This is a genomic window from Streptomyces sp. NPDC048825 (genome assembly GCF_043198355.1).
Taxonomy (GTDB): Bacteria; Actinomycetota; Actinomycetes; order Streptomycetales; family Streptomycetaceae; genus Streptomyces; species Streptomyces xiangluensis.
Window position 1 is genome coordinate 1 of record NZ_JBICUR010000010.1, and the last position, 56,001, is coordinate 56,001.

Genomic DNA, 56,001 nt, shown 5'->3' on the forward strand with positions numbered 1-56,001 from the left:
AAGACCCGATAAGTCAGACGCACTTGCAGCCACCCGCACCACCCCCGGCACCCACTCCCAACCAGCCTACGCCCACAGCAAAAGCAACGGCATTGGGTCTAAGACTGGTCTAAGACAGCGTGATGCCGAGTCGCTCCGCGAGCTCATGGGCGCTGACGCCATACGTCTCCCGGATCCGTACGCCGTCGGGGCCGACGTCGAAGATCCCGCAGTCCGTGTAGACGCGGCTGACGCAGCCGACGCCGGTGAGCGGGTAGGTGCACTGCGGCACGAGCTTCGGCTCACCGGAGCGGGTGAAGAGCGTCATCATCACGTAGACGTCCTTCGCGCCGATGGCGAGGTCCATGGCGCCGCCGACGGCAGGGATGTCGTCGGGCTTGCCGGTGGTCCAGTTGGCGAGGTCGCCGTTGAGGGCGACCTGGTAGGCCCCGAGGACGCAGACATCGAGGTGCCCGCCGCGCATCATCGCGAAGGAGTCGGCGTGGTGGAAGTACGCCGCTCCCGGCAGCTCGGTCACCGGGACCTTGCCGGCGTTGGTCAGGTCGGGGTCGACCGCGTCGCCCTCGGCCTTCGGACCCATGTTGAGCATGCCGTTCTCGGTGTGCAGCACGACCCCGGAGTCGGCCGGCAGGTGATCGGCGATCTTGGTGGGCTGCCCGATACCGAGGTTGACGAAGGCACCGGCCGGAATGTCGCGTGCGATGACGGCGGCCAGTTCGTCCATCGAGAGCCGGTGTTGGGCGCTCCTCGGCGCCCCGGCGTACGCCTGGCCGCTCGACGTGGTGGTTGACGTGGTGGTCATCTGGCCCCCTGCACGGTGTAGTGGCGGGCCGCCACCTGGACGACCCGGTCGACGTAGATGGACGGGGTGACGACGGCCTCGGGGTCGAGCGTCCCGGGCTCGACGACCTCGTCGACCTGGACGATGGTCGTCGTCGCGGCCGTGGCCATGACCGGTCCGAAGTTGCGGGCCGTCTTGCGATAGACGAGGTTGCCCATCGCGTCCGCGACGTGGGCGCCGATCAGCGCGTAGTCGCCCTTGATGGGGTACTCCAGCAGGTACTTGCGACCGTCGATCTCACGCTCCTCCTTGCCCTCGGCCAGCGGCGTGCCGACCGCGGTCGGGCAGTAGAACGCGCCGATACCGGCACCGGCCGCGCGCATCCGCTCGGCGAGATTGCCCTGCGGCACCACCTCGAGCTCGATCTTCCCCTCGCGATACAGGCCGTCGAAGACCCAGGAGTCGGCCTGGCGCGGAAAGGAGCAGAGCACCTTGCGCACCCGGCCGGCGGCCAGCAGCGCGGCCAGCCCCACATCGCCGTTGCCGGCGTTGTTGGACACGATCGTGAGGTCCTTCGCACCCTGCCGGATGAGCGCGTCGATCAGATCGAACGGCATCCCTGCCAGGCCGAAGCCGCCGACGAGGACGGTGGACCCGTCCTCGATGCCGGCGACCGCCGCATCGGCGCTCTCGACGATCTCCGCCCGGCTCACTGGGCCGTCTCCGTGACATCGCAGTTCTCGAGTACGACGGCCAGCCCCTGACCGACCCCGATGCAGATCGCGGCGACGCCGTAGCGCTGCTTCGTCTCGCGCAGCACCTTGGCCAGCGTGGCGAGGATGCGGCCGCCCGAGGCGCCCAGCGGATGCCCGATCGCGATGGCGCCGCCCTTCTGGTTGACGATGCCGGGGTCGACCTTCCACGCGTCGAGGCAGGCGAGCGACTGCACGGCGAAGGCCTCGTTGAGCTCGACCGCGCCCACCTGGTCCCAGCCGATCCCGGCCCGGGCCAGCGCACGGTTCGCGGCCTCGACGGGGGCGTAGCCGAAGGCCTGTGGCTCCAGCGCCATCACGCCGCGGCCGGCGATACGGGCGATCGGGTCGGCCCCGATGATGGCCGCGGCCTTCTCGCTGCCCAACAGCACCGCGGCGGCACCGTCGTTGAGAGGGCTGGCGTTGCCCGCGGTGATGCTGCCGCCCTGCTCCGGGGTACGGAAGACCGGCTTGAGCCCGGCCAGCACCTCCGGTGTGGATCCGGCTCGGATGCCCTCGTCGCGGGTCAGGTCGACGCCTTCGACCGGTACCACCAGGTCGTCGTAGAAGCCCGACTCCCACGCCGCGTGGGCGAGTTGGTGGGAGCGGGCGGCGAACTCGTCCTGCCGCTCGCGTGAGATCCCGAAGCGCTCCTGGAGTTGCTCGTTGGCCTCGCCGAGGCTGACGGTCCACTCCTTCGGCATCCGCGGGTTGATCAGCCGCCAGCCGAGCGTGGTCGAGACCGCGGTGACATCGCCGGCCGGGAACGGCTTCGCCGACTTGGGCAGCACCCACGGCGCACGCGTCATCGACTCCACGCCGCCGGTCAACACCACCGCGGCGTCGCCGGACTCGATCGTTCGGCTGGCCGTCATCGCCGCGTCGAGGCTCGAGCCGCACAGCCGGTTGACCGTGGTGCCGGGCACGCTCACCGGAAGCCCGGCGAGCAGCGCCGCCATGCGGCCGACGTTGCGGTTCTCCTCGCCGGCGCCGTTGGCGTTGCCCCACACCACGTCGTCGACCGCGGAGTGGTCGAGGCCCGGCACCTTGGCGAGCGTCGAGGTGATCGCGGCAGCGGCGAGGTCGTCGGGGCGGACGCCGGCCAGCGCGCCGTTGAAGCGGCCGAACGGAGTCCGCGTCGCGGCGTAGATGAAAGCACTCATGGCAGCGACGCTAATCCCGGCCCACGATATTCTGAAGTACGCATATCCGAGCCAATTGATACGGACAACATATGGATCTGCGCCACCTGCGGTACTTCGTGGCGGTGGCCGAGGAGCGCCACTTCGGTCGCGCCGCCGAGCGGCTCCACATGGCCCAGCCGCCGCTCTCCACGCAGATCCGCCAGCTCGAAGCCGAACTCGGCGTCGAACTGCTCCACCGCACCACACGCCGCGTCGACCTCACCGAGGCCGGCCGGGCCTACCTCGAACGGGCGCGCGCGATCCTCGCCGACGTCGACGAGGCAGCCCACCACGCACGGCTCGTCGCCGCGGGCGCGGTGGGCCACCTCGCGATCGGGTGCGTGGGCTCGGCGACGTACAGCCTCCTGCCCGCACTGTCGCGGCGGCTTACGGAGGAGCTTCCCGGCGTCGACTTCTCCTTCCGCGGGGAGATGCTCGCGCCCGACCAGGTCGAGGCGCTGCGCTCCGGCGCGATCGACGTCGCGCTGCTGCGCCCTCCAGCGGCCGACCTCTCTCTCACCGTGCACACGCTGCGCCGGGACCGGCTCGTCGTCGCCGTACCGGTCGCCCACCCCCTCGCCCGCCGGAAACGGTTGCGGGCAGCGGACCTGGCCGGTGCCGACATGATCGTGCACTCCGCCGACCGCCGGTCGGTGATGTACGACGTGGTGCTGGGCCTCCTGCGCGACGCCGGCATCGAGCCGCACATCCGCCACGAGGTCGGCGAGACCTCGACGCTGGTCACGCTGGTGGCCGGCGGCCTCGGCGTCGCAATCGTGCCCGAGCCGGTGACCGCGTTGGCGCTCGACGGCGTCGCCTACCTACCGCTGGTCGGAGCCAACGCACGCGTGGAGCTGGCCGTCGCCCACCGCGCCGACCGCTCCGAGCCGCACCTGGAGCGCACCGTAGGAGTCATCCGGGCGACGTTCTGAGACATCCACCGACGCCGGACACGGCCGCCCCCGCATGGCGCACAACCCTGCCTGGCGACGTCGGGTGGCTCAGTCGGCCCGGCGTAGGCGTCGGGCCGGACCGCCGGCGTCATCGGCCTGCGGAGCCGCCGCCATCCCCGACGGCCGCGGGTCGGGGAACCTCCTCACCAGGGAGACGACGTCGAGTGCTCGGAGCTGTTACTCCGGCAGCGCCGCACATTCGGTCCTGATGGTGGTGTCGTCGCCGTGGCCGGTGTGCTCCACGGTCTCGGCGGGCAGCGCGAAAAGTCTGGCGCGGATCGACGCCTCGAAGGTCGACCGGTCACTGAGGAGCGGCCGGTGGCGCCGGGTCCGCCCTGGGACAAGCGCGGCTCGTGATCGCTGCCAGAAGGAAGGCCTACGCGACAATCTTCGCGACGGAATCACGAGCCTCATGCGCGATGCGGTCGTCAGTGACGTCGTCCGCCCCGCCCACGCCGATGGCGCCGATGATCTCCCCATCAGCCGTCACGATCGGCACGCCGCCGGCGACCGGCAAAAGGTTGGAATCGACCAAGTGGGGAGGTGCCACCTGCATCTGAAAGGACGCGGCGAAGGCCGCGAACTTGGCCGTTGGGACACCGCTCACGGCCGACGTGTAAGCCTTGCGTCGCGCGGTCTCCACGCCGAGGAGGCCAACACCGTCGTCGCTGAGAAGGACCTTCGTGACGCCACTTCGGTTGACCACGACAGCGCACACCTTGTGCCCCTCGGCCCTTCCCGCTTCCAGAGCGGCAAGTGCGGCGCCGTGCGCGATCTCGTAGCTGAGGGGCTCTCGCATTGAGCGGTTCCTTCCCTTGTCGACCGAAAGGTCAACCGGCCGTCTTCCGTGGAGTCCGCTCAGTATGTCGCCGCGCGAGGCGAATGTGAAGGGGGGATCACATTCGCATCCGGGGGCTCAGAACTCAGGCCCAGAGCTCAGACCCCGAGCTCACTGCGCCGGCGTGCCGAGCAGATAGAGGCAGGCGACGTTCACCAGTTCGTCGGTCAGCTGACGCCACGTCAGCGCCCGGTCGGACTCGAACAGTTCGCCGTACAGCACGCGGTTCTGGCAGGTTCCGTAGATCAAGCGATAGACGACATCCAGGCGCAACTCCGGCTCCGGCGCGTCGATCAACGGCAGGATCGGCTCCAGGAACTGCCGGAAGACATGGTCGGCATCAATAGCGGCCTCGGACCCGACTCGAGCCACTGCGGGGTCGGTGGCACCCGCGGCCAAGAAGACGCGCATCAGGCGCTCGTGCGCTTGATACGTCTCGGTGAGTCCGGCGACCGCCGAGGCGACCAGTGCGGTCGGCTCTGTACGCAGTGGAGTGAAGCGGCGAATGATGTCAGCGCGAAACTGATCGATCATGTCGTGCTGCAGAGCCGCGATCAGGCGGTCCTTGCCGGCGAACCGTCGATAGACGCTGCCCACCGAGACGCCCGCCCGAGAAGCGACGGCCGCGACAGTGAGCGCCTCGGTGCCGCCCTCTTCGAGGAGGGCCGTACCTGCTTCCAGGATCCGCTGCTGGGTAAGCCGGCTACGCGCCTGCTGCGCCGGCGGCAGATCGAGTGACGGTTCGGTACTCATCCGCTCCAGCGTATACGTCGCCGGCATCCGCTCCGGCAGCCCCGCGCCTGGCGCTGCCCGGCCGTGAACAGCGGCACGATCAGGCGATTGAGCGAGCGGCGCGCACACGGGTGGCACCACGCTCGACCGAGTCGCGGCCGAGGCCGCCCGCCGCGTAACCACTCTGCCCAACCAAGGAAGCACCTGAACGTGACTCTTGACGCCCCGCGAGAGAAAATGCGAATGTGAATCACGTTTTAATTTTGTGTGTCGCACATGCCGGTGCCCTCGCAGGTGATCCACCACAGCCCTGCACGCGCCACCTCCTGTGCGCCCGAGCCGCACAGGAGGCAGGACGATGACCACCACTTCAGAAGTCGACACCGGCACGGCCTACGGTCGCCCGAAACCCTCGTACAACGCCCGCCTGCGCGAGGTCGGGCCCGGTACGCCCATGGGCGAGGCGCTGCGCCGCTACTGGCACCCGATCGCCAGCTCGGAAACGCTCATCGCCGGTGCCCTGCCGCAGAAGACCCGCGTACTGGGCGAGGACCTGGTCGTGTTCCGGGACGGGCAGGGCAAGCCCGGTGTCGTCATCGAGCGCTGCACCCACCGCGGCGCCAGCCTCTACTACGGCCGTGTCGAGGACGACGGCATCCGCTGCTGCTACCACGGCTGGAAGTTCGACGTCCAGGGCCGCTGCATCGAGCAGGCATGTGAGCCGGGACTGGGGCGCAGGCGCGACGCCGCACGTCAGCCGTGGTACCCCGTCGCGGAGCGCTACGGCCTGGTCTTCGTCTACATGGGCCCGCCCGAGCTCAAGCCCGAACTCCCCCGCTACGACGCGCTGGAGAACCCCGCCGAGGACGAGAAGTACTTCGCCAGCTGGCCAGTCCCCCACGCCGCGGTCCTCGGCATGCCGACGGACTTCAGCTGGCTCAACATCTACGAGAACTCCGCCGACCCGACGCACGTCACCTGGCTCCACTCCACGCACAGCGGGTACCAGATGCTGGGCACCGGCACCTTCGGCTACCCCGAGAACTTCTTCGACCCGGCCCTCATCGCCGACCGTGTGACGTACGAGCGCACCGACCACGGACTGAAGTACACCCAGCGATTCGAGATGGAGGGCGAGGACGGCGAGGTCACCGAGTACGGCTTCGCGGTCGAGCAACACCTTCCCAACGTCTTCGGCCTGCCGAACTTCGTGAAGGTCACCCCCGACGAGCGGCCGGACCAGTTGCTGTGGGTCGTACCCTCCGACGACACCAGCCACCGGCTCTTCTTCTCGATCCGCACGAACGATCCCGAGCGCATGGTCCACTTCGTCATCGGCATCACGCAGAACGGCAAGCAGAACCACGAGCTGACCGACGAGGAACGCCAGCGATTCCCCGGTGACGCGGAGGCCCAGGGCTCGCAGGGAGCGATCACCCTGGACTCCGAGGAGACCCTGGCCACCGGGGACCGCGGCGTCGTCATGCTGCGTCGCATGCTTCTCGCGATGGCCGACGACGTCGAGGCCGGGCGCGACCCGATCAACATCGTCCGCGACGCGTCGGAGGTCCACCGCACCGAGTCCGGCCTCTTCACCCTCGGCAAGCGCGCGGCGGGCGACAACGCCGACGCCCCGGCCGCCGCCGGCATCTGAGCCAGAACCATGAGCAACGAGTGGCTCGACACCATCGTGGTCGCCCGGCGCGACGCGACTGCCCGGATCGTGGTGCTCGAACTGGTCAGTCCCGAAGACGTCCAGCTCCCGGAGTTCGCCGCCGGCGCCCATGTCGACGTACTGGTGGACGGTGCCGCCGGGCTGGTCCGCCAGTACTCCCTGTGCGGGCCGCCCCACGACCGCGCCCGATACCGCCTGGCGGTGCTGGCCGAGACGGCGTCGCGCGGCGGCTCGCTCGGGATGCATCAACTCCGTGAGGGCGACAGGCTGCGGATCTCCCTTCCACGGAACAGGTTCGGAGTCTCGGACGAGGCACGTCGCCATCTGCTGGTGGCCGGCGGTATCGGCGTCACTCCCCTGCTGGCCATGGCGCACGCGCTCGAAGCCAGGGGCGCGGAGTACGAGTTGCACTACTGCGCTCGAAGCCGGACGGATTCGGCGTTCCTCGACGAGTTGGAGCACAACCCTCACGTTCGGCTCCACTTCGACGACGGCCCGGACGACCAGCGATTCAGCATCGCCACCGACATCGGTCGGCCCGACCCCGAGACGGCGATCTACGTCTGTGGTCCCGGGGGCTTCATGGACTTCGTGATCTCCTCCGCGCTCGCAGCGGGATGGCCTGCCGAAGCGATCCACAAGGAGCGCTTCGCACCCGTGGAGGACGCCGCCGCGCACACGGCCGGCGGGACTTTCACTGTGCGGCTCGCCAAGTCCGGGGGCGAGTACGAGATCAAGGAAGGCGAGAACGTCCTCGACGTCCTGCTCGCGGGCGGCGTCGACGCCCCTTACTCCTGCCAGCAGGGGATCTGCGGCGAGTGCATCGTGCGCGTACTCGCCGGAGAGCCCGACCACCGCGACGACATCCTGACCGATCGTGAACGCGCCGACGGCATGTTCACCACGTGCTCGTCCCGAGCACACTCACCGATTCTGGAGTTGGACCTATGACAGCCACGTCCACGGCAACCACCAAGGCCGTCGAGGCGATCGAGCAGCTGGAGGCCGCATGGCTCGTGGCTCTCGTCGAGGGCGAGACAGCGTTGATCCCCCTCATGCTCGAGGACAGCCGCGTCGTCCATGGCCCCGTCGGGAGGGTCGACGACCGGGAGACCTGGGCCCATTTCCATGTGACCCGCCGCCGCTCCGTCTCCGCGAAGGCCACGGAGCTCGAGATCACGGTGCGTGGCAACACCGCGATCACCACGTGCTTCCACGAGATGTACACCGTCCTCGACGAGACCATCGCGCCGTTCCCGATGCAGGAGGTGGTGACGAAGGTCTGGGAGGAGACCGCGGAGGGCTGGCGCCTGGCGCACATGGTCATGGGCAGGCGTTTCCCGCCGGTCTGACGTCCCGGAAGGCCGACGGCATGACCCTCACGACGCTGTTCGATGAACGGACAAGAGGGTTCAGGGCGTGCCGCCGGTCATGAAGAGTTCGAGGCACATGATTCGTGCGGCGATCGCCATGCATGGTTCGTGCGGCGATCGCCGCTGTCGTGGAAGTGAGGCAACACATGTCAGCCACTGAGACCGAGGCACCCACATCCGGCACGGTCCGGACCAGTGACCTCTTCATCGCGGGCGAGCACGTCGCGGCCAAGGACGGCCGCTACTTCGAAACATCCGAGGCCCTGACCGGCGAACCGATCGCACGGGTCGCCGCGGCCTCCGTCGATGATGTCAACCACGCGGTGGACGCGGCGGCGGCCGCCCTTCCGGAGTGGTCGGCCCTTCCGCCGGCCGCACGGCGGTCTGTCCTGGAACGTGCCGCCGTCCTGCTCGACGAGCGCAAGGACGACATCGTCGCGACGATGAGCCGGGAGATGGGTGCCACTCTCCCCTGGTGCGGCTTCAACGTGCACGTCGCGAAGGGCATGCTCGTCGAGGCGGCCGCCCAGGCCTACTCGGCCGTCGGCGAGGTCATTCCGTCGGACGTGCCCGGCCTCACCGCCCTCGGCGTGCGCCAGCCGGTCGGCGTCGTCGTCGGCATCGCACCGTGGAACGCACCGCTCATCCTCGGCGTACGCGCCATCGTGTGGCCACTGGTGTGGGGCAACACCGTGGTGCTGAAGTCCTCCGAGCAGACGCCGCTCACCCAGGCAGCCATCGTCCGGGTGCTGCACGACGCCGGTGTGCCCGCGGGAGCGGTCAACCTCATCAGCAACGCGCCCGAGGACGGTCCGAGCGTCGTCGAAGCCCTGATCGCCCACCCCGCCGTGACGCGCGTGAACTTCACCGGATCCAGCAGGGTCGGCCGTATCATCGGCGAACTCGGCGGTCGCCACCTGACCCGCGTGGTCCTCGAACTCGGCGGCAAAGCACCTTTCCTGGTACTTCCCGACGCGGATCTGGAAGAGGCCGCCGCCGCGGCCAGCTTCGGTGCCTTCATGAACCAGGGCGAGATCTGCATGTCGACCGAGCGCGTCATCGTGGACAGAACTGTCGCCGACGAGCTCTCCTCCCGCCTGGCCGAACGTGCCGCCAAGCTGGTCGTCGGACCGCCGAGCGACCCCGCCTCACAGATCGGTCCGCTGGTCCACGCCGCCGCCCGCGACCACGTGGTCGAGTTGATCGAGGACGCCCGTGCCAAGGGTGCGCAGGTCCTGACCGGCGGCACGGCCGATGGCCTGTTCGTGCAGCCCACCGTCCTGCGCGGGGTCATGCCGGACATGCGCATCTACACCGAGGAGACCTTCGGACCGGTGGTCTCCATCATCGAGGTGGATTCCACCGACGAAGCCGTCGCGGTCGCCAACGACACCGAGTACGGGCTCTCCGCCGCGGTCTTCGGCAAGGACGCGGCAGCGGCGCTCGACGTGGCTCGCCGGATCAAGTCCGGCATCTGCCACATCAACGGCGCCACCGTGCACGACGAGCCCCAGATGCCCTTCGGTGGTGTCGGCGCCAGCGGCTGGGGTCGGTTCGGCTCCCGCGCCGCGCTGGAGGAGTTCACCGAGTTGCGCTGGATCACCATCCAGTCCGGATCCCGCCACTACCCCATCTGACGATGCGACGCAGGTCGCGCGGCGCACGTACACGGCGTGCGCTTCGCCCCCGGCCCTTGCTCCCCTGGCTGTGGTGCCTTGCCGCGGCCTTCAGCCCGGCGGTGGGCGCGGCATGGCTGGCGGACGCCCGAGAGGCAGAGGCCTCCCAGCGGCTCGACCGAGAGCTGGAGAAGTTCTTCCGGTCTGCCTGACGAGGCATCTGTAACAGAGGTCTCCGCACGTCTGCTGGTCAAGCTCGGCCGGAAGGAGTACGCCGCCATGGCGTCCGGTCGGCCAGTTACCGCTACTTGCAGCTCGCAGAATGAGACCCGATCGGAGATCGAACAATGTCTCAGGCCGACAACGACCGCCACGAGATCCGGCAACTCATCGAGAACTGGGCGCTGTGGCGCGATGCCGGGGAGTGGAGCCGCTTCGCCACGGTCTGGCATCCGCGCGATGGCTGGATGAGCGCCACATGGTTCCAGGGAAGCGCCACCGACTTCATCAAGGCCAGTCGTGAGGGCTTCGACAGCGGAGTCAGCATCCTCCACTTCCTGGGTGGCCACACCGCGGACATCGTCGGCGACCGAGCCATCGCTCAGACGAAGATGACCATCAACCAGCGTGCGAACGTCGACGGCGTCGAGGTCGACGGCGTCTGCACCGGCCGCTTCTACGACTTCCTTTCCCGCCACGAGGGGCGCTGGACCATCGTGCGCCGGCAGCCGATCTACGAGAAGGACCGGCTCGACGTCGTCGACCCCGCTGCCTCACTGACGTTGGATCCCGAGCTCCTGGATCGGTTCCCGACCGGCTATCGGCACTTGGCCTACCTGCAGGCCAAGGCGGGTTTCACAGTGAAGGAAGGACTCCCCGGCCTCACCGGCACAGCAGTCGAGGAGCTCTACTCCGAAGGCACGCAATGGCTGGCCGGGGCCTGATGCAGGACGTCACCCGCAAGGCCGCTCACCATCCGACCGTACTTTCACCGAACTGATCGTTCGACACGAGCGCGGGTCGCCGTCAGTCCCCTGGAAGCCTGGAGATGTTGTCGTGCGCGTGGCTCGGCGGCGGCATTGTCCAGCGCGCACCCGACCCGCCCCATTCGACTGCGCGATCCCAGGGCACGGCAATCTGTTGGATCAGCGGCATGAGCTGCTCGTCGCGCAGTCGGCGAGCTGACTTCGGCCGCTCCTTCGGGGGAAATGCGGGGAAATGCGCCGACGACGACAGCTGGAGCACCCGGCAGACGGGATCGCCCCGAGACCCGTCTGGAGCAGGTGGTCGCCCCCAGAGGGGGCGCCCTCGGCCTCGTCCGGGGACGGTCGAGGTCCTGGGCAAAAACACACTGGCGGTCTTCAGGAGCTCGTTCACCGGCTTCAACTCCGCCTTGTCTTTGCGGAGTTGCTTCAGCTCCTCGCGTAAGGCGCTGGTCAGCCGGTCATCCCGGTCCGGCATCGGCCTGGCGGACCCACTGCAGCAGGGCTTCCTTGCGGATGCCCAGGTCCCGGGCGACATGCGCGTTTGGGGGCCGGTGGGTGCAAACCTCGCGGTCGACTCGCTCGCGAAGTTCCCCGTGGTCGAGGAGACCACTCGCGATCTTCATACACTGACGCCGGTCCTCGACGACCAGGTCTCGACTTCCGGCGTCAGTCGTGCCGTCCATGGTGCTCCTTCGTGGCCGGTCAGGAGTGGCGGCTCATGCGTCGATCTCGATGCCGCCGAACGGAGCTCCGCCATTCAGGACGCGCTCCTCCGGAGGAATGGGCGCAAGGCTCACTCGCACGTCGATGCACGTCGGTCGGCGGGCCGCGAGGGCGGCCTCGATCGCCGGGCGGAGCTGGTCGAGTTCTGTGACGTCGACGCCGTCCGCACCGAGAGCTCGTGCCACGCCGCTGTAGGAGCCGTTCTCCAGGCGGTTGTTGGTGACGCGGTCCTGTCCGAAGAGAAACTGCTGGGTGTGCAGGGTGGCGCCCCAGGCTTGGTTGTTGAGGACGATCACAATGACCGGGAGCCCCGCCCGGACGAGGGAGTCGAACTCGGCGAGGCTGTAGCCGACGGCACCGTCGCCGGTGACGAGGATCGTCGCCTTGTCAGGAGCCGCGTACTGCGCTCCCAGAGCCACGCCGAGGTTGCTCCCCATCGAACTGAGGTAGCCGTGCCCGAGGTAGTGGGCCAGAGGCGCGAGCGCGATCGTCTCGGAGAGCCACAGCTCGGTCAGGGCGCCGTCGACGACCACGGTGGCGTTGTCGGGGACGCTCTCAACGATCGTGCGGACCGCGAGGTACGGGTGGATCGCGTCGTCCTCGTGCTCCTCGGTTTCGGCGGCAAGTGCGGACCGCCGGGTGGCCGAGACGTCCCGCAGGGTCCCCAGCCAGTCGTCGCGTCCGGAGGGCACCGGGCTGTCGCCCAGGCGCTCGATCAGCAGGCCGATCGTGCCGACCGGGTCGGCCTGGATGCCGCGTTCGACATCCTGCAGACGGCCGAGCTCACGGCCGTCGGGGTCGATCTGGAAGATCCGCGAGCTCTTCGGGAGCAGTTTGCCCGTACCGAACCGGGTGGTCATTCCGAAGCGCAGCCCGAGCAGAAGGACCAGGTCGGGCCGCTCGTTCTCAGGGACGGTGGCCAAGGTCTGGACGAGACCGACGTGCTGTTCGGAGCCGACGATCGCCCCGAGACCCTCCCAATCGGAGAAGAGGGGCACTCCGGTGCGGGTGGCGAACTCGTGCAGCTGTGCCCGCGCCTCGGCGGTGACGAAGGACTTGCCGACCAGCGCGATCGGCCGCTGGGCGGCACTGAGCGCCTCAAGGATCTGATCGACGCCACCGGCGGGGGCGATGCCGGTGTCGTCGATCGCAATGCGGTAGTCGTCGACCTCATCGACATCGACCGGCTGGCGTAGGACGTCCCAGGGAATGTCGAGGAGCACCGGGCCCTTGGGCTCCGACTGTGCGATACGGATCGCCTGGGCGACGAGGCGAGGGATCAGCTCGGCACGGGTGACGCGGTGCGCGAACTTGGTCACCGGGGCTGCCATGGCGACCTGGTCGAATCCGGCCTGCTGGTCGTTGACCTGGTCCGTCTCAAGAGGACCGGAGCCGGCGATATAAAGGACGGGGGTCCGGTCCAGATAGGCGTTGGCGACCGAGGTCAGGACGTTGGTGAAGCCGCCACCGGCCGTGACGATGGCGACCCCCAGGTCCCCGGTGACCCGTGCATAGCCCTCGGCCGCGTGGCCGGCGTTCATCTCGTGGCGCACGTCGACGATCCGAAGCTTGGCATCCAGGGCATCCTGGAGAATGCTGTCGATGTGTGCTCCGGGCAGGCCGAAGGCCACGTCGACTCCAGCTCGCTGCAGCGTTCGCACGACGAGCCCACTACCGGTTGCGGGTGCCATTCGATGGTCCGCCTCTCTGGACGTACTCAGGGTTTCGACAAGGGTCGTTGGGACAGGGCCGTATCTCGGGCCGCCCGTACGGGAGTCTCGGCTGCGGCCTGGGTGACGACAACGGCTGTGTTCGTTGGATGGTCAATGCCTTGTTCGGCGCCGAAAGGTCGAGACCTCGTCGAGCGGACTGTTCGCGGAAGCGATGTCAGGCTTCCGGCATCCTGATCACGGCCTTGATCACACGACGGGAACTGGTCTGCGTCCACGCCATGGCAAAGTCGCTGAAGGAGATTGCCGCGAGCCCCACGCCTCCGGTGCCGAATACCGCGATCGACTGTCCGGGACGGAGCCTGAGCGACTCCAGAACCGAGCCCGACCCGTGAGGGCTGATTCACACCGAGGCTGAGACAGCGACTTCGGGGTCGTACTCGTAGATCCAGCCGTTCGTCCTGAGCGGGTCTGCCTGCGAGTACGCCAGGTCGCGCGCCTGCTGCTCAGGGCCGTCCGGAAGGTGGTTGATGTGAGACCTTCCGTGCGACACCTCCTGCAGGCGTGCCGTGCGGCGTCGACGTAGCTCTTCGTAGCGCCCCAGCGCCGCGACCGGGTTGTCCGGGTCCGCTGCAAGGCAGAGGGCCAGGACAGCGCCGTCCTCGATCGCCTGGGCGGCGCCTTGGGCGAAGAACGGGAACATCGGGTGGGCAGCGTCACCCAGCAGGGTCGCGTTTCCATGGTTCCAGTGGTCGAGGGGCTCGCGGTCGAGCAACGCCCAGCGCCCCGGCGTGTCGGCCGCCCTGATCAGCTCCACCAGACGCGGATCCCACCCGGCGAACTCGTCGAGTAGTTCCCTGAGCGTCGCGGTGGCCGTCCACGACTCGACACTGCCCGCCCCGGCAGGTGCGAAGGCGACGAGGTTGACGTACTCCTCGCCGGAGACCGGGTAGTGCACCAGGTGGCGGTCGGGACCGATCCAGAGGGTCTGGGCACGCCGCCTGGCGAAGTCGGGTGCCTTCTCCGCTGGTACGAGAGCTCGGAAGGCGCAGATGCCCGACTCCCTGGCGTGAGTCGGCCCGACGTTGGCGCCGCGCACTCGTGAGTGGACCCCGTCGGCGCCGATGAGGATGTCCGGGCGAACCGTCTCGCCATCCTCGAACTGAAGAACCGCCTGGTCGTCTTCGAACTCGACCGAGACGCAGCGCTTGCCGAGGTGGACCGAGTGCTCAGGGACGGCTGACCTCAAGGCGGCCAGCAGGTCGGCGCGGTGGGCGGTGTAAGTGTGCTCGCCGTACAGGCCTATGCACCCCTCATCCAGGTTCTCCGCGGAGAGGACGGCGCCGTTCTCCCAGCGCCGGAACTCCCAACCGATCTCCATCTGGACTGCGCGCTTGATGAACCGGTCCAGCACCCCGAGACGTCGTAGAAGGCGGGCGGCGTTGGGCGCGATCACCAGGCCGGCACCGACTTCGGTCAGTGCGGCCGCCTGCTCGTAGACGTCACTGTCGAAGCCCTTGTCGCGAAGGAAAGCCGCGACAGCGAGGCCTCCGATGCCGCCACCGAGGATCGCGATCTTAGGGCCTGCTCCCGTACTCATCATGCTCTTTCACTCCCGTGGATTTCGAGCGAGGTAGGTGACTGCTGTGTGCAAGACTTCGGCAACCCGCGCATTGTTAGAACAGCGTCATCCATCCAACGAACATGAAAGGTAGAGTGACCGGGGCCACAAACGATGAAGGAGAGGCCCATGCCTCGCGCGCACGAGCCAGGGCGCTCAGTGAGCTCTCGACTGTGGGATCTGCTGTTCTCCTTCGACCCCAACAACACCGAGCTGAGCCTCGCCGACCTGGTCCGACGTACCGGCATGCCGCAGGCCACCGCCAGGCGCCTCACGCTCGATCTTCTGGAGGCCGGCGCGCTGGAGCGCACCAGCGACAACCGGTTCGCGATCGGCCTGCCCCTGTGGCGCCTCGGAACCCTCGCACCGCGCGCCGAGACGCTCCGCAGCGCCGCGCAGCCGTTCGTGGAGGACCTCTACACGGCGCTTCGCCAGCATGTGCAACTGGCCGTCCTCCAAGGCGACCAGGCCGTGGTCATCGAGCGGCTGTCGGCGGTCAACGCCGTCGGTCTGACATCGCAGGTCGGCGGCCTTCTGCCCTTGCATTGCTCAGGTGTCGGCAAGGTGCTTCTCAGCCACAGCAGTCCCGCCTTCATCGATGAGGTGCTGACAGGAAGGCTGCAGCGCTTCACTCCGAGGACGATCGTGGAGCCGGCCGAACTCCGTCGCGAACTGGCGTCCTGTCGCTCGACCGGAACGGTGGTCGTCAAGGAAGAGCTGAGCGAAGGGGTGGAGTCGGTCGCGACGCGCATCGTCGACGGCCGCGGCAAAGTCGTCGCGGCCATGTCCGTTGTGGTGGCTGCGGGCTCGATCAAACTGCAAGCGGCCGTTCCCACGCTGGTCACGAGCGGACTGGGATTGTCCAGGAGTCTCGGCTGGAGGCCGGGCATTCCCATCCACACCTCGTAACCCTTCGCGGGGCGAGGAAACCGGCGCGTCATGCCGGCGGTTGCCGCCGGGAGAGCTGCATGTGGCCGAGGCGCCATCCCTCGTCGGTCGAGAACCACACCCGCCGTGGCCTGCCGCAACTGCTGCTCCCGAGGAGGAGGAGGAGGAGTCGCGGCAGGCGCTCCGGTTGTCCTGGCCGGCCTGCTACCCGTGTCCCTGTGCCGACCCGTTCGTCGGGCGGTCAGTCCTTGAGGGTGTGCGGGTCGTCGTCGAGATGAGCCTCGGCCATACCACCGCGCGAACCCACGAGAGTGAGTGCCGCCGCCACGAGAGCAGCCACACCACCGAGCACGTAGGCGAGGGAGTAACTGCTGCTGAGGGCGTCGAAAGCGACGTCCTTGAGTGGGTTGAAGGGCACGACCTGACCATCCGGCAGTGGGATGGTGGCCGGCACCGAGTTGGCGCCGAGCGGGCCCGATTCCACGGCGTGCACTGCCGCCTCGAGCTGCGGTCTCTGATCCGCGGGAGCATGGGCAGCAGAGGCCTGGAAGGCCTTGTAGGCGTTCCTCAGTTCAGGATCGCCGGCCAGCTTGCGGGCGATCTCGTCGGCGGCTCGGCCCAGTGCGACAGCACCGGCGATCGCGGGGCCGAGGGCGAACCCGAGGTCCCGGAACGTGCTCGTGACACCGCTCGCCATACCGGCGAGGTGGTTGGGCAACGTGTTGACCGCAACCGCGCTGATGGCGGCGAAGGCGAGTGCCGAGCCGACGCCGGCGAGAATCAGAGGCCCGACGATGGCGCCCAGGGCCCGACTGCTCGTCGGAACACCGGCGAACCACAGCCCGCTGGCGCCGATGAGGATCAGGGCTGCGCAGAGAACCCACCGGGGGTTGTAGCGCTCGAGCAGCTTGGAGGTGAGGGGCAGCAGTACGAAGCCGATGCCTCCGAAGAAGAGGTAGGCGACGGAACTCTGCAGTGGGCTGAATCCCTGGATGGTGGTGAGGCGGATACTGGTGCCGTACATGATCACGAGGAACGCGAACATACCGGTCAGGGTGACCACCGAGTTCATGGCGAACGCCCGGTTCTTGAACACACTCAGGAGAAGGAGCGGCTCGGCCGCGCGGCTCTCGGCGAAGACGAACAGCACGAGGAAGACGGCCGCGACGATGAACGCGATGACGATCTGCGGGCTCCCCCAGCCACTCTCGGGGCCCTGGATCACGGCGTACATCAGAGCGAACAGGCCGAGTGCGGCAGTGATCTGACCCGGCCAGTCGATGGATCGGCCCTCGGGCGAGGCGGAGTTCTGGGCGCGGGCCAGCGACAGGACCGCGCTCACCGCAGCGATGACAAGGACGCCGACGAAGGCCCAGCGCCAGTTCGCGTTCCCGGTCCAGCCGAGTTCGATCTTGGCGGCGACGCCTGCCAGCAGCGGTCCGAGGAAGCCGCCGACCGAGAGCGCGGTGGCCCAGATCGCCACGCCACGCGCGCGGGTGGCGGTGGTGTGCGTACCGGCCGCCACCATGGCGAGGCTCGTCGGGAAGATGGCCGCGGCCCCGATGCCGTTGAGGACCTGGGCAAGGATCAGCAACGTCACCCGAGCGTCGGTCGAGGATCCCTCAGCCGGCACCAGGACCGCGAGAGCCGAGCCCACGACAATGAGCGCGGCGCCCCCGATGAGCAGGCGCTTACGGCCGAACAGGTCACCGAACACCCCGAAGCCCAGTCCCAACGCGGCGACAGGAAGCATGAAAGCCTCGGTGATCCACGTCAGTTGGGCCGAGGACGGCGCGAGATCCTGCTGGATCAGCCCGTTGATGAGCGAGGGGACGGAAAGGGCTATCTGCGCGAGGCACACGGCGAGAACCACCGCCGTCAGAGTGCCTGAGCTCAGGGTGTATCTGCCACCCTCTCCCTTTGACGCACTGGGTGAATCGATCTGGACCATGGACGACTCCTTGCGCGCAGAGCGCTGCTGTCGGAACCGGCGTTCGCCGCCGGACCTTGGGGTGCTTCTGTCTCGGTCATCCAGCAACACCGCTGCCGAACGCCCCAGGAGCCTTCGCGGACCGCCTCCGCGTGGCTCTTCGACCGGACCTGATTCCGGACGCTCGGCCTGGTGGCCAACCCGTCGAGAAGCGACAAAGTAGGGTGTGGCCCCCGTCACGCCCAATGGGCATGTTCATTAGACGAACAGGCCACTACTCATCCGCAGACGCGATGCGCAAGGTCCATGGCGACGGCCTTGCCGGGGCCGGCCGGGCTCGGGTGGCACCAAGAAGCGCATCGCTTCTATGGAGAGGTCGCTCCATGACGCAGTGCACCCCTCCGGTTCACTTCGAGCGCTGACCAAGGAGACATGAGTCATGGCTGGGAGACTGGCGGGCAGGACTGCCGTCGTGACCGGGGGAAGTGCCGGTATAGGGCAGGAGATCGCTCGCAGTCTCCGGCACCAAGTCCCCGATGAAACTTCGCCGCCTGTCTGAGAGGCCCGGGCCGGGCGCACTTGAACAAGGCGGTGAGCGGCTTGCGTCGCATACCCGCACCCGGCAGGCCGGAAGCCCGGGCGGGCGCCGCGGCTGATGTCCGGTCGGGAGGGCGCCAGGTGATGCTACGGGTACCGGCTGCCGACGGAAGGATCACCCAACAGATCCTGCAACCCGGCCGATATCCCGGCCATGAGATCACGCCGCGGGTCGATGAGCCACTGAAGCTGGAGCCCGTCCCACATCGCGACAAGGGCCGCCGCGATCAGCTCGGGATGCCTCCTGTTCGAGATACGACCCTCGTCCTGGTCCCTGCGTACCGCGGTCGTGAGAAGGGTGACGACCCGCTCGTACCTGTCACGGAACCACTCGTGCGCCGGATGATCGGGAGCCGAGGCCTCCGCGGCCATCAAGGCGAGGAGCCGCAGCATCTCCTGTCGTTCCAGATTGCGGCGCACGTACCGCATTACCGCGTAGTTCACACCCTTTTCCCGGCTGTCCGACTCGAAGGAGTCGCCGCTCGCGGAATCGGCGTTCTCGAGGACGGCGACCAAAAGCGCGCTCTTGCTGGGGAAGTGGTGCACGACGCTGGTCAGGCTCATGCCGAGCTGTTTGGCGATCTCCCTCAGGGACCCTCCGCGGTAGCCGCGCGCCGCGAACACGGCGGTCGCTGAAGCGACGATCTCGGCCCTGCGCTGTGCGCTCTTGGCGTATGGGCCTCGGCGGGTGGCCGGGCGGGCCGTCGTCTCGTCGGTCATGCCCCCACCCTAAGCATGCCCCCGAACCCGGGTGGCGGTGCGCAACAGTGTCCAGCCACCCGCCCGCCACCATTGCCCTCGTTGAAACTATGGCAACTGTTCGGGTTTCGTTGTACGGTCTCGCTCACCCACACCACGACGTGCGGCAGAGCCGCGCACGTATCCACCGGGTGGAGAGGAGACGGACAACGATGTTCACCTCACATGTCTCGAAAGCACTCATCGGCGGACTGACCGCCGCGCTGCTCCTGATCGGTTGCGGCCGGTCCGATACGCAAGGAAGTGGGGGCGCCACCAGCGCTCCCGTCGACACCTCACCGGCCAAGGGCGAGATCAACGTATGGGCCATGGGCATCGAGGGTGAGCACCTGCCCAAGCTGGCCGCGCGCTTCCGGAAGGCCAACCCGGACGCGAAGGTGAAGGTCACGGCCATCCCGTGGCAGGACTACGCCAAGAAGGTCGAAACGGCGATCGCCTCCAAGGACACACCGGACGCCACCCTCGTCGGAGCCGCCGACCTGACGAACTTCGCCTCGACGGGCGGACTCGAGCAGGTACCGGCCGGCCTCGTCGACACCTCGTCCTTCTACAGCGGCGCCGCCCGGAGCACCACCTTCGACAAAGGCACGTACGGCGTCCCCTGGTATGTGGAGACACGCTCCCTGTTCTACCGCAAGGACCTGGCACAGGCCGCCGGAGTGTCCGCGCCGAAGACCTGGCAGGAGTACCGCCCGTTCCTGAAAGCCCTCCAGAAGGAGGGCGCGAAGTGGGGCCTGTCGCTGCCCACCGGCGTGGCGGCGAGCTGGCAGGGCGTCCTGCCCTTCATGTGGCAGGCCGGCGCGGATCTCATGAACAAGAACGGCACCGAGTTCACCTTCGACACGCCCGAAGCACTCGAGGGGCTCGAGTTCTACCAGTCGTTCTTCACGTCGAAGACCTCGACCCGCAACGGGCCGGTGAGCCTCGGGGAGATCGAGCCGCAGTTCGTCGACGGTTCCACCGCCGCACTCATCTCCGGCCCCTGGGAGACGGCACTGCTGAAGGAGGCGGGCGGAGCGGACTTCGTCAAGGACAAGGTGGGGATCGCCCCGCTCCCCAAGGGGCCGAAGTCCAACGCCAGCTACATCGGGGGCGGGCACTGGGCCGTGTTCAAGGAGGCGAAGAACCGCGACGGTGCCTGGAAGTTCATCCGGTGGCTCTCCCGGCCCGACGTCCAGCAGGACTGGTACGAACTGTCCGGAGACCTTCCCGCCGTGGAGTCGGCCTGGAGTGAGGGGAAGCTCAAGTCGGACCCGGTGCTGTCCGTCTTCCGGTCCCAGCTGGAGACCGCGCTGCCCGGCCCGAACGTCACCACGTGGAAGCAGGTCACCGCGGTCCTCGATGCCGAGATCGAGAAGGTCGCCAAGGGTGTCTCGTCGCCGAAGGACGCTCTGGAACGGGTTCAGGCGAAGGCGTCCTCGATCGGAACGGGGCAGCCTCGATGACCACGACCACCTCCGTGGAACCCGCACGCGAGAGGTCTTCCAGCAGGCAAAGGACCCAACGGACGAGGGGCGGTTCCCGACACCTGCGGCGCACCTTGGTCGCCTGGGCCTTCTGCTCGCCCTTCGTCCTGCTGTTCGCCACTTTCGGCGTCTGGCCGGTCTTCTCGTCACTGTCGATGAGCGTCACCGACATCACCAGCAGGGACGTGGAGACGCCCTTCAGCGTCAACTTCGTCGGCCTGGAGAACTACACCGCGCTGTTCGCCGATCCCACATTCGTCCGCGCCGCTCTGAACACGCTCTATTTCGTCGCCGTGGGCATCCCTCTGACGATGGTGTTCTCCCTCGCGATTGCCATCGCACTCAACTCCGGGATCCAGCGCGCGAAGGGCTTCTTCCGGGTCGCCTACTTCGCTCCGGTCGTGACGAGCATCGTGGCGATAGCGGTCGTGTGGAGGTACCTCTACAAGCCTGACGGGATGATCAACTCAGCCCTGTCCGTAGTGGGAATCTCGGGGCCGGACTGGCTGAACGATCCGAACTGGTCCATGCCCGCCCTCATCCTGATGGCGGTCTGGCGGCACTTCGGCATCCCCATGGTGATCTTCCTGGCGGGCCTGCAGTCGATACCTCCCGAAGTACACGAGGCGGCCGTTGTGGACGGCGCGTCCCGCTGGCGCGCCTTCCGCAGCGTGACCCTGCCGCTGCTCAGGCCCACCACGCTGGTCGTCGCCGTTCTGCTCAGCATCAGCTACCTCCAGTTCTTCGAGGAACCGTTCGTCATGACGAGTGGCGGCCCCTTGGACAGCACGACATCGATCAGCTACTACGCCTACGAGCAATTCGGCTTCGGGAATTACGGACTGGCCTCGGCCGCGTCCTACGTGCTGGTCACCGCGATCGCTCTGCTGAGCTTTCTGCAGTTCCGCATCTTCCGAGCGAAGGCCTGACATGACCGCCACCACCACAGCGACAGGACCGGCCACCACCGAAACGACAGACCCGGTCTTCCGTGACCGGCGTCCGTCCCGGCGCGTCCCTACGAGTCGTGTCGTTCTCTACTGCGCCCTCGTGCTGGGCCTCCTCGCGACGCTGGCGCCCTTTGCCTGGATGTTCCTCGGCTCGGTGAAACCCACGGGTGAGATCGTCGCCCATCCGAGTGCCTGGCTGCCCCGTTCCCCGACCTTCGCCAACTTCGAACAGCTGCTGTCGAAGCAGAACTTCGGACTGTACTTCCTGAACAGCACGCTCGTAGCGGTGGCCTGTGTTCTGGGGAATCTGCTGTTCTGCTCGATGGCCGGATACGCCTTCGCGAAGATCGAGTTCGCGGGGAAGCGTCTGCTGTTCGGTCTCGTCCTCACCATGCTGATCATCCCCGGCGTCACGACCTTCGTCCCACTGTTCGTGCTCGTCAGCAACATGGGCCTGGGCAACTCCTACCTCGGGCTCGTCCTGCCCTTCCTCGTGACACCGTTCGGCGTGTTCATCATGCGGCAGTTCATCCGGGACATCCCGGACGCCCTCGTCGAGGCGGCACGCCTCGACGGCGCTGGCGAATCCCGGATCTTCCTCAGGGTGATCCTTCCGTTGACACGGCCCGCGCTGGCGACACTGGCGATCCTCACCTTCCTCGCGCAGTGGAACAACTTCCTGTGGCCGCTCGTCATCGCGCAAACCGAGGATTTCTACACACTTCCCGTCGCCCTCGCCCTCTTCTCCGTCGGAGCCAACGGCACCAACTACGGCCTGCTGCTGGCCGGGGCGGTCACGGTCGTCACACCGATCATCCTGCTCTTCCTCGCCCTGCAACGGCACTTCGTCGAGGGCATCGCCAACACCGGCATCAAATAGCCCACTTTCGACCGCCGCAGACCTGCGCTCTCGACCACAGAGTCGACACGCGCACAACGAACAGGAGAACCAAGCATGCTTCGTCCTCAGGACGGCCCCACTCGTGAACGCCGCTCCCTGGGCGGCCTGTGGAGCTTCCGCCTGGACGCGGAGGGCGTCGGCCGTGCCGAGGACTGGTGGCGTTCGCAGCTGGCGGGCGCCGTGGACATCCCGGTGCCCGCCAGCTACAACGACATCTTCCCGGACGCGACCGTCCGTGACCATGTCGGCGACGTCTGGTACCAGACGCATGTATGGGTTCCTGCCCGGTGGGCGGGGGAACGGACGGTGCTCCGCTTCGACGCTGCGACGCATCGCGCGACCGCCTGGGTCAACGATGTGGCGGTCGTCCGGCACGAAGGCGGTTACACCCCCTTCGAGGCCGACGTCACGGCGCACTTGCGGCCGGGTGCCGAAAACCGTGTCACCGTCGTGGTCAACAACGAACTGACCTGGGAGTCGATACCACCCGGCCGAGTGGAGGAACGCGCGGACGGCCGCCGTGTGCAGCACTATTTCCACGACTTCTTCAACTACGCGGGCCTGCACCGGCCCGTGTGGCTGTACACCACGCCCCCCGTCCACATCACCGACATCACCGTGACCACCAGCCTCGAGGACACGACCGGCCTCGTCACCTACCGCGTGGACAGCACCGCGCAGGCCGAAGAGCACGAGGTGCGTGTCTCGCTGCGCGATGCCTCCGGGGTCGAGGTCCGTGCCGCCACCGGGGCTGTGGGGACCCTCAGGATCGCGGACGTGCACCCCTGGGCGCCCGGCGACGGCTACCTCTACGAACTCGAGGCCACGCTGTGGAGCAACTCCGGCGACCTTGTCGACAGCTATCGGCAGTCCGTGGGCGTGCGCACGGTGGAGGTACGGGGCAAGGAGTTCCTGATCAACGGAACCCCATTTTACTTCAAGGGTTTCGGCAAGCACGAGGACGCCGCCGTGCGCGGCAGGGGTCACGACGACATCCTGATGGTGCACGACTTCGCCCTGCTGGAGTGGACCGGCGCGAACTCGTTCCGCACCTCGCACTACCCCTACGCCGAAGAGGTGCTGGACTACGCGGACCGGCAGGGTGTGGTGGTCATCGACGAGACCGCGGCCGTCGGCCTGAACCTGAACATCGCGGGAGGTGTTTTCGGCTCCGGCCGGAAGGAGTCCACGTTCTCGCCCGACACCGTGGGTGAGAGCACCCTTCGCACGCACCTGCAGGCGGTGAGGGAGCTCGTGACCCGCGACAAGAACCATCCGAGTGTCGTGCTGTGGTCCATCGCCAACGAGCCGGACAACGTCCAACCGGAGGCGCGCGACTACTTCGCACCACTGGCGGCCGAGGCACGCCGACTGGATCCCTCACGGCCCGTCGCCTACGTCAACGCGCTCATGGGGAAACCGGACCAGTGCGTGGTCACCGACCTGTTCGACGTCGTGCTCCTCAACCGTTACTACGGCTGGTACTTCGGCCCCAACGACCTGGCGGCGGCCGAGACCGAGTTGGAGGCGGAACTGCGGCAGTGGGCCGCGCACGACAAGCCCATCGTCATCACCGAGTACGGAGCGGACGCCTACCCCGGACTGCGCAACGTCGTACCCAGCCCGTGGACCGAGGAGTACCAGACCGAACTGCTCGACGTGTATCACCGGGTGTTCGACCGTGTCGACGCGGTCGTCGGCGAGCAGGTCTGGAACTTCGCCGACTTCGCCACGGCGCCCGGTGTCTTCCGTGTCGACGGCAACAAGAAGGGAGTATTCACCCGCGAACGCCGGCCGAAGGGCGCGGCGTTCAGTCTGCGCGCCCGCTGGCGGAAGGCCGGCCAGTAGGACTCCGTCAGGTCTCTCTGCCGGTCGTGTTCCGATCGGCGACTCCTGCGCAGGCCCGCGTGAAGCCGATCGGGTCGGGTGAATCGGTGAGGATGGAAAGCACCTTCTCTTCGCGGCCGGTGAGGAGCTGCGGACGGAGGTGTCGGCGAAGTTCCGCGAGGAGGGCGTACGGGGTGAAATGGCGGCCGCCGGGGTGGAGATGACGCACTGGCGGACGGACCAGGGAGGGACGGTTCGCACTGTCGCTGAGCATGGCCCGGTGACGGGTCGCGTGCCGCTGCCTCGTACGGCACCGTGGAAAGGACGCGTGGCACACCCGCCACCCGCGGAGAGGAGCACCCGCATGACTGATCACACATACCGGGTCACCGAGATCGTCGGCAGCTCGACCGAAGGGGTCGACCAGGCAATCCGCAACGGCATCGCCCGGGCCTCGCAAACCCTGCGCCACCTGGACTGGTTCGAGGTCACAGAGGTCCGCGGCCAGATCGAGAACGGCCAGATCGAGCACTACCAGGTCGGTCTGAAGGTGGGGTTCCGGCTGGAGGACGAGGAGTAGTAGAAGGGGAAGTCAGCAGCCGGACCGACTCAGGTGCGTCCCTCACGCTCCTGGGCAACCTTCAGCACAGCGGACTGGCTCGCCCACCGCGCCCGTACGACCGTGAAGCCGGCCCGCTCGGCGTCCTCGCACACCAGCTCGTCGTCGTCGACAAGCACCCGGACCTCGCGATTCCGGGCAAGCCCGCGGAGGATCTCCAGCTTGGTGCGCCGGGCGGGCCTGCGGTCGTTGTCGCGGCGCATCCAGATGCGGCCCTCGGGCAGCCCATGCGCTGCCAGCCACTCCACCGTGTCCTCGCGGCACCGCTCCGGCCTCCCCGTGAGGTAGACGACCTCGCACTCCTCGGCGTGCTCCAGCGCCAGCGCCACGCCCTCGGTCAGCGGCGGATCGTGCGGCGCCGCCGCAAAGAAGGCGTCCCAGTCGCGCGGCCTGCGCTCCAGAAACCGCTGCCGGTGTGCGGTGTCGGCGAGCGTGTTGTCGAGGTCGAACACGGCGAGTGGTTTGTGGTCGTTGTCCGTCACGTCGACCACGATAGGGCTCCGCTGGTTGTGCGGTTTTCGGGTGCTGGTGCGTTGCGGCTGGTCGCGCCCCGCGGCGGAGCCGCTGATGTCACAGCCCCGCGCCCCTGGGGTGCGTGGTGGGTGCGGGGCCGTGGGCCGGTGCGTCAGCCCGTCGCAGGGTGGGCATACGGCCCTTTGCTCACACAGGGCGCAGGTGACCTGAGACAGAACCTACGCGACGGGCATACGACGCACCGACCCACGTCCCCTCCCGCCGGTGGGAGACTGCCGGCACGTAGTGGCTGGTGAGCATGGTGACTGACGGCTCCAGGAGCGCCCCTTCAGGGGCGCGGGGCTGTGACATATGCGGCTCCGCCGCGGGGCGCGACCAGCCACGACGCACCCGCAACCGCGACACGCCGTGTCACCCCCCACCCCCTGGCGGGGGGCCTGGGGCGCAGCCCCAGTTTCGGGAAGGGGCGGGCTTGGGGAAAGGAACCCCTGGAAGTCCCCTCAAAGCTCAGGAGCCACACTCAGCTCTGCCCAGATGATCTTGCCGGTCGGGGTTTGGCGGGTGCCCCAGCTCTCGGTGAGCTGAGCGACGAGGAGCAGTCCCCGGCCGCCCTCGTCGTAGGCGCGGGCGCGGCGCAGATGGGGTGCCGTGTTGCTGCCGTCGAAGACCTCGCAGATCAGGACCGCGTCGCGGATCAGACGGAGCCGTATCGGTTCGCCGCCGTAACGGATGGCGTTGGTGACAAGTTCGCTGACCACCAGTTCCGTGGTGAACAGCGCCTCTTCCAGCCCCCACGCGGCGAGCTGAGCCGTCGCGCACTTGCGGGCCTCGGCGACGATCTGAGGGTTGTTCGGCAGGTCCCAGGTCGCCACCCGGGCGGCGTCTAGGACACGGGTCCTGGCCAGGAGGAGGGCGACGTCGTCCATGGGACGGCCGGGCAGCAGTTCGTCCAGCAGGTCGTCGCACAACTTCTCCAGGGACCGGGCGGGTTGCCCGAGCACCCGGCCCATGAGAGCCATGCCGGTGTCGACGTCCCGGTCCCTCGCCTCGATCAGGCCGTCGGTGTAGAGGGCGAGCATGCTGCCTTCCGGAAGCTCGAACTCCGAGATTTCGAAGGGGAGTCCACCGAGGCCGAGCGGCGGGCCGACCGGCAGATCCGGAAAGGCGACCGTGCCGTCGGGCGTCACCACGGCGGGCAGCACATGGCCCGCGCTGGCGAGCGAGCAGATCCGGGACACCGGGTCGTACACCGCATACAGACACGTGGCGCTCAACTCCGCGACCGGCCGGGCCTCGGCGACGGAGCCGGGGGTATCGGGCTCCTCCCGGGCCAGCCGGATCACCACGTCGTCGAGCTGCGTGAGCAACTCGTCCGGCGGTAGGTCGACATCGGCCAGCGTACGCACCGCGGTCCGCAACTGCGCCATCGTGGCCGAGGCGCGCAGCCCGTGACCGACCACGTCGCCCACCACGAGCGCCACCCGGGCACCGGACAGGGGGATCACGTCGAACCAGTCGCCGCCCACCCCGGCCCGCGCACCGGCCGGCAGATAACGGGTGGCCACATCCACCGCGGACTGCTCCGGCGTGCCGCGCTGCAACAGACTGCGCTGGAGGGTCACCGCGGTGGCACGCTCACGGCTGTAGCGGCGGGCGTTGTCGATGCTCAGCGCGGCCCTGGTCGCGATCTCCCGTGCCAGCAGCAGATCCTCGTCGTCGAAGGGCTCGGTGATGCGGTGGCGATGGAACTGGGCCAGCCCGAGCGTCACGCCCCGGGCCTGCAATGGAACGACCAGCAGAGCGTGGATCCCGTGGGCGCGGACGCTGCGCGCACGGTCCGGATCCGCGGTCAGCCACGCGGGGAAGCTCGCGCTGTCGAGCCGGTACTGGGCGGGGCGGCCGACGGCGAGGGCTGAGGTCTGCGGTGAGTCGGCGGCGTAGACGTGCCGCTGGCCGATCTCGACGGTGGCCTCCGGGCAGCCTGGCAGTACGGACGCCTGGGCGCACCGTCGGAAGACCGGCTGGCCCGCGCTCGGCGGGAGGTCCGCCTCGACGTTCTGGAAGAGGTCGTCGAGCAGATCGACGATGACGAAGTCGGCGAACCCCTCGGTGCCGATCTGGGCGAGTTCCTGGGCGGTGCGGGTGACGTCGAGCGTGGTTCCGACGCTGAGGCTCGCCGCGTTCACCACGGACATCCGTCGCCGCGCCCAGTACTGCTCGGTCGTGTCGTACACGGCGGAGGCGACGCCCCGGACGCGGCCCTGCGGGTCCTTGAGCGGGAACAGCAGGGAGGACCAGGAGCGCTCACGCCTCGTTCCCGGGGTCCGCAGATAGGCCTGGTGGCGGACGACGTCTCCGGTTCGCATGGCCTGTTCGGCCAGACGGGGGATCTCCTCGGTGCCGTCGACGACCTCGCCGGTGATCCGCTCTGCGAGGCCGAGGCCCCGAAGCTGGTCCTCCGTCGCTCCCGACATGGCCGTGAAGGCGTCATTCGCACGTACGACTCTGACGTCGTCGTCGCACACGACCACGGCGATGGGCAGCTGCTCGATCGCCCAGCGATTCAGGGTCTCGGGGGCGGGTTCGTCCGCCGCGGTGGCCGCGACGATCCACAGCGGGTCGTCGTCGGCGCCGGTCAGCGGCCGGAGATGGGCCAGCAATTCGAGACGCCGCCCCTCGCGGGTGCGGACCACGGCGCCACCGCTCCACGGCATACGGGAGGCACAGGCACCGCGGACCGCGTACGGAAGCTCGGCGGCCAGCAGTTCCCGGGCGTCACGGCCCACGGCGTCCGCGGAGTCGTGGCCGAGCAGCCGCCGGGCGCCCTCGCTCCAGGCGAGGATCCTCCCGCCTTCGTCCACGACGGCGGTCGCTTCCCACCCCGAGCCGAACACGTCTGGGTCCATGAACACGTCTCTCGCCCACCACGGGCACACCCCGCGGCCATGCCCTCAGCATGGCCCCATGGGAGGGCGTACTCAACGGGACTTCCCATTCTGCTCAGGCTCGCGGATACAGGTACGCGGCTTACGCGGACGTCCGCACGCCCCGCGCCGGGAATCCTGGCGCGACGGGGGCGTTGAAGTTCATGTGAGTCCAGTGATAGCAGCAACCCGTTTCTCCGTCCTCGACCGCTCGCGCACCCGGGAGGGGCACGACGGTCCCGAGGCGTTGCGTGACACCGTGCGGCTGGCCCAGGAGCTCGAGCGGCTCGGCTACCACCGGATATGGGTCTCGGAACACCACGGCGTGCCCGGAGTCGCCGGTTCCGCGCCCACCGTGCTGGCCGCCGCGGTCGCCGCCGCGACGCGCAGGATCCGGGTCGGCACGGGCGGGGTGATGCTGCCGAACCATCAACCCCTCGTCGTGGCCGAGCAGTTCGGCGTCCTTGAGTCCCTCTTCCCGGGACGTATCGACATGGGTCTGGGACGCTCCGTGGGCTTCACCGACGGCGTACGCAAGGCGCTGGGCCGGGACAAGGACGTCGCCGACGATTTCGCGGGGCAGCTCGACGAGTTGCTGGGCTGGTTCCGCGGCACCTCTCCGACGGGGGTGCACGCGCGTCCGGCCGAGGGTCTGACCGTGCCGCCGTTCGTGCTGGCCATGGGCGAGGGCGCCACGATCGCCGCCCGGGCGGGCCTGCCGATGGTCATCGGCGACCTCCGCGGCCGCGAGAAGATGCGGCGCGGCATCGATCACTACCGCGCGACGTTCCGGCCCTCCGCCTGGGCGAGCGAGCCGTACGTCGTCATCTCCGGCACGATCGCGGTCGCGGACAGCCCCGAGGAGGCCCGCCGGCTGCTGCTCCCGGAGGCCTGGTCGATGGCGCACTCCCGCACCCGCGGCACCTTTCCGCCGCTGCCGCCCGCCGAGCGCGTGGAGACGCTGAGGATGAGCGACAAGGAGCGCGGCTTCTACGAGTCCGGGCTCAGGGGTCACATCGCCGGCACCGAGGAGCAGGTCGCCCACGAACTGGAAACGGTGCTCAAGGAGACCGAAGCGGACGAGGTCCTGGTCACGACCAGTACGTACGACCGCGGCGCCCTCCTGGACTCGTACGAGAGGCTGGCCCGGATCGCGGGACTGGACGGCGCGGGCCCGGCCTAGGACGCCGGCTCGTGGGCTCCTTCCGAGTTCGCGCAGGTCCGGTGGGTGGCGGCCGTCTCGGCGGCGCGGGCCAGGGTCCGGCGGTCGGGTGCTTTGCCCGGGGCGAGCACCGGCTGTACGCGTACCTCGGCCACGAGGCCGCGCGCCGAAACGACCCGCCACACCGAGGCGAGCAGCGAGTCGCTCCCGACGAACGCGGGTGACGTGGTCGCCGCTCCCCCGTCGAGCCGGTAGTGCAGGCGTACCGGCTGGACGGGTACGGCGGCGTCCAGCGCGGCCTGGAAGACGGCCCGGCGGAACTGCCCCTGGGCCCGGCCGCACCAGGTGCTGCCTTCGGGGAAGACCACGACTGCGGCGCCGTCGCGCAGGGTGTCCGCGATCCGCGCGACCGTCGTCGGCAGCGCGCGCAGCCGGTCCCGCTCGATGAACAGCGCCCCGCTGCTGGCGGTCAGCGCGCCCGCGACGGGCCACTGCCGGATCTCGGCCTTGGCGAGCATCCGCCCGGGACGGACGGCCGCGAGCAGCGGTATGTCCAGCCAGGAGATGTGGTTGGCCACCAGCAGCAGCCCACCGGTGGGCGGGGCGGCTCCGGTGGTCTGTACGCGTACGCCCACCGCGCGCACGATCGTCCGGCACCAGAACCGGATGGCACGGTCACGCCGCACACCCGCGAGCCGTCCGACGACCGGGATCAGCACGATCCCGACGAGGAGCACGGCCACCACCACGGTCAGCCGCAGCACGGCCCGCGGTACGGCGGCCAGGGACCCCGTGGACTCCACGCAGGCCCCCGGGGTACATGGGGCGCCGGGCAGCCAGGCACTGGCCGGAGCGGTCGCCGGAGGCGTCACACCGGGGCGGTCCGCGACCTGCGTCCCGGCACGGCGTGCTCGGGGCACCGGCCGACGGCCCGGGAGCGCGGCCGTGCCCGCACCGGGGCTCGCGAGCGCCGCCGCGCCGCGCCGCGGGCGGACCAGCACCGCGAGGCGCAGCGCACTCGTCACATTCACCCGGGAGGCGTTCATCAGGCGGGGACGAGCGACAGGAAGTGCCGCAGGTAGCGGGAGTTGACACGGTGCATCGGCAGCAGCACGTACAGGTCGGCCACGCCGAAGTCGGGGTCGTGGGCGGGTTCCGCGCAGACCCAGGCGCCGAGGCGGAGGTAGCCGCGCAGGAGCGCGGGGAGTTCGGTGCGGGCGGCCGGGCGCTGGATGCCCTCAGAGTTCCAGGGCAGCAGCGGTCGTACCCGGTACTCCTCGGGCGCCAGGTACTTCTCCTGTACGCGGTCCCAGGTGCCCGCGGCGAGCGTGCCGCCGTCGGCCAGCGGGATGGAGCAGCAGCCGGCGAGCCACTCGTGGCCGCCTTCGACCATGTAGCGCGCGATACCGGCCCAGATGAGACCGATGACGGCGCCGTCCCGGTGGTCGGGGTGGACGCAGGAGCGGCCGACCTCGACGAGCCCCGAGCGGATCCCGGCGAGCGGCCCGAGGTCGAACTCGCTCTCCGAGTACAGCCTTCCGGCGACCGCGGCGCGCTCCGGCGGCAGCAGCCGGTAGGTGCCTACGACCTGCCCGCTCACCGTGTCGCGGACGAGCAGGTGGTCGCAGTAGGCGTCGAAGGCGTCGATGTCGAGGCCCGGCTGCGGGGTGGTCAGCAGGGCTCCCATCTCTCCCGCGAAGACGTCGTGACGCAGCCGCTGCGCGGCCCGCACATCCGCCTCGTCGCGGGCCAGGGTGACGGTGTAGCGGGTGGGTGCGGTCGTCTGAGGCGGGCTGGCGAGCGTGGTTACGCCGGTCATGGCTGGCTCTCTCCTGGGGACGTTGGCCGGTGTGCGGCGGGAGGTGAGCGGAGCGGAAGGTGAACAGGCCGGTTGGATACGGCGTGCTCGCTCCTGTTCTCCCGACGCCGGCTGACCGGCGCGTAACCTACGCAGAGAGGTGGGATGTGGGCTTGTTGAATGCCCGGGGGCGGCGGCCGTGACAAAGCTTGGCGGGGCCGGAGAGCACCACTCCCGGCCCCGCCCGTCCGCACCTTGACGGCGAACGACGTACGGCTAACGCCTTCCCGACTTACGGGTCGCGCGCAGCCACTCCTTGTTCATGCCGGTGATGGAGACCAGCGGGATGCCCTTCGGGCAGGCGGTGGCGCATTCGCCGGTGAGCGTGCAGCCGCCGAAGCCCTCCTCGTCCATCTGCGCCACCATGTCGAGCACACGGGTCTCGCGCTCGGGCGCCCCCTGCGGCAGGACGTTCAGGTGGTTGATCTTCGCCGAGGTGAAGAGCATCGCGGCCCCGTTGGGGCAGGCCGCCACGCAGGCCCCGCAGCCGATGCACTCGGCGTGCTCGAACGCGAAGTCCGCGTCCGGCTTCGGTACGGGCGTGGCGTGGGCCTCGGGCGCGGCGCCGGTCGGCGCGGTGATGTAGCCGCCCGCCTGGATGATGCGGTCGAAGGCGCTCCGGTCGACCACGAGGTCCTTGACCACGGGGAACGCCGAGGCCCGCCACGGCTCGATGTCGATGGTGTCGCCGTCCTTGAAGGACCGCATGTGCAGCTGACAGGTGGTCGTACGCTCCGGACCGTGCGCGTCGCCGTTGATGACGAGCGAGCAAGCGCCGCAGATGCCCTCACGGCAGTCGTGGTCGAAGGCGACGGGGTCCTCGCCCCCCAGGATGAGCTCCTCGTTGAGGGTGTCGAGCATCTCCAGGAAGGACATGTCGGGCGAGATGTCGTCCACTTCGTACGTGGACATCGCTCCGTCGGCGTCGGCGTTCTGCTGCCGCCAGACGCGCAGGGTGAGCTTCATGCGTAGCTCCGCTGAGTGGGGTGGACGTACTCGAAGACGAGGTCTTCCTTGTGGAGAACCGGCGCATCGCCGGTGGCGGTGAACTCCCAGGCCGCCGCGTACGAGAACTCCTCGTCCTTGCGCTCCGCCTCACCGTCCGGGGTCTGGGACTCCTCGCGGAAGTGGCCGCCGCAGGACTCGGCGCGGTGCAGGGCGTCGAGGCACATCAGCTCGGCGAGTTCCAGGTAGTCGACGACGCGGTTGGCCTTCTCCAGCGACTGGTTGAACTCCTCGCCGGTGCCAGGGACCTTGATGCGCCGCCAGAACTCCTCGCGGATCTGCGGGATACCCTCCAGCGCCTTGCGCAGCCCCGTCTCCGTACGGGCCATTCCGCAGAACTCCCACATGAGTTCGCCGAGTTCACGGTGGAAGGAGTCGGGGGTGCGGTCTCCGTCGACGGCGAGGAGCAGGCTGAGCCGGTCCTCGGTCTCGGCCAGCACCTCCTGGACGACGGGGTGTTCGGCCGAGACCTTCTCGTGGTGCGGATTGCGGGCGAGGTAGTCGTTGATCGTCGAGGGCAGTACGAAGTAGCCGTCGGCCAGTCCCTGCATCAGCGCCGAGGCGCCGAGCCGGTTCGCCCCGTGGTCGGAGAAGTTGGCCTCGCCGATGGCGAACAGTCCGGGGATGGTGGTCTGGAGGTCGTAGTCGACCCACAGCCCGCCCATCGTGTAGTGGACGGCGGGATAGATCCGCATCGGCACCTCGTACGGATCCTCGTCGGTGATCCGCTGGTACATGTCGAAGAGGTTGCCGTACTTGGCCTCGACCGCCTTGCGGCCCATGCGCTTGATCGCGTCCGCGAAGTCCAGATAGACGCCCTCCCGTCTCCCACCACCGCCCTCAACCGAGGAGCCTTCGGCTCCGCCCCTCTGGTTCTGGCCGCCGGGGCCCACTCCCCTGCCCTCGTCGCAGACGTTCTTGGCGGCCCGGGAGGCGATGTCACGGGGCACGAGGTTGCCGAAGGACGGGTAGATGCGCTCCAGGTAGTAGTCGCGCTCGTCCTCGGGGATCTCGTTCGCGGGCCGCTGGTCCCCCTTCGCCTTCGGCACCCAGATCCGGCCGTCGTTGCGCAGCGACTCGCTCATCAGCGTGAGCTTCGACTGGTGTTCGCCGGTGCGCGGAATGCACGTCGGATGGATCTGCGTGAAGCAGGGGTTGGCGAAGTACGCGCCGCGCCGGTGCGCCCGCCAGATGGCGGTGGCGTTGGAGTTCATGGCGTTCGTCGACAGGTAGAAGACGTTGCCGTAGCCGCCGCTCGCCAGGACGACGGCGTCCGCGAAGTACGTGTCGATACGGCCAGTGATCAGATCGCGGGCCACGATCCCGCGCGCCCGTCCGTCGACCACGATCAGGTCCAGCATCTCGGTGCGCGGATGCATCTCGATGTTGCCGGCGGCGATCTGCCGGGACAGCGCCTGATACGCGCCGAGCAGCAGCTGCTGGCCCGTCTGCCCGCGGGCGTAGAAGGTGCGGGACACCTGTACACCGCCGAAGGACCGGGTGTCGAGGAGGCCGCCGTACTCCCGCGCGAAGGGCACGCCCTGCGCCACGCACTGGTCGATGATCTCCACCGAAATCTGCGCCAGGCGGTGGACGTTGGACTCGCGGGCCCTGAAGTCGCCGCCCTTGACGGTGTCGTAGAACAGCCGGTGGATCGAGTCGCCGTCGTTGCGGTAGTTCTTCGCGGCGTTGATGCCGCCCTGCGCGGCGATCGAGTGGGCGCGGCGCGGTGAGTCCTGGTAGCAGAACTGCACGACGTGATAGCCCTGTTCGGCGAGCGTGGCACCCGCGGAGCCGCCCGCGAGGCCGGTGCCGACGACGATCACCGTGTGCTTGCGGCGGTTTGCGGGGTTGACCAGCTTGGCCTCGAAACGGCGGGTGTCCCAGCGCTCGTTCACCGGCCCCTCGGGGGCCTTGGCGTCGACGACCGGCTCCCCGGTCGTGTAGTCGGCGTACTCAGCGGTCATGTCAGCTCACCACTCCGGTCATCACGCCCACGGGTACGGAGACGAAGCCCACCGTCAGCACCAGCGCGAGCACGTTGGCGATGGTCTTGAAGGCACGGTCGCGGGTTCGGCTGCCGACCCCGAGGGTCTGCGCCGCGCTCCAGAAGCCGTGCCGGATGTGCAGGCCGAGCGCGAGCACCGCGACGAGATAGATGACGTTGCCGTACCAGGTGGAGAAGGTGTCGATCACGTTCTGGTACGGGTGTCCGGCCTCGAAGCCGCCCGGGTGCACGGTGCCGGTCGTCAGGTCGAGGATGTGCCAGACGATGAACAGCCCGAGGATGATCCCGCCCCAGCGCATCGTCCGTGTCGCGTAACTGGCCCGCGGCTTCTTGTGCACGTACTTGGTGGGCCGTGCCTTGATGTCGCGGCGGCTCAGCTGGTACGCGGAGACGGCATGCGCGACGACGGCGGCGACCAGGACGACGCGGATGATCCACAGCGCCCATTCGTAGTGCAGGTAGGGCTCGCCGAGGGTGCGCAGGGCGTGCGCGTACTCGTTGAACTCGTCGGATCCGAAGAAGATCTTGAGGTTGCCCAGCATATGGACGACCAGGTACGCCAGCATGATCAGACCGCTCACGGCCATGACCGTCTTCTTGCCGACGGAGGAGTCCCACATTGTGCGGGTCATGGACGGTTTTCGGTCCGTCCGCGTTAGCAGCGCCATGACACGCACGCTAGGGCCAGAGGTCCCGATCGGTCCAAGACATGGAATGGCTGGTTTCAATAGCTGGAATCTATGATGGTGGGATGCAGTTCCAGCAGCTCCAGTACTTTGTGGCGGTCGCCGAGACCCGGCACTTCACCCGGGCCGCGGACCTCGTCCATGTCGCGCAGCCGTCCCTCTCCCAGCAGATCAAGGCGCTGGAACGGGAGTTGGGGGCTGATCTGTTCCTGCGCGCACGCGGCAACATCACGCTCACGGACGCGGGCGAGGCACTGCTGCCACTGGCCCGCCGCATCCTGGCCGACGCGGAGACGGCTCGGCACGAGGTGGGGGAACTGGTGCAGCTGCGCAGCGGGCGGATTCGTCTCGGTGCGACTCCGAGCGTGTGCACGGGGCTGCTGCCCGACGTGCTGCGCGCCTTCCACGACCGGTATCCGGGCATCCGGCTGCTGATCGAGGAGGGAGGCTCGCATGATCTCGTACGGGAGCTCGCTCGCGGGGCGCTCGATCTCGCCCTCGTGGTGCTGCCTCTGCCTTCGCCGTCACCCGCGCTGAGCACGGTCGAGGTGCTGCGGGAGGACCTGGTGGTGGTGTCGTCCCCGGACGCACCCGCACCGGGCCGGGGTCGTACGGTCCGGATTCCGGACCTGGAGGGTGAGCGGCTGGTCATGTTCCGGCACGGGTACGACCTGCGGGAACTGACCGTCGCTGCGTGTCGCTCCGCCGGGTTCGAGCCGGACTTCGCGGTGGAGGGTGGGGAGATGGATGCGGTGCTGGGGTTTGTGGCGGCGGGACTCGGGGTGGCTGTGGTGCCGCGGATGGTGGCCGCTCGGGCGGGCCGGGGGTTGCGGGTGACTCCGTTGGCCCGGCCGGGGTTGCATCGGAGGATCGCGCTGGCACACCGGAGCGACGTGGCTCCGCCGCGGGCGGCTCGGGAGTTTCAGCGGATGCTGCTCGAACGGTGACGTTCCGCTCCGCTGGGGTGCCGTGTCCGGGAGCGCCGTAGCACTGGAAGCGGCGTTGGAGACTGCGGGTCCGTCGTGGTTGATCGCGCCCACGCGGCGGAGCCGCAAATCTATACAGCCCCGCGCCCCTGAAGGGGCGCTGCAGTTGCCGAATCCGCAAAGGGGCGGTCCGCCAGTGGCGCCCTGGAGGCCGCCCCAACCGGCGACCTCCGCTCCCCCTGTCCCTCAGCCCGTCGCGTCCACCAGCGCCAACTCGTGCAAGCGCTCCGGGGGGCCGGGGCGGGCGTAGTACCAGCCCTGGGCGGTGTCGCAGCCCAGGACCTTCAGTTGTTCTGCCTGGGCACCTGTTTCCACGCCCTCTACCGTGACCTTGAGGTCGAGGCTGTGGGCCAGGGAGACGATTCCGTCGACGATCTTCAGGTCGACCGGGTCCGCCGGGAACTGCTGCATGCTCTGGGTGAAGGAGCGGTCCAGTTTGAGGATGCTGACCGGGAGGCGGCGCAGGTTGGCGAGGTTGGAGTAGCCGGTGCCGAAGTCGTCGAGGGCGATGTCCACGCCCATCTCGGCCAGGCGGCGCAGTGGCTTGAGGAGGTCGTCGTCGGCGCCGATCAGGGCGGATTCGGTGACCTCCAGGCAGAGGGAGGCCGGTTCGAGGCCGGCGCGCTCCAGGATGTCGACCGTGTCCGCGACCAGACCGGGGTGGGTCAGCTGGCAGGGCGAGAGGTTCACGTTGATACGGAACGGGCCCGCCTGTTCGCCGTGACGTTCCTGCCAGTCGCGGGCCTGACGGACCGACTGCTCCAGCACCCAGCGGCCGAGCGGGACGATGAGGCCGGTGTGCTCGGCGAGCGGGATGAACCGGTCGGGGCCGAGCACGCCGTGCTGGGGATGCAGCCAGCGGACGAGGGCCTCGGCGCCTCGTACGCTGTCGTCGCCGAGGTGCACGAGCGGCTGGTACTCGATGAAGAACTCGCCGCGGTCCAGGGCCGCGGGCAGTGCCGTGGTCAGTCCGTGGCGTGTGATGGCGCGGGCGTCGGCCTCGGGGTCCGCGAGCTCGTAGCGGTTGCCGCCCGCCGACTTGGCGCGGTACATCGTGATGTCGGCGCTGCGCAGCACCTCCGCAGGGCCGCGTTCGCCGGCCGGGCCCTCGACGATGCCGATACTGCCACGGACGGTCAGTTCCCGGCCTTCGATACGGACCGGAGTGACGAGGGCGTTCATGATGCGGTCGGCGAGCGCGTCGACCTCGGTCTCGGTGTCGGGCCCGGTGGTCAGCGCCACGAACTCGTCGCCGCCGATCCGGGCGACCATCTCGCCGGGCGCGGTCGCGCAGGACTGCAACCGGTCGGCGACCTCGACGAGCAGCCGGTCACCGGCGGCGTGCCCGAGGCTGTCGTTGATGGTCTTGAAGCCGTCGATGTCGAGATAGCAGAGCCCGAAGCGCATGCCCTCACCCGCGGAGAGCGCCTTTTCGAGCCGCTCGAAGAACAGGGTGCGGTTGGGCAGTCCGGTGAGGGCGTCATGGGTCGCCTCGTACCGCAGCCGCAGATTGAGCAGCCGGCGTTCGGTGGTGTCCTCCATGAGGGCGAGCTGGTACTGGGGCCGGCCGTCGGCGTCACGCAGCAGGGAGACCGTCAGATTGGTCCAAAGAACCGTTCCGTCAGGTCGGTAGAAGGCCTTCTCCACGTGGTAGTGCTCACGCTCGCCGCGCACCAGCTCCTCGTACAGGCGCCAGACTTGAGGGGCGTCGTCGGGGTGCGTCCAGTCGACCACGTTACGGCCGCGCATTGATTCCTCGGTGCCGCCGAACATCCGCAGGAGGGCCTTGTTCACCTGCAGGACGTTGCCGTCGAGGTCCGCGATGCCGATTCCTATGGCCGCGCCCTCGAACACCGCGCGGAACCGCGCCTCGGTCGCGTGCAGCGCCTGAGCGACCACCCCCTGAGCCTGGAGGGCCGCTCTCGCGATGGCTTCCTGTTCGGCCAGCGTCCGCTCCCGCAGGGCCTCGGCGAACCCGGCGGCCATGGCGTGCTGCAACCGCGCCGAACGGCTGCGCAGGTCCTCCTGGGGTCCGTCTCCGCCGCAGTAGAGCACCAGATAGGCGTCCACGCAGTCGAGTGCGCGGCTGAGCGCCTCCGGCTCTGTGCAGTGGGCGTCGATCAGCGCGGCGCCGACCGCCCGGCCCTCGGCCGCGTCGAACGTCCTGGCCCGCAGCGCCTCACTCAACCGCCGGGCGAGCGGCAGCAGTTCCCGCTCGAGCTCGGGGCGGGTCAGCGATGTCGCCGTGTGCGGGAAGACCGCCCGGCTCCAGATCGTCGCGAATCTGCGGAGTCTGTCTTCCGGCCCGTCCGGCTCCGCGGTCACGCCGTGCGCCCCACGCCGGCGAACCCGGAATAGGAATACGGATCCTCGTCCTCGAGTGCCGTGTCGGGCCGCCATTCCGGCATAGGCACCAGTCCGGGTTCCACCATGTCGTACCCCTTGAAGAACCGCGCGATCTCGTCGCGCGAGCGCATGATCAGCGGATTGCGAATGTTCTTGTAGACGTCGACCGCGCCTTCGGCCCGCTCTGGGGGAAGCGGGATGCCCTCATAGGAGGCGTGCGAGACGACGAGCAGGCTGCCCGGCGCAAGCGCGTCGCGCAGCTGTGCCACCGCCTCGTACGGGTCGTCCTCGTCCTCCACGAAGTGAAGTATGGCAACGAGGAGGAGCGCTACTGGCCGATTCTGGTCGATCAGGCGCTGAAACTGAGAACTAGCCAGGATCTCCTGGGGCTTGCGCAGATCGGCGGCTACGACGTCCGCGTCCTTGTTGCCCTCCAGGACGGCCTCGCTGTGGGCGACGGCGACCGGGTCGTTGTCGACGTACAGGACGCGCGCTCCGGGGCTGGCGCTCTGGGCGATCTCGTGGACGTTGCCGAAGGTGGGGATGCCTGAACCTATGTCCAGGAACTGGGTGATGCCTTCGTCCGCCGCGAAACGGACGGCCCGGCGCAGGAAAGCGCGGTTCGCCTGCATGATCTTCGGAAGGCCCGGCATGAACTCCATCGCCTTGCGGGCCGCTTCCCTGTCGACGTCGAAGTTGTGCGATCCGCCCAGGTAGTAGTCGTAGATGCGGCTCACGCTCGGCACCGAGATGTCGATGCCACGTGGGGCCCAGGCGGGACGCTCCATCTATCTCTCCAAGGCTTAGGCGATCCGGTGTTCGAGCTGAGGCTACTGATCGCCTGCCAACGGGGCGAGTGGAAACGGAAATTGACCATCCGTTCCCGGTCACTGCCGGGGGCACATGCGGAATTGCCGTCGTACGAAATCGCTCGAAGCCCTGAGAGCGGTGAAAAACGGCCAACCCCCTCCGTGCGGTGCGGAGGGGGTGGACCGGGGGTTGAGCGGTTGCTCGGTTCCTTGCGGCGTGTCAGTCGTCTGCTTCTTGGTGGCTCCTCCCTTCGTTGTCCTGCTGCTGCGGATTGTGTGCTGCGTGGTCTGTGGTGTTCGGTGAGGTCTACTTCTTGATCGCGCTGCCGTCGGGGGCCATGGCGTACCAAGTGCCGCCCACGCCCTGGCCGTTGGTGTCACCGGGCTTCTTGTCACCCGCGAAGGTGTACATCGGCCAGCAGTCGATGCTCTGCTGCTTGAGTCCGTCCGGACGGTTCAGGACGACGTAGCCGCGACGGCCCTCGACCTTGTTCTCGATGCCCTTGGTGTCGGCGGCGTCGACCGGCTCGACGACCGGCCACTTCTCCAGGCACTCACCGACGCAGTTCGACTTCATCGGCCACGGGACGTCCTTCTCGAAGCGGTAGACCGTGTAGCCGTTCTTGTCGACGACGACCTCGCCCAGCTCGGGGTCCTGTCGGGTCGAAAGGCCGGGCAGGTCGGCGGCCTCCGCCCCGGCGTCTTCACCGACTCCGGCCTCTGCGGCGCCCGCCGCGGCCTTCTTGCCGTCGGGCGCCGACGCGTACCAAGTCCCTTGCACACCCTGGCCCTTGGTGTCACCGGCCTTGGTGTCCTTCGCGTACCGGTACAGCGGCCAGCCGTCGAGGGTCAGCTGCTTCGTGCCGTCGGCACGGGTGACCTCACCGAGCAGCGTCTTGTCCATGCCCGCCGCAGCGGTGGCGTCCGAGGCCGGGACCGGGGGCCAGGCCGTGGCGCAGTCGCCTTCACAGTTCGTCTTCGGCGGTGAGGCGGTGTCCTTGTCGAAGCGGTAGAGCGTCATGCCGGCGCTGTCCGTGACCACTTCGCCGAGGGCCTTGTTCTTCTTCACGGCAAGCTGGCCGGCGGTCTGCGCCTGCGCACCGGCGCCGGCCTGTCCCGCACCTGCAGTAGGCGTGCTCGTACCGGCCCCGTAGTCATTGCCAACCCCATTGGCGGCGGGCGCCGCCCCCACGTTCTGGCTGCCCGTCTGGGGGGTGTCCGAGCCGCACGCAGTCGTCAGCGCCAGGGCCGCAGCGGCCGCTACGAGGGAGGCGCTCCGCCAGGAGGTCTTCATTTGGGTAACTCCCCGCTAATCACTCAGCTGTTGCGGCGCACCACTGCGCCGCGTATGGCCCTAGGTACGGGTGGGAACGCCTCGAGCGTTCAACCGGCTCACAAGATTCTTTGAGTGACGCCTGTGCCCCTTGCGCCGTATGTGACTCGCGCGTAGCTCCCCATCGCCGGAATGGCTTGTTCTCGCCGTTCTCACGCCGTCGCGACGGCGGCCGGTGCCCCATTCGGGCCACTGCGATCGCGCATGCGGGCGGACCTTTTTAGCGTTTCGACCATCGAGGTGCATGTACGGCGCAAGCGGAAAAGGTCCGCGGCTGCTCCTCGGGACCCGGAGGATTCACCATGCGCGCGATATGTGTCGCTTCGGCCGCACTGCTGGGCGCCGGCGCCCTGGCCCTGGCCGCACCGGCGGCCGTCGCCGCAACGGGCGGCGAACGCGGGGCCAACTCGTTCGGTTTCGATGTCTCACCCACGACCGTCGCCGCGGGCGACGAGGTCACACTGAACGTCTGGGGCTGCGCGACCGAGGTCAAGGTGTTCTCGAGTGCCTTCGATCCTGTGGTGATCCCCAAGGGGCAGCACTCGGCCACGGCCACCGTCGGCTGGAAAGCCGAGCCCGGCACCGTGCAGGTGACCTTCCAGTGCGAGAGGGAGGACGGGAACAAGGATCTGACCATCGAGGCCGGACGGCAGTCGGGCCATGGCCAGTCCAACATGCACGCCCAGAAGGGCGTCAAGGCCGGTGCCGGCGGCACCATCGCCGGTTTCGACCCGGGCGACATCGGCCTGGGCCTCGCACTCGTCATGGGCTCGGTCGGCGCGGCCTACCACTGGTCACACCGCCGCACCACCGGCGAGGACAACTGACCCGAGCACAACTGCCGTTCACCTTCCAGCTCTTCGCCCCGGACCGCGCGGTCCGGGGCGAAGAGCTGGAAGGTGTGTACTGCGTCAGGCCTTGTTCTCTCAGACCTTGTTCTCGGAGCGGCGGCGCATCCAGAACACCCCGCCGCCGACAAGCGCGAGGCCCAGCAGGCCGCCGCCGATCGCCATGTCGGTCGGCGTGGCCCCATTGGAGCTGCTGCCGCCGAGACCACCACGGACGCCGCCGATGACGGTGAAGGCCTGAGGCTTGGTGAGGGTGCCCGTGCCGACGCAGTTGACGGTGATGTCGTAGGTACCGGGGGCGGCCGTCTGGTTGATGGTCGCGACCCCCCTGGCCGTCTCGCTCCCCCTGGACATCGCGTCGTGCCCCCTGTCGTGGTGATCCTTGATCGGCTCAAGAGGCGTCCGCGGGAACGCAGGCGACGTCATGGTGCCGCCTCGCGGGCAGCCGTCGACCGTGACCGTCAGCTGCCCACCCCGGGCGATGACGCTGGGCGTGGCGACGATGTTGCTCGGGCTGGTGCTGAAGCCGTCCCGGGCCGCGGCCATGGGGGCGGTGAGCCCGAGGGTGGCGAGGGCTGTCGCAGAGACCGCCAGGGCACGAGTGGTACGCATGTGATCCTCCGCGGAAGGCGCCCCGGGAACCGTCCCCGGGTCGAATCGGCGAGAAAACGCCTCCCAGACGAACCCTCAGATGGCTTGCTCGGGGCCGCATTTCGAGAATGCTCCGTCCTGGTGAGAGGAACGCCACGGATAAGGAACACAATCGGATATTGCCGCAGGTCACGGACCGTCAGAAATTTCCAGACCGCTCAGACTCGGATGGCGCACCGGCTTCGCGGCGGCCACCCGTTCGCGCGTCTCCCGTCGCCTGCCGGGAACCTTGGACTTAGCGTTCTCGTATGCGCGAGTGACGCGGCGACGGCCGCGTCGAGAGGGGTTTGCGAATGTCTGCGTCCGAGCTGGCCGAAGAGGAGGAGCGGCAGAGGAAGCGCGCTCCCTGGGGCGTGCTGGCACTTGTTCTGCTGACCGGTCTCGCGCTCATTCGAAATGGCTCGGGAGAATTCGACGTGGGCCCTCCGCAGCCCGCGACAGCGGCGGCCGCCAAGAGCCGTCCCCCCGGAATCACCCGCTCGAACGGGCCGGCTCCCCTGCCATTCTCCGTGGTCGACCGCATCAGCATCCCTGCCATCCAGGTCGACGCCCCGGTCATGCCCGTAGGGCTCGACGTGGAGGGCTGGGTGGATGCGCCCCCGCCCGAGGACCCGAATCTCGCGGGCTGGTTCACCGGCGCGGTCTCGCCCGGCGAAAAGGGCACGGCCGTCATGGTCGGCCATGTGGACAACAAACAGGGCCCCGCCGTCTTCTTCGGTCTCGGATCCCTGAAACAGGGACATCGCGTGGAGGTCACGCGCAAGGACGGGAAACTCGCCGTGTTCGAGATCTACGGCATCGAGGTGTTCGACAAGAACAACTTCCCCGGCGACCGGGTCTACGGAGACACCGGAACTCCCGAATTGCGCGTCATCACCTGCGGAGGCGGCTTCTCCCAGCAGAACGGCTACGACGGGAACGTCGTCGCCTTCGCCCGCCTGGTCGAGGTTCGCTGAGCGTTCCGGACCGGGCGGGAGAAAGCCCGTGGAATTCCGTCGACCCTCCCGTCACATCCGCGGATTCTCGTCTGAATCCGCGGATTCTCATCGGTCCACGTGAGCCGGTCTACGTGAGCCGGTCCACGTGAGCCGGTCCACGTGAGCCGGTCTACGTGAACTGCCGTCGGGGCACGGTGAGGTGATAGCCCGAGTCCAGCAGTCGCGGCAGATAGTCGCGCAGCGCCCGGATGCTCTGCGAACGGTCGCCGCCCGCGTCGTGCGCGAGGACCACGACGCCCGGGGCCGCGCCCTTCATGACCCGGCGCTCGATGGTGCGCGCACCGGGTTCCTTCCAGTCGAGGGTGTCGACGGTCCAGGCGAGCGGCTCCATGCCGAGTTCGGCGCCGAACTCGAAGACGGCCCGGTTCCAGGCCCCGTACGGTGCGCGGAACCAGCCGGGCCGCTCCCCGTACGTCTTCTCGATGATCTCGCTGGTGCGTTCCATCTCGGAGCGGATCGCGGACCGGCCCAGCCCGGTCAGCAGCGGGTGGGACCAGGTGTGATTGCCGACGATGTGTCCCTCGTCCGCCATCTCCCGGAGCATGTCCTTGTGCTCGACGACCATCGAGCCGCACACGAAGAACATCGCGCGGACGTCGTGGGCCTTGAGGGTGCGCAGGACATGGGGGGTGTAGCGGGGGTCGGGGCCGTCGTCGAAGGTCAGCACCATGGTGGGGCCGCGCCCGGCGATACGCAGGAAGGGTTCGTGCCGTACGAGGGTGCGCCCCGGTGCGCTGCGCAGGGGGCCGTATCCGGCGATGGGCTGGAGCCTGTAGGCAGAGGGCCTCAGGGCGCCGGCATCCGGGGCGCCCGCGGCAGGGTTCGCGGGGGGCCCGCCCGGCGGCGGGGCCGGACCGGCGGCGAGAAGGCGTGCCGTACCGCCCGCTCCCGCAGCCCCCAGGACTGCGGCGCCACCGACGAGCAACGCCTTGCGCCGGGAAAGCATTTGATCCTTTTTCATGACTAATCAGTCGCCCGGCCGGCGCTCCGAAACGCACACCGACACCTGTACGGCCGCACGAAAACACCCGTTGGAACCACCTCGGCAACGGCACACGAGCGCAAACGTTAGCGCCTCTCACGCACAGTCAGCACGCGCACTCGGCCGGTTCCCCGAGCGCGGCCGGACCTGGGCACTCCGATAACCTCGGCGCCGTGACGGAACAGCACTCGCCAGGGCACTCACAGGAGTTCGAGCGCGGCACGGACGGGCCGAAGGTCATCGTGGCCGGCGTGGATGGCTCCGACTCCTCATTGCGCGCCGTGGCCTACGCCGCCGGTCTGGCCCGGCGGCAGAGGGCGCTGCTCGCCGTCGTGTACGTCCAGCCGGTGCTGGCGGCGGGCAGCGCGGCCGGGGCTCCGGTCGCCGATACGACCGACGAGATCGCCCGGGGGCTCGTCCGGGACATGCACGAGGCGACCGAGCAGGTCAAGGACATATTCCAGGTCCGCTGGGAGTTCCACACCTTTCGCGGCGACGCGTACAGCGGTCTCGTGGCCGCGGCGGACCAACTCAAGGCGGACGCCGTCGTGGTGGGAGCGTCCGAGCAGTCGGGGCATCGCTTCATCGGCTCGGTGGCCGTCCGCCTCGTGAAGGCCGGGCGATGGCCTGTGACGGTTGTGCCGTAACCCGCGGGTAGCTCTTCCGCCACAGCTGCCACTGGGTCATCATGATCCTGCCAAGAGCCGATTACCGTCTGCGAAGAGGTGAGGCACATGGCCGGGCTCAGAATGGGCGAAGGAATTCTCCGCCGCAAACCCATCGAACGTATCGATGAGACGGAAGCCGGCGAGGGCGCACGCCTCGATCGCTCGCTCGGCCTGTGGCAGCTGACCGCGATCGGTGTCGGCGGCATCATCGGCGCCGGCATCTTCACGCTGGCCGGCACGGTGGCGAACGGGACGGCGGGGCCCGCGGTCCTCGTGTCGTTCCTCATCGCGGGCGTCGCGAGTGCCGCGGCGGCGCTGTCGTACGCCGAGTTCGCGGGCCTCATCCCGAAGGCGGGCTCGGCCTACACGTACGGCTATGCGGTGCTCGGCGAGTTCGCGGGCTGGTTCATCGGCTGGGACCTGCTCCTCGAGTACACGGCGATCGTCGCGGTGGTCGCGATCGGAATCTCCGGGTACTTCAGCTTCCTGGTCGGTGAGATGGGGGCCGATCTGCCCAACTGGATGCTGGGCGCGCCGAGCACCGGCGACGGGCACAAGGTCGACCTGTTCGCGGCGGTGCTGTGCCTGCTCATCGCGTACCTGCTGAACCTGGGCATCAAGAACGCGGCCCGGTTCGAGATGGTCGTCGTCATCCTGAAGGTCGCGGTGGTGCTCCTGGTGATCGGCGTCGGCGTCTTCCACATCGACACGGCGAACTACAACCCGTTCTTCCCGTACGGGGTCGGCGGGGCGTTCACGGGCGCGGCGACCGTCTTCTTCGCGGTCTTCGGGTACGACGCCATGTCGACGGCCGCCGAGGAATCGAAGGACGCTCAGCGCCATATGCCGAAGGCGATCATCTACTCCCTCGCCATCTCGATGGTGCTGTACGTGCTCGCCTGTCTTGTCCTGACGGGTATGCAGGACTACCCGGACATCGACAAGGAGAGCGGCTTCTCGACGGCGTTCCAGTCGGTGGGCCTGGGCGGGCTCGCGAACGTCATCGCGGTCGGCGCGATCATCGGCATTCTCACCGTGATGTTCACGTTCATGCTGGGTGTCACCCGTGTCTGGTTCTCGATGTCCCGCGACGGGCTGCTGCCCAAGTGGTTCGCGAAGACGCATCCGACGCGGCATGTGCCGACACGGGTGACCTGGATCGCAGGCGTCGCCTCGGCCGTCATCGCCGGGTTCCTGCCGATCGGCGAGGCGGCCGAACTGACCAATATCGGAATCCTGTTGGCGTTCGTCGTCGTGTGCGTCGCGGTGATCGTGCTGCGCTACAAGCGGCCCGACCTGCCGCGCACCTTCCGTACGCCGTGGATGCCGTTCGTGCCCGCGGTCGGCGTCGTCTTCTCGATCTGGCTGATCACGTTCCTGCAATGGCAGACGTGGGTGCGGTTCGCCGTGTGGTTCCTGCTCGGCCTCGTCTTCTACTTCGCGTACTCGTACCGGCGCTCGGAGCTGGCCAAGGCGGAAGCGGAAGCGGCAGCGGCAGCGGCAGCGAATTCGGAGACGACTGGGCCAACCTCTCCATGAAGCGGAGACTACTTCCCCATGACGAGCCCGTCCTCGGCCGCGCCCCGGCTGAGGACGACCTGGCGGATCCGGTCGCGCACGGCGCTCTGGTCCGGCGCCTCGTTCAGGTTCACGACACGATGGGAGCCGACGTCGAACCACTGCGGTACGAACTCGGCCTTCTCGACCTTCCACCGCCCGCCGGGTTCGGCGGGCGGGGCGAAGGTGAAGCGGCCGATGGTGCTCTCGTTGCCGCGGGGGTCGTGGGCGCCACTGTGGTTGACCATCGCTCCGGCGATCTGGTCGCCCATGCCGTAGACGACCCAGGTTCCGTTGACCTTCTCGTACGCCTGCGGGACATGGGCGTGGGTGCCGAGGATCAGATCGATGGCGGGGCGGCCGTCCGTGCGGGCTTCGGTGAGCTGCCTGCTCAGCCGCAGCTGCTGTGCGTCGGGCGCGTCCTGCCATTCGGTGCCCCAGTGCAGGGAGAGGACCACGACGTCGGCGCCCGCCTTCCGGGCGGCGCGGGCGTCCGCGAGGATCCTGTCGGGGTCGATCAGGTTCACCGCCCAGGGCCTGTCCTCGGGCAGCGGGATGCCGTTCGTGCCGTATGTGTACGCGAGATGGGCGACCTTGGCGGGGCCCGCCCGCAGGAGGGTGGGTGTCCTCGCCTCGGCGGCGGTGCGGGCGGATCCGGCGTGCCGTACGCCCGCCCGGTCGAGTGCGTCGAGCGTGCGGTGGATACCCGCGGCGCCGGCGTCGAGGGTGTGGTTCGAGGCGGTCGAACAGGCGTCGTAGCCGCTGGCGGCGAGGCCCGCGGCCACCTCGGGCGGCGACTTGAAGAGGGGGTAGCCGGAGTAGTCGCCGCTCGCGCCGTACACCGTCTCCATGTGGCAGATCGCCAGATCGGCCCGGGCCACAACGGGCTGCATGCCCGCGAGCATGGGACGGAAGTCGTAGCCGCTGCCGCCCGCGTCCGCGTTCGCCTGGCGGATGACCGAGCTGTGCGGCAGGACGTCGCCGGAGGCGACGAGCGTGAAACGGGCGTTCGCGGCGTGCGGCGCGGGATCGCCGGACCGCGCGGGCCGCTCCCGCTCCTGCTCCTGCTCCGGCTCCTGGCAGCCGACGGCCGCTGTGAGAAGCAGGACCGCCAGGGCCAGTGTCGTGTGTCGCCTGCGTGTGGTCTTCAAGCCGGCTCCCGTGCGGTCGTATTTGATTACTAACAACTACGAATCCACCCAGAGACGACACAGGGGTCAAGGAGCCATTCCGGCCAGGTAGCTGAAACGGCCCCACTCGGTGTCTTCCGGACCACCCGGGCCCCGCGAAAGAGCCGTTCCGGCCAGCCGAAGGGCTGGGGTGTCAGCGACCGGCCACCCCCGATCGACCGTTCATCGCACCGTTCGTCGACAGCTTCGACCGTCCGCCGACGATCCGCGTCCATGGCCTGTCCCGACGGAGCGGCCTGCGCTGACATACGGCCATGACGGCCGCCACGACCATCACGAGCAGGACGACCGCCGAGCACGAGCTGGCCGAGTTGCAGCGGGAGCACGGCGCACCACTCTTCGCCCTGTTGCTGAGGCTCTCGGACGGAGACCGGCAGCGCGCCGAGGATCTGGTGCAGGAAACGCTGGTACGCGCCTGGCAGCATCCCGAGGCGCTGCGGGCCGACGACTTCGACTCGGTACGGCCCTGGCTGCTGACCGTGGGGCGACGGCTCGCCATCGACGCGCGCAGGGCCCGTCAGGCGCGGCCCGCCGAGGTCGGGGACGCCGTACTGGAGAGCGCGCGGGTCTGCGCCGATCACGCGGAAAGGTCAGCCGCCACCCTCGATGTGCGCGAAGCTGTGAAGACACTCACTCCCGAGCACCGGGAAGTTCTGGTGCAGGTGTATTTCCGCGGTGCGAGTGTTGCAGAAGCCGCCGCGGCGCTCGGGATCCCGCCCGGTACCGTGAAGTCCCGCGCGTACTACGCGCTGCGCGCCCTGCGCCGGGTACTTCCGGGATACGCGGCCGACCTGCGGTGAAACCAATGGTCGAGTCAAACCTCCGTAAAGCGCCTTGCCGAGACCCTCTGTTGAGTAATCGGCTGTCCTCATCCGTGTTCCGGAATGGGGCCCGGGGTCGGGCGACGCGCACGCACCGGAGGAAGGCAGGAAAGGATGCTGCACAGAGGCCACGAGAGCACGGACGGCACCGGCGGCGGTGAACTCGTCGTTCCCATGGCGTGGTTGTACGCCGAGTACATCGCTGACGAGCTGTTGCGTACCGGGGACCTGATGCCGCCGACGTCATTCGAGTTCCGCGCCGGGCGCGACGCGCTGGCGCTGACCATCTTCCTGTCGGACACGAGCGGTGAGCTCTCCGGCATCCGCGTCGTCTCGCAGCTGGAGACCTGGCTTTCGCTGACGGCGTACGACCAGCCGTGGCAGGACTGGGTGTGCGAGCGGCTTGCGGCGCAGGCGGCCGAGGCGGTCGACTCGGGAGGCCCCGCGCCGGACCTGGAGCTGGCGACGGCGGCCTGGCGCTGGCTGGAGGAGACCGAGCTTCTCGCGCCGGACCTGGACGCGGTGCCGGGCGGGGGCCCGGTGCCCGGCGAGGACGACGGCCCGAAGGTGTGGACGCCGGCCTGGCGGCTGGGGCTGCCGTTGGGGCACCTCGCGATCCATCTCTTCTGATCCGTGATCTTTCCGTTCTCCGAACTTTTCTGATCCGCGACTTTTTTTGGTTCCCGACCAATCCGCGGGCGCTCCGGCTCCGAATCTCCTGGTTGGTTTCCTGCGGGGCTTGAGTGATTCGGCGTTCTCGTGCGTACCGGTGGGCAAGTAGCTACTCCTAGCTCTCACCATCGCCACGAGGATGAGGTATGAGGTCCCTGGAACGCCATCGCGACGTCGGCGCCTATGCGCTCGGCGTGCTGGACGCTGCGGATGCATTCCGCTTCGAGGACCACCTCATGGAGTGCCCTCAGTGCGCGATGCAGATACGCGAACTCGCCCCCACGACACGGTCCCTGCGGGCGTACGCCGAGGCGACTCCGCGCACTGTGAATCCCATGACCAGGCCCGGCCCGGCGCTGCTCGACCGGCTGCTCGAGGACGTGGCCCGATCACGCCGCAAAGGGCGTACGCGCTGGCTGTTCGCCGTCGCCGCCGCGGTGGTGATCGCGGTGGGCGGGCCCGCGGTCGCGGTGCTCGCCGGCGGATCCGACGCGGACGGACAGCGGGTCGCCGCGACCGACCCCGGTACGGGTGTGTGGGCCGAGGTCACCACCCATGACCGGGCCTGGGGCAGCGACATCGATTTCATGGTCAAGGGCATCTCCGAGCCCCAGCCCTGCGAGCTCGTCGCCATCGGCAGCGACGGCTCGGAGGAGACCCTGATGAACTGGCAGGCGGGCGGCGGCACACCCAGCCCCATGCAGGCGTCCGCGTCGATGAACACCGACGAGATCACCGGGTACGAAGTGCGCACGGGCGACGAGACGCTCGTGAAGCTCAAGGCTCCCTGATCCCCCGGGCCACTCCTGATCCCCGGGACTGCATCAGGACGCCTACTTCAGGAACTTCGACAACCTGCGGTCCGCGAGGGGCTTGCCGCCCGTCTGGCAGGTCGGGCAGTACTGCAGGGACGAGTCGCTGAAGGACACCTCGCGGATCGTGTCGCCGCACACCGGGCAGGGCTCCCCGGTGCGGGCGTGCACCCGCAGCCCGCTCTTCTTCTCCGCCTTCAGCCGTCCGGCGGCCACACCCCGCGAGCGCTCGACCGCCTCGGTGAGAGTGGTGCGCAGCGCCTCGTACAGGCGGTGGGTCTCCTCGGTGGTCAATGAGGCGGCGAGTTTGAAGGGGGACATCCGGGCGGCGTGCAGGATCTCGTCGCTGTAGGCGTTCCCGATGCCCGCGATCAGACTCTGGTCGCGCAGCGCGCCCTTGAGCTGGCGGCGCTCCCCCTCGAGCAGCTTGGCGAAGCGTCTCTCGTCGAAGTCGTCGGCCAGCGGATCCGGGCCGAGCCGGGCGACGCCCGGGACCTCGCCGGCATCCCGTACGACGTACACGGCCAGCCGCTTCTGCGTGCCGGCCTCGGTGAGGTCGAAGCCTTCGCCGGTCTCCAGAGCGACCCGCATCGCGAGCGGGCCCTTCCCCGGCCGGGGCGGGCCGTCGGGCAGGCGGTCCTTCCACTGGAGCCAGCCCGCGCGGGCCAGATGCGTCACGAAGTGCGGGCCGCCGCCCGTCGACAGGTCCAGAAACTTGCCGTGCCGGTGCACGGCCGTGACCTCACGGCCCTCGAGGGCGGCGAGCGGCGGATCGTACGTCTTCAGGACGCTGATCGCGACGGGCAGCACCCGCACGATCTCATGGCCGACGAGGTGCTCGGTCAGGAAGTCCTTGAGCGCCTCGACCTCGGGAAGTTCCGGCATACGTCCAGAGTGCCACCCGGTGGCGACGACGCCATGCGCGGCAGTTGTCAGCTTCGTTCCGGAACGATGAACTCGCACCACACGCACTTGCCGCCGCCGCGCGCCTCCACGCCCCACACATCCGCGAGGCGGTCCACCAGCAGCAGACCGCGCCCCGAGACCCCGGACTCCCCCGCCTCGCGGCGGCGCGGCAGGGCGCTGGAGGCGTCCTCGACCTCGACGCGCAGGCGGCGGTCGGAGCCGGTGAGGGCCCTCAGGGTGACGATCGCGGAGCCCTCGGTGTGTATCAGGGCGTTGGTGATCATCTCGTCGGCGACCAACTCGACCTCGTCGGCGCGGTCCTCGGCGTCCCAGGCCGCCACCGCGGCGCGGATCATGTGCCGGGCCCCGGTGAGCGCCTCCGGATCGCCCGGCCCGATGTGCTGCTGGAGCCGTCCGCCGGACTGCTGCGCGACATGGCCGAGGCGGCGCAGCAGGAGCAGCGCGACATCGTCGTCGCCGCCGCGTTCCTCGGCCACGTCGATGAGCCGGTCGGCGAGGTCGCGTACGTCGTCGGGGCCCGTGTGAACGAGTGCCTGGAGCGTCTTCATCCCCTCGTCGAGGTCCACTCCCGGCTGTTCGACGAGCCCGTCGGTGTACAGCAGCAGGGTCTGGCCCGGGTCGAGTTCGAAGGTGTCGACCTGGTAGTGCAGCCGCCCGAACTCGGCGGACAGACCGAGCGGCAGTCCCCCTTCGACGGACAGCCGGTGGCAGCTGCCGTCCGGGTCGCGCACCAGCGGGTCGATATGTCCGGCCCGTACGATCTGGACCACTCCGGTGGCCAGGTCGGCCTCCGCGTAGGTGCAGGTCGCGAAGCGTTCGGTGTCGAGTTCGTCGAGGAACACCGAGGCGCGGGCCATGACGGTGGCGGGTGTGTGGCCCTCGGCGGCGTAGGCGCGCAGCACGATACGCAACTGGCCCATCACGGCTGCCGCGTGGGTGTCATGGCCCTGCACGTCGCCGATGACGGCGCCGACCCGGCCGCCGGGCAGCGGGATGACGTCGTACCAGTCGCCGCCGATGTCCCGGCCCAGCGAGGCCGAGCGGTAGCGGACGGCGATGTCGGCGCCGGGGACGCTGGGTATGGAGCGCGGCAGCATGGCCTGCTGGAGGCCCTGGGCAAGGTCCTTCTCCTGCTCGTAGAGCATGGCCCGCTGGAGGCTCTGCCCGATGCTGCTGCCCAGGGCGACCAGGACGTTGCGCTCCTCCGCCGTGAAGCCCCGCTTGTCGTGGTAGAGCAGGCCGAGCGCGCCGATGGGGCGGGCCTGCGCGATCAGCGGCAGATAGGCGGCCGAGGTGATGTGCAGGTCGGTTATGTGTGGCCACAGCAGAGGGTACGACTCGGCGAAGTCCTCCGGTGACTCGATGAAGCGCGGGGTGAGGGTGCGGACGACCTCGCTCATCGGGTACTGCTCGTCGATGCGCGTGACCCGGGTGCCGGGTACGAAGCTGCCCGTGGGCCCTTCGGCGACAAGGCGGATCCGCCCGGCCTCCACGAGGCCCATGACCAGGCTCGTCGCACCGAGGTGGGTCAGTCCGTGGGTGTCGGTGAGGACGTCGATGACGTCCTGGACGGTGCGGGCGTGCGCGAGCGCTGCGGTGGCGATCTGCACGACGTTCGTCTGCCGGCGGCGGAACTCGTCGAGCGCCGCCTGTTCGCGCTGGGCCTCGCTGTCGATCAGCTCCTGGGTGGCGTCGCGGATGATGCCGATGACGCGACGCGGCCGGCCCGTCTCGTCGCGCCGGATGTAGCCCTGCGTGTGGGTCCAGCGGAGGGTGCCGTCGCGGCGGCGTATGCGGAAGTACGCCCCGTAGTTCTCGCTGCCGTCCTTGATGGCCTGGGAGACATGGGTGTCCAGGCGGTGGGCATCGATCGCGGGCACTCGCGGGGCCAGGGTCTCGAGGCGACCGTCGTACTCGTCGGGAGACACGTCGAAGATCTCGTGGGCCTGGGGGTCCATCTGCATGATGCCGGTGTCCAGGTCCCAGTCGAAGCTGCCCATGCGGTTGAGCGCCAGGATCGGGTCCGGGTGGGCGGGCCAGTCGTCCGGGAGTGACAGGGCGCTCGCTCCCCGATCAACCATGGGGATTACCTTGCCAGGGTTTGGCCAAATCTTCGACTTCTCGTCACCACCGAGATCTGAGCAGATTCGACTCGCACCCCGGGGAAGGAGTCACGATGAAAGCGATGAACAGCGCAACCATCAATTGAGGAACCACGACGGCGATCAACCAGGTCCGCGAGAGCGGCGCCGGTTTAGGCGCAAAGGAGGGAGCTGGCGACGTGGAGTGGTTCACCGCCCCCGAGTACTGGATGAGCCGGCTGGTCTTCCAGCGGGCGCTGGCCGTCATGTATCTCTTCGCCTTCCTGAGCGCGGCGCTGCAGTTCCGCGCGCTGATCGGCGAGCGCGGCATGCTGCCGGTGCCCCGTTTCGTCGCCCAGGTGCCGTTCCGGCGGGCACCCAGCGTGTTCCACCTCCACTACTCCGACCGTTTCTTCGCGGCCTGGGCATGGACCGGCTGTGCGGTCTCGGTCGCGCTCATCGCGGGCCTGGACGGTCAACTGCCGCTCTGGGGCGGCATGCTGCTCTGGCTCGTCCCCTGGGTGATGTATCTGTCGATCGTGAACGTCGGGCAGACCTGGTACTCCTTCGGCTGGGAGTCCCTGCTCCTGGAGGTCGGCTTCCTCGCCGTGTTCCTGGGCAACGACGAGGTCGCCCCGCCGCTCGTGGTGTTCTTCCTGCTGCTCTGGATCCTCTTCCGCCTCGAGTTCGGAGCCGGGCTGATCAAGATGCGCGGCGACGCCTGCTGGCGGAAGCTGACCTGCCTCGACTACCACCACGAGACACAACCGATGCCTGGCCCGCTGAGCTGGTTCTTCCACCATCTCCCGAAGCCCTTCCACCGGGCTGAGGTGGCGGCCAACCACTTCACCCAGCTCGTCGTCCCCGTCCTCCTCTTCGCCCCGCAGCCCATCGCGACTGCCGCCGCATCCCTGATGATCGTCACCCAGCTGTGGCTGGTCCTGTCGGGCAACTTCGCCTGGCTGAACTGGATCACGATCGTGGTTGCGCTGTCGGCCGTGGACTACGGAGTGACGCGGGGCCCCTCGGACGCTCCGCTCTGGTACGAGATCGTGGTCCTGGCCGTCGCAGCGGGGCTGGTCGCCCTCAGCTACCGTCCGGCCCGCAATCTGGTCTCGCGCCGCCAGGTCATGAACCGCTCCTTCGACCCGCTCCACCTGGTCAACACCTACGGGGCGTTCGGCAGCGTCAGCCGGCTGCGGTACGAGGTCGTCCTCGAAGGCACCCTGGACGAGCTGCCGCGCGCGGACTCCGACTGGCGGGAGTACGAGTTCAAGGGCAAGCCGGGTGATCCCCGGCACTGGCCGCGCCAGTTCGCCCCGTACCATCTGCGGCTCGACTGGCTGATGTGGTTCGTGGGGCTCTCCCCCGCGTACGCCGGCTCCTGGTTCGGCGCCCTGGTGGAGCGGCTGCTGGAGAACGACCGGGACACCCTGCGGCTGCTGCGACGCTCCCCGTTCCCTGCGGACCAGCCGCCCAGGTACGTACGCGCGAGCCTGTACCGCTACCGCTACACGACCTGGCGCGAGCTGCGCGAGACGGGCGCGTGCTGGCAGCGGACGTACGTACGGGACTTCCTGCCGCCCACACGGCTTGAGGCCGCCGTTCAGAGGGCGTAGACGCGCCTCGCGGTGCCCGCGAAGACCTCGGTGCGCTCGCTGTCGCTCAGCCCGGCCGTCAACTCCTCGGCGGCGTCCAGTACTTGGGTGTACGTGGCGGCCAGTGTGCACACCGGCCAGTCCGAGCCGAACATCAGCCGGGACGGACCGAAGGCCTCCAGCACCGTGTCCGCGTAGGGTGCCAGATCGCTCACCGTCCAGCTCTGCGCGTCCGCCTCCGTCACCAGGCCGGACAGCTTGCAGACGGTGTTGGGCAGCGCTGCGAGCACGCGGACGTGGGAGGCCCAGGGTTCGAGCTCGCCCGTGGCGATGGGCGGTTTACCCAAGTGATCCAGCACGAAAGTGAGTTCGGGGTGGCTCTCGGCGGCCTTCACACAGGCGGGGAGCTGGTGCGGCAGGACGACCAGGTCGTGGACGAGGCCCGCCGCGGCGACGGCGGTGAGTCCTCGGCGTACGTCCGGGCGCAGCAGCCACTCGGGGTCGGGCTCGCCCTGGACCTGGTGGCGGATGCCCCGCAGGTACGCGCCACCCCGGAGTTCCGCCAGCCGCGCCAGCTCGTCGGCGACGTCCGGCCGGGTCAGGTCGGTCCAGCCGACGACTCCCCCGATCAGCTCGGTCTCCTCCGCGAGGGCCAGGAACTCCGGGGTCTCCTCGGGCACGGTGATCGTCTGCACGAGGACGGTGCGGTCGACTCCGGCGGCCCGCGTCTCGGGTTCGAGGTCCGCGAGGGTGAAGTTCCGCCGGAGCGGCTGGAGCTCGGGGCCGGTGATCCAGTCCTGATCGCGTACGGAGAGGTCCCACACATGGTGATGCGCATCGACGATCGAACGTCCGGTCACGGCAGCTCCCAGACGACCGGCAGGCCCGCCTCCGCACCCTCGGACGAGTAGTCGTGCACCACGTCCAGGAGCTGGGCCATCCGTGCCTGCCAGGCGATGTTGACCGGCAGTTTCTCGAGCTCGGCGAGGAGCCGCCCGTAATCCTCGCACTCCAGGACATGGAACAGGTCGGTGCCGCTGCGCCAGATCGTCCAGGAGGTGGCGCCCCCGGCGCGGATCGCGTCCGTGAGCTCCTCGGGGACCTCGCGGTGCGCTGCCTCGTACTCGGCGATGCGGTCGGCGCGGACCTTGGTGTGCAGGGCGATCCTCACGCGGGCTCCTCTCCTGCGTCGGGGGTATGTACGGGGATCGGTGCCTCCTCGGGCAGCAGCTTGGCCTCCCGCAGCTCCTGCCAGAACTCCGCCGGTACGTCCGTGGTGAACTGCCGTACGGAGTCGCGGACTTCGTCCGCCGAGCGGGTGCCGACGAGGACGCTCGCGACGGCGGGGTGCGCGAGCGGGAAGGCGAGGGCGGCGGCACGCAGGGTGGTGCCATGGCGTTCGGCGATCGCCTTGATGCGCAGCGCCTGGTCCAGCAACTCCCTTGGCGCGGAAGCGTAGTTGTACGTAGCTCCCGGCTTCGGGTCCGCCAGGAGGCCGGAGTTGAAGGCACCGCCGATGACGACGGACGTGCCGCGTTCCGCCGCGGACGGCAGCAGTTCGGTCAGGGCCCGCTGGTCGAGGAGTGTGTAGCGGCCCGCGCACAGCACCACGTCGACGTCGGTGTCGCGGACGAAGCGGGTGAGCATCTCGGCCTGGTTCATACCGGCGCCGATCGCACCGACGACGCCCTCGGAACGCAGCTGTTCCAGGGCGGGGTACGCCTGGTCGAAGGCGTCGGTGGCGTGGTCGTCGGGGTCGTGGAG

Annotated in this window: 50 protein-coding genes (1 of these 50 only partly in view); 22 read left to right on the top strand and 28 right to left on the bottom strand. The window is 68.9% G+C overall.

The genetic code is table 11. The features are described from left to right. Positions 1-109 precede the first annotated feature (109 nt). From ACGFNK_RS23670 to ACGFNK_RS23680, 3 genes are read right to left on the bottom strand one after another with little or no spacing between them, the layout of a single operon-like run. Complete coding sequence (locus ACGFNK_RS23670) at positions 110-802, bottom strand: 3-oxoacid CoA-transferase subunit B (protein WP_393418877.1); 693 nt, start codon at positions 800-802, stop codon at positions 110-112. Further along, positions 799-1,494, bottom strand: a complete 696-nt coding sequence (locus ACGFNK_RS23675) for a 3-oxoacid CoA-transferase subunit A (protein WP_393418879.1) — start codon at positions 1,492-1,494, stop codon at positions 799-801. Before ACGFNK_RS23675 ends, ACGFNK_RS23670 begins: the two co-directional genes overlap by 4 nt. Further along, positions 1,491-2,696: a thiolase family protein gene (locus tag ACGFNK_RS23680; RefSeq protein WP_393418881.1), complete on the bottom strand. Its 1,206-nt coding sequence runs from the start codon at positions 2,694-2,696 to the stop codon at positions 1,491-1,493. Before ACGFNK_RS23680 ends, ACGFNK_RS23675 begins: the two co-directional genes overlap by 4 nt. Before the next feature lie 71 nt (positions 2,697-2,767). Between ACGFNK_RS23680 and ACGFNK_RS23685 the strand changes: the two genes are divergently transcribed. After that, positions 2,768-3,649 (top strand): LysR substrate-binding domain-containing protein, encoded by an 882-nt coding sequence (locus ACGFNK_RS23685; protein WP_393418883.1) that lies wholly within the window; start codon positions 2,768-2,770, stop codon positions 3,647-3,649. Positions 3,650-4,046: 397 nt separating this feature from the next. Here the strand turns inward: ACGFNK_RS23685 and ACGFNK_RS23690 are convergent, their stop codons facing one another. Both ACGFNK_RS23690 and ACGFNK_RS23695 read right to left on the bottom strand, forming a co-directional pair. After that, on the bottom strand, positions 4,047-4,469 hold the full coding sequence (locus tag ACGFNK_RS23690) for a heme-binding protein (RefSeq protein ID WP_393418885.1): 423 nt from the start codon (positions 4,467-4,469) through the stop codon (positions 4,047-4,049). A gap of 150 nt (positions 4,470-4,619) precedes the next feature. Then, a complete protein-coding gene (locus ACGFNK_RS23695) occupies positions 4,620-5,261 on the bottom strand; it encodes a TetR/AcrR family transcriptional regulator (protein WP_393418887.1) in 642 nt (213 codons plus the stop codon). Positions 5,262-5,598: 337 nt separating this feature from the next. Here ACGFNK_RS23695 and ACGFNK_RS23700 point away from each other — a divergent pair, with 337 nt between their 5' ends. From ACGFNK_RS23700 to ACGFNK_RS23720, 5 genes are all read left to right on the top strand, one after another. Beyond that, positions 5,599-6,894, top strand: coding sequence for a Rieske 2Fe-2S domain-containing protein (locus ACGFNK_RS23700; RefSeq protein WP_393418889.1), 1,296 nt, complete (start codon positions 5,599-5,601; stop codon positions 6,892-6,894). Between the two features lie 9 nt (positions 6,895-6,903). Continuing rightward, positions 6,904-7,866, top strand: a complete 963-nt coding sequence (locus tag ACGFNK_RS23705) for a PDR/VanB family oxidoreductase (RefSeq protein WP_393418891.1) — start codon at positions 6,904-6,906, stop codon at positions 7,864-7,866. After that, on the top strand, positions 7,863-8,267 hold the full coding sequence (locus tag ACGFNK_RS23710) for a nuclear transport factor 2 family protein (RefSeq protein ID WP_393418893.1): 405 nt from the start codon (positions 7,863-7,865) through the stop codon (positions 8,265-8,267). The genes ACGFNK_RS23705 and ACGFNK_RS23710 overlap by 4 nt, the downstream gene beginning before the upstream one ends. A gap of 167 nt (positions 8,268-8,434) precedes the next feature. Continuing rightward, the gene (locus ACGFNK_RS23715; RefSeq protein ID WP_393418895.1) at positions 8,435-9,925 is read left to right on the top strand and encodes an aldehyde dehydrogenase; all 1,491 of its coding nucleotides are present in this window, start codon (positions 8,435-8,437) and stop codon (positions 9,923-9,925) included. A gap of 326 nt (positions 9,926-10,251) precedes the next feature. Beyond that, positions 10,252-10,848 carry a nuclear transport factor 2 family protein gene (locus ACGFNK_RS23720; protein WP_393418897.1) on the top strand — a complete coding sequence of 199 codons (597 nt, stop codon included), beginning with the start codon at positions 10,252-10,254 and terminating at the stop codon, positions 10,846-10,848. A 500-nt stretch (positions 10,849-11,348) separates the two neighbouring features. Here ACGFNK_RS23720 and ACGFNK_RS23725 read toward each other — a convergent pair whose 3' ends face one another. From ACGFNK_RS23725 to ACGFNK_RS23735, 3 genes are all read right to left on the bottom strand, one after another. After that, on the bottom strand, positions 11,349-11,573 hold the full coding sequence (locus tag ACGFNK_RS23725; protein WP_393418899.1) for a hypothetical protein: 225 nt from the start codon (positions 11,571-11,573) through the stop codon (positions 11,349-11,351). Positions 11,574-11,606: 33 nt separating this feature from the next. Further along, a complete protein-coding gene (locus ACGFNK_RS23730) occupies positions 11,607-13,304 on the bottom strand; it encodes a thiamine pyrophosphate-binding protein (protein ID WP_393418901.1) in 1,698 nt (565 codons plus the stop codon). Positions 13,305-13,686: 382 nt separating this feature from the next. Beyond that, positions 13,687-14,886 (bottom strand): FAD-dependent monooxygenase, encoded by a 1,200-nt coding sequence (locus ACGFNK_RS23735; RefSeq protein WP_393418903.1) that lies wholly within the window; start codon positions 14,884-14,886, stop codon positions 13,687-13,689. A 147-nt stretch (positions 14,887-15,033) separates the two neighbouring features. Between ACGFNK_RS23735 and ACGFNK_RS23740 the strand changes: the two genes are divergently transcribed. Beyond that, complete coding sequence (locus tag ACGFNK_RS23740) at positions 15,034-15,813, top strand: IclR family transcriptional regulator (RefSeq protein ID WP_393418905.1); 780 nt, start codon at positions 15,034-15,036, stop codon at positions 15,811-15,813. A gap of 220 nt (positions 15,814-16,033) precedes the next feature. Here the strand turns inward: ACGFNK_RS23740 and ACGFNK_RS23745 are convergent, their stop codons facing one another. Next, the gene (locus tag ACGFNK_RS23745; protein WP_393418907.1) at positions 16,034-17,743 is read right to left on the bottom strand and encodes an MFS transporter; all 1,710 of its coding nucleotides are present in this window, start codon (positions 17,741-17,743) and stop codon (positions 16,034-16,036) included. Positions 17,744-18,406: 663 nt separating this feature from the next. Further along, positions 18,407-19,039, bottom strand: coding sequence for a TetR/AcrR family transcriptional regulator (locus ACGFNK_RS23750; RefSeq protein WP_393418909.1), 633 nt, complete (start codon positions 19,037-19,039; stop codon positions 18,407-18,409). A gap of 191 nt (positions 19,040-19,230) precedes the next feature. Here ACGFNK_RS23750 and ACGFNK_RS23755 point away from each other — a divergent pair, with 191 nt between their 5' ends. The 5 genes from ACGFNK_RS23755 (at position 19,231) to ACGFNK_RS23775 (ending at position 24,802) form a co-directional block, all read left to right on the top strand. Beyond that, entirely contained in the window at positions 19,231-20,523 is a 1,293-nt protein-coding gene (locus ACGFNK_RS23755) for a sugar ABC transporter substrate-binding protein (RefSeq protein ID WP_393418911.1), read from the top strand. Positions 20,524-20,618: 95 nt separating this feature from the next. Beyond that, complete coding sequence (locus ACGFNK_RS23760; protein WP_393418913.1) at positions 20,619-21,473, top strand: carbohydrate ABC transporter permease; 855 nt, start codon at positions 20,619-20,621, stop codon at positions 21,471-21,473. Between the two features lies 1 nt (position 21,474). Then, complete coding sequence (locus tag ACGFNK_RS23765) at positions 21,475-22,374, top strand: carbohydrate ABC transporter permease (protein ID WP_393418915.1); 900 nt, start codon at positions 21,475-21,477, stop codon at positions 22,372-22,374. A 75-nt stretch (positions 22,375-22,449) separates the two neighbouring features. Then, positions 22,450-24,243: a beta-glucuronidase gene (gene uidA / locus ACGFNK_RS23770; protein ID WP_393418917.1), complete on the top strand. Its 1,794-nt coding sequence runs from the start codon at positions 22,450-22,452 to the stop codon at positions 24,241-24,243. 343 nt (positions 24,244-24,586) lie between these two features. Beyond that, positions 24,587-24,802 (top strand): dodecin, encoded by a 216-nt coding sequence (locus ACGFNK_RS23775; protein ID WP_386343068.1) that lies wholly within the window; start codon positions 24,587-24,589, stop codon positions 24,800-24,802. Between the two features lie 29 nt (positions 24,803-24,831). Here the strand turns inward: ACGFNK_RS23775 and ACGFNK_RS23780 are convergent, their stop codons facing one another. Then, on the bottom strand, positions 24,832-25,323 hold the full coding sequence (locus ACGFNK_RS23780) for an HAD family acid phosphatase (protein WP_393418919.1): 492 nt from the start codon (positions 25,321-25,323) through the stop codon (positions 24,832-24,834). Positions 25,324-25,815: 492 nt separating this feature from the next. Further along, the gene (locus ACGFNK_RS23785) at positions 25,816-28,221 is read right to left on the bottom strand and encodes a SpoIIE family protein phosphatase (protein WP_393418921.1); all 2,406 of its coding nucleotides are present in this window, start codon (positions 28,219-28,221) and stop codon (positions 25,816-25,818) included. A gap of 184 nt (positions 28,222-28,405) precedes the next feature. On the opposite strand from ACGFNK_RS23785, the gene ACGFNK_RS23790 reads away from it, so the two are divergent. Beyond that, positions 28,406-29,422 (top strand): LLM class flavin-dependent oxidoreductase, encoded by a 1,017-nt coding sequence (locus tag ACGFNK_RS23790; RefSeq protein WP_393418923.1) that lies wholly within the window; start codon positions 28,406-28,408, stop codon positions 29,420-29,422. Here ACGFNK_RS23790 and ACGFNK_RS23795 read toward each other — a convergent pair. The 5 genes from ACGFNK_RS23795 to ACGFNK_RS23815 all read right to left on the bottom strand — a co-directional run bounded on the left by ACGFNK_RS23795 (position 29,419) and on the right by ACGFNK_RS23815 (position 34,940). Then, positions 29,419-30,273 carry a lysophospholipid acyltransferase family protein gene (locus tag ACGFNK_RS23795; protein WP_393419409.1) on the bottom strand — a complete coding sequence of 285 codons (855 nt, stop codon included), beginning with the start codon at positions 30,271-30,273 and terminating at the stop codon, positions 29,419-29,421. The two genes, ACGFNK_RS23790 and ACGFNK_RS23795, sit on opposite strands and share 4 nt — an antisense overlap. A gap of 173 nt (positions 30,274-30,446) precedes the next feature. Beyond that, complete coding sequence (locus tag ACGFNK_RS23800) at positions 30,447-31,220, bottom strand: GNAT family N-acetyltransferase (protein ID WP_393418925.1); 774 nt, start codon at positions 31,218-31,220, stop codon at positions 30,447-30,449. 255 nt (positions 31,221-31,475) lie between these two features. Beyond that, positions 31,476-32,225, bottom strand: coding sequence for a succinate dehydrogenase/fumarate reductase iron-sulfur subunit (locus ACGFNK_RS23805; RefSeq protein ID WP_393418927.1), 750 nt, complete (start codon positions 32,223-32,225; stop codon positions 31,476-31,478). Continuing rightward, entirely contained in the window at positions 32,222-34,231 is a 2,010-nt protein-coding gene (locus tag ACGFNK_RS23810) for a fumarate reductase/succinate dehydrogenase flavoprotein subunit (protein ID WP_393418929.1), read from the bottom strand. The genes ACGFNK_RS23805 and ACGFNK_RS23810 overlap by 4 nt, the downstream gene beginning before the upstream one ends. Position 34,232: 1 nt before the next feature. Continuing rightward, positions 34,233-34,940, bottom strand: coding sequence for a succinate dehydrogenase (locus tag ACGFNK_RS23815; RefSeq protein ID WP_393418931.1), 708 nt, complete (start codon positions 34,938-34,940; stop codon positions 34,233-34,235). Positions 34,941-35,023: 83 nt separating this feature from the next. Between ACGFNK_RS23815 and ACGFNK_RS23820 the strand changes: the two genes are divergently transcribed. Beyond that, positions 35,024-35,905 (top strand): LysR family transcriptional regulator, encoded by an 882-nt coding sequence (locus tag ACGFNK_RS23820; protein ID WP_393418933.1) that lies wholly within the window; start codon positions 35,024-35,026, stop codon positions 35,903-35,905. 225 nt (positions 35,906-36,130) lie between these two features. Here ACGFNK_RS23820 and ACGFNK_RS23825 read toward each other — a convergent pair whose 3' ends face one another. The 3 genes from ACGFNK_RS23825 to ACGFNK_RS23835 form a co-directional block, all read right to left on the bottom strand. Further along, positions 36,131-38,269 (bottom strand): putative bifunctional diguanylate cyclase/phosphodiesterase, encoded by a 2,139-nt coding sequence (locus ACGFNK_RS23825; protein ID WP_393418935.1) that lies wholly within the window; start codon positions 38,267-38,269, stop codon positions 36,131-36,133. Beyond that, positions 38,266-39,078 (bottom strand): SAM-dependent methyltransferase, encoded by an 813-nt coding sequence (locus tag ACGFNK_RS23830; protein WP_393418937.1) that lies wholly within the window; start codon positions 39,076-39,078, stop codon positions 38,266-38,268. The genes ACGFNK_RS23825 and ACGFNK_RS23830 overlap by 4 nt, the downstream gene beginning before the upstream one ends. Before the next feature lie 328 nt (positions 39,079-39,406). Further along, positions 39,407-40,393: an SCO0930 family lipoprotein gene (locus tag ACGFNK_RS23835; protein ID WP_393418939.1), complete on the bottom strand. Its 987-nt coding sequence runs from the start codon at positions 40,391-40,393 to the stop codon at positions 39,407-39,409. 341 nt (positions 40,394-40,734) lie between these two features. Between ACGFNK_RS23835 and ACGFNK_RS23840 the strand changes: the two genes are divergently transcribed. Next, complete coding sequence (locus ACGFNK_RS23840; RefSeq protein ID WP_393418941.1) at positions 40,735-41,259, top strand: hypothetical protein; 525 nt, start codon at positions 40,735-40,737, stop codon at positions 41,257-41,259. 99 nt (positions 41,260-41,358) lie between these two features. Here ACGFNK_RS23840 and ACGFNK_RS23845 read toward each other — a convergent pair whose 3' ends face one another. Beyond that, complete coding sequence (locus ACGFNK_RS23845) at positions 41,359-41,892, bottom strand: hypothetical protein (protein WP_393418943.1); 534 nt, start codon at positions 41,890-41,892, stop codon at positions 41,359-41,361. Positions 41,893-42,224: 332 nt separating this feature from the next. Between ACGFNK_RS23845 and ACGFNK_RS23850 the strand changes: the two genes are divergently transcribed. Next, positions 42,225-42,887 carry a class F sortase gene (locus ACGFNK_RS23850; RefSeq protein ID WP_393418945.1) on the top strand — a complete coding sequence of 221 codons (663 nt, stop codon included), beginning with the start codon at positions 42,225-42,227 and terminating at the stop codon, positions 42,885-42,887. Between the two features lie 151 nt (positions 42,888-43,038). Here the strand turns inward: ACGFNK_RS23850 and ACGFNK_RS23855 are convergent, their stop codons facing one another. Next, on the bottom strand, positions 43,039-43,890 hold the full coding sequence (locus ACGFNK_RS23855) for a polysaccharide deacetylase family protein (protein ID WP_393418947.1): 852 nt from the start codon (positions 43,888-43,890) through the stop codon (positions 43,039-43,041). A gap of 194 nt (positions 43,891-44,084) precedes the next feature. Here ACGFNK_RS23855 and ACGFNK_RS23860 point away from each other — a divergent pair, with 194 nt between their 5' ends. Together ACGFNK_RS23860 and ACGFNK_RS23865 are read left to right on the top strand one after the other, a co-directional pair. Next, a complete protein-coding gene (locus ACGFNK_RS23860; RefSeq protein WP_393418949.1) occupies positions 44,085-44,558 on the top strand; it encodes a universal stress protein in 474 nt (157 codons plus the stop codon). Between the two features lie 87 nt (positions 44,559-44,645). Beyond that, complete coding sequence (locus ACGFNK_RS23865; RefSeq protein ID WP_393418951.1) at positions 44,646-46,118, top strand: amino acid permease; 1,473 nt, start codon at positions 44,646-44,648, stop codon at positions 46,116-46,118. A gap of 8 nt (positions 46,119-46,126) precedes the next feature. On the opposite strand, the gene ACGFNK_RS23870 is transcribed toward ACGFNK_RS23865, so the two are convergent. Next, positions 46,127-47,287: a CapA family protein gene (locus ACGFNK_RS23870; protein WP_393418953.1), complete on the bottom strand. Its 1,161-nt coding sequence runs from the start codon at positions 47,285-47,287 to the stop codon at positions 46,127-46,129. Between the two features lie 293 nt (positions 47,288-47,580). Between ACGFNK_RS23870 and ACGFNK_RS23875 the strand changes: the two genes are divergently transcribed. The 3 genes from ACGFNK_RS23875 (at position 47,581) to ACGFNK_RS23885 (ending at position 49,610) form a co-directional block, all read left to right on the top strand. Further along, positions 47,581-48,126 (top strand): sigma-70 family RNA polymerase sigma factor, encoded by a 546-nt coding sequence (locus ACGFNK_RS23875; protein WP_393418955.1) that lies wholly within the window; start codon positions 47,581-47,583, stop codon positions 48,124-48,126. A 135-nt stretch (positions 48,127-48,261) separates the two neighbouring features. Continuing rightward, entirely contained in the window at positions 48,262-48,777 is a 516-nt protein-coding gene (locus tag ACGFNK_RS23880) for a hypothetical protein (protein WP_393418957.1), read from the top strand. A gap of 188 nt (positions 48,778-48,965) precedes the next feature. Further along, a complete protein-coding gene (locus ACGFNK_RS23885; RefSeq protein WP_393418959.1) occupies positions 48,966-49,610 on the top strand; it encodes a zf-HC2 domain-containing protein in 645 nt (214 codons plus the stop codon). 42 nt (positions 49,611-49,652) lie between these two features. On the opposite strand, the gene ACGFNK_RS23890 is transcribed toward ACGFNK_RS23885, so the two are convergent. Beyond that, complete coding sequence (locus ACGFNK_RS23890; protein ID WP_393418961.1) at positions 49,653-50,516, bottom strand: Fpg/Nei family DNA glycosylase; 864 nt, start codon at positions 50,514-50,516, stop codon at positions 49,653-49,655. Positions 50,517-50,563: 47 nt separating this feature from the next. Further along, a complete protein-coding gene (locus ACGFNK_RS23895; RefSeq protein WP_393418962.1) occupies positions 50,564-52,639 on the bottom strand; it encodes a SpoIIE family protein phosphatase in 2,076 nt (691 codons plus the stop codon). A 200-nt stretch (positions 52,640-52,839) separates the two neighbouring features. On the opposite strand from ACGFNK_RS23895, the gene ACGFNK_RS23900 reads away from it, so the two are divergent. After that, entirely contained in the window at positions 52,840-54,258 is a 1,419-nt protein-coding gene (locus ACGFNK_RS23900) for a lipase maturation factor family protein (protein WP_393418963.1), read from the top strand. On the opposite strand, the gene ACGFNK_RS23905 is transcribed toward ACGFNK_RS23900, so the two are convergent. The 3 genes in view from ACGFNK_RS23905 to ACGFNK_RS23915 are tightly spaced (each overlapping or abutting the next) and all read right to left on the bottom strand, a layout consistent with a single transcriptional unit that may run on beyond the window. Beyond that, the gene (locus ACGFNK_RS23905; protein ID WP_393418965.1) at positions 54,246-55,097 is read right to left on the bottom strand and encodes an amidohydrolase family protein; all 852 of its coding nucleotides are present in this window, start codon (positions 55,095-55,097) and stop codon (positions 54,246-54,248) included. The genes ACGFNK_RS23900 and ACGFNK_RS23905 overlap by 13 nt on opposite strands. Beyond that, on the bottom strand, positions 55,094-55,408 hold the full coding sequence (locus ACGFNK_RS23910; RefSeq protein WP_388668944.1) for an L-rhamnose mutarotase: 315 nt from the start codon (positions 55,406-55,408) through the stop codon (positions 55,094-55,096). Before ACGFNK_RS23910 ends, ACGFNK_RS23905 begins: the two co-directional genes overlap by 4 nt. Beyond that, positions 55,405-56,001: the 3' portion of an aldo/keto reductase gene (locus tag ACGFNK_RS23915; RefSeq protein ID WP_393418967.1), read on the bottom strand. It continues 423 nt past the right edge of the window; the window shows 597 of its 1,020 coding nt (coding positions 424-1,020); its start codon lies off the right edge, out of view — the gene reads right to left on this strand; the stop codon is at positions 55,405-55,407. Before ACGFNK_RS23915 ends, ACGFNK_RS23910 begins: the two co-directional genes overlap by 4 nt.

What these genes read in the sequence shown, in the direction of transcription:
- ACGFNK_RS23670 (WP_393418877.1), bottom strand. Translation starts at nt 802, where the DNA reads ATGACCACCACGTCAACCACCACGTCGAGCGGCCAGGCGTACGCCGGG.
- ACGFNK_RS23680 (WP_393418881.1), bottom strand. Translation starts at nt 2,696, where the DNA reads ATGAGTGCTTTCATCTACGCCGCGACGCGGACTCCGTTCGGCCGCTTC.
- ACGFNK_RS23685 (WP_393418883.1), top strand. Translation starts at nt 2,768, where the DNA reads ATGGATCTGCGCCACCTGCGGTACTTCGTGGCGGTGGCCGAGGAGCGC.
- ACGFNK_RS23690 (WP_393418885.1), bottom strand. Translation starts at nt 4,469, where the DNA reads ATGCGAGAGCCCCTCAGCTACGAGATCGCGCACGGCGCCGCACTTGCC.
- ACGFNK_RS23695 (WP_393418887.1), bottom strand. Translation starts at nt 5,261, where the DNA reads ATGAGTACCGAACCGTCACTCGATCTGCCGCCGGCGCAGCAGGCGCGT.
- ACGFNK_RS23700 (WP_393418889.1), top strand. Translation starts at nt 5,599, where the DNA reads ATGACCACCACTTCAGAAGTCGACACCGGCACGGCCTACGGTCGCCCG.
- ACGFNK_RS23705 (WP_393418891.1), top strand. Translation starts at nt 6,904, where the DNA reads ATGAGCAACGAGTGGCTCGACACCATCGTGGTCGCCCGGCGCGACGCG.
- ACGFNK_RS23710 (WP_393418893.1), top strand. Translation starts at nt 7,863, where the DNA reads ATGACAGCCACGTCCACGGCAACCACCAAGGCCGTCGAGGCGATCGAG.
- ACGFNK_RS23715 (WP_393418895.1), top strand. Translation starts at nt 8,435, where the DNA reads ATGTCAGCCACTGAGACCGAGGCACCCACATCCGGCACGGTCCGGACC.
- ACGFNK_RS23720 (WP_393418897.1), top strand. Translation starts at nt 10,252, where the DNA reads ATGTCTCAGGCCGACAACGACCGCCACGAGATCCGGCAACTCATCGAG.
- ACGFNK_RS23725 (WP_393418899.1), bottom strand. Translation starts at nt 11,573, where the DNA reads ATGGACGGCACGACTGACGCCGGAAGTCGAGACCTGGTCGTCGAGGAC.
- ACGFNK_RS23730 (WP_393418901.1), bottom strand. Translation starts at nt 13,304, where the DNA reads ATGGCACCCGCAACCGGTAGTGGGCTCGTCGTGCGAACGCTGCAGCGA.
- ACGFNK_RS23735 (WP_393418903.1), bottom strand. Translation starts at nt 14,886, where the DNA reads ATGATGAGTACGGGAGCAGGCCCTAAGATCGCGATCCTCGGTGGCGGC.
- ACGFNK_RS23740 (WP_393418905.1), top strand. Translation starts at nt 15,034, where the DNA reads ATGCCTCGCGCGCACGAGCCAGGGCGCTCAGTGAGCTCTCGACTGTGG.
- ACGFNK_RS23745 (WP_393418907.1), bottom strand. Translation starts at nt 17,743, where the DNA reads ATGGTCCAGATCGATTCACCCAGTGCGTCAAAGGGAGAGGGTGGCAGA.
- ACGFNK_RS23750 (WP_393418909.1), bottom strand. Translation starts at nt 19,039, where the DNA reads ATGACCGACGAGACGACGGCCCGCCCGGCCACCCGCCGAGGCCCATAC.
- ACGFNK_RS23755 (WP_393418911.1), top strand. Translation starts at nt 19,231, where the DNA reads ATGTTCACCTCACATGTCTCGAAAGCACTCATCGGCGGACTGACCGCC.
- ACGFNK_RS23765 (WP_393418915.1), top strand. Translation starts at nt 21,475, where the DNA reads ATGACCGCCACCACCACAGCGACAGGACCGGCCACCACCGAAACGACA.
- uidA (WP_393418917.1), top strand. Translation starts at nt 22,450, where the DNA reads ATGCTTCGTCCTCAGGACGGCCCCACTCGTGAACGCCGCTCCCTGGGC.
- ACGFNK_RS23775 (WP_386343068.1), top strand. Translation starts at nt 24,587, where the DNA reads ATGACTGATCACACATACCGGGTCACCGAGATCGTCGGCAGCTCGACC.
- ACGFNK_RS23785 (WP_393418921.1), bottom strand. Translation starts at nt 28,221, where the DNA reads ATGGACCCAGACGTGTTCGGCTCGGGGTGGGAAGCGACCGCCGTCGTG.
- ACGFNK_RS23800 (WP_393418925.1), bottom strand. Translation starts at nt 31,220, where the DNA reads ATGACCGGCGTAACCACGCTCGCCAGCCCGCCTCAGACGACCGCACCC.
- ACGFNK_RS23805 (WP_393418927.1), bottom strand. Translation starts at nt 32,225, where the DNA reads ATGAAGCTCACCCTGCGCGTCTGGCGGCAGCAGAACGCCGACGCCGAC.
- ACGFNK_RS23810 (WP_393418929.1), bottom strand. Translation starts at nt 34,231, where the DNA reads ATGACCGCTGAGTACGCCGACTACACGACCGGGGAGCCGGTCGTCGAC.
- ACGFNK_RS23815 (WP_393418931.1), bottom strand. Translation starts at nt 34,940, where the DNA reads ATGGCGCTGCTAACGCGGACGGACCGAAAACCGTCCATGACCCGCACA.
- ACGFNK_RS23820 (WP_393418933.1), top strand. Translation starts at nt 35,024, where the DNA reads ATGCAGTTCCAGCAGCTCCAGTACTTTGTGGCGGTCGCCGAGACCCGG.
- ACGFNK_RS23830 (WP_393418937.1), bottom strand. Translation starts at nt 39,078, where the DNA reads ATGGAGCGTCCCGCCTGGGCCCCACGTGGCATCGACATCTCGGTGCCG.
- ACGFNK_RS23835 (WP_393418939.1), bottom strand. Translation starts at nt 40,393, where the DNA reads ATGAAGACCTCCTGGCGGAGCGCCTCCCTCGTAGCGGCCGCTGCGGCC.
- ACGFNK_RS23840 (WP_393418941.1), top strand. Translation starts at nt 40,735, where the DNA reads ATGCGCGCGATATGTGTCGCTTCGGCCGCACTGCTGGGCGCCGGCGCC.
- ACGFNK_RS23845 (WP_393418943.1), bottom strand. Translation starts at nt 41,892, where the DNA reads ATGCGTACCACTCGTGCCCTGGCGGTCTCTGCGACAGCCCTCGCCACC.
- ACGFNK_RS23850 (WP_393418945.1), top strand. Translation starts at nt 42,225, where the DNA reads ATGTCTGCGTCCGAGCTGGCCGAAGAGGAGGAGCGGCAGAGGAAGCGC.
- ACGFNK_RS23855 (WP_393418947.1), bottom strand. Translation starts at nt 43,890, where the DNA reads ATGAAAAAGGATCAAATGCTTTCCCGGCGCAAGGCGTTGCTCGTCGGT.
- ACGFNK_RS23865 (WP_393418951.1), top strand. Translation starts at nt 44,646, where the DNA reads ATGGCCGGGCTCAGAATGGGCGAAGGAATTCTCCGCCGCAAACCCATC.
- ACGFNK_RS23875 (WP_393418955.1), top strand. Translation starts at nt 47,581, where the DNA reads ATGACGGCCGCCACGACCATCACGAGCAGGACGACCGCCGAGCACGAG.
- ACGFNK_RS23880 (WP_393418957.1), top strand. Translation starts at nt 48,262, where the DNA reads ATGCTGCACAGAGGCCACGAGAGCACGGACGGCACCGGCGGCGGTGAA.
- ACGFNK_RS23885 (WP_393418959.1), top strand. Translation starts at nt 48,966, where the DNA reads ATGAGGTCCCTGGAACGCCATCGCGACGTCGGCGCCTATGCGCTCGGC.
- ACGFNK_RS23890 (WP_393418961.1), bottom strand. Translation starts at nt 50,516, where the DNA reads ATGCCGGAACTTCCCGAGGTCGAGGCGCTCAAGGACTTCCTGACCGAG.
- ACGFNK_RS23895 (WP_393418962.1), bottom strand. Translation starts at nt 52,639, where the DNA reads ATGGTTGATCGGGGAGCGAGCGCCCTGTCACTCCCGGACGACTGGCCC.